Origin of the sequence: Actinomycetospora succinea, from assembly GCF_004363095.1 — a bacterium.
In the GTDB taxonomy this organism is placed as follows: domain Bacteria; phylum Actinomycetota; class Actinomycetes; order Mycobacteriales; family Pseudonocardiaceae; genus Actinomycetospora; species Actinomycetospora succinea.
Window position 1 is genome coordinate 225,285 of the sequence record NZ_SNYO01000006.1, and the last position, 54,621, is coordinate 279,905.

Sequence of the window (54,621 nt, forward strand, 5' to 3'; positions counted from 1 at the left end):
CCTCGACGTCGCCCTGGCCCCCGGCGTGGCGCCGCCCGACGAGTCGGTGGAGCGGCGCTTCTACACGACCTCGTCGTGCGGGGTGTGCGGGAAGGCCTCGCTCGACGCGGTGCGAACGAAGACGCGCTACGCCCCCGGCGACGACCCGGTCACGCTGACCCCGGACCTCCTGTCGAGCCTGCCCGACGCGCTGCGCGAGGCCCAGGCCGTCTTCGACAGCACCGGCGGGCTGCACGCCGCCGGCCTCTTCCGCGCCGACGGGACCCTCGTCGTGGCGCGCGAGGACGTCGGGCGGCACAACGCCGTCGACAAGGTCCTCGGGTACGCCCTGCTCGGCGGCGGGATCCCGGCCACCGGCTCGATCCTCATGGTGTCCGGGCGGGCGTCGTTCGAGCTGACCCAGAAGGCCGTGATGGCGGGGGTGCCGGTGCTCGCCGCGGTGTCCGCGCCGTCGTCGCTGGCGGTCGAGATGGCCCGCGAGAGCGGGATGACGCTGGTGGGCTTCCTGCGTGGCCGCTCGATGAACGTCTACGCGGGGACGCAGCGGATCGTCACCGAGGATGCTCCCCTGGTCGGGGCGGACGGCACGTAACGAGCGCGCGGGCGTCCGCGACGCCCCCGTGAGCGCTGCCGGGGAACGCCGGCGGCGGTCCGTACCGTGATCGAGCAATCCGCCCGTCCCCGTCGAGGAGGATCCGGCCGTGCCCGCCCGACCGACCCGTCGCCAGTTCATGATCGGCTCCGCCGGCGCCCTCGGCGTCGCCGGTGCCGTGGGGCTGGGTGGGCTGCTCGTCGGCCAGGACAGCCCGGCACCGCCGCCGCAGCGCATCCCCGACCCGCCGCGCCGCGGGGAGCCGACCGACGCCGTCGGCACCGTCGAGTGGGTCGACTCCGCCGCACGCGGACGCCGGGTGCGCCTCGTCACCGTGATGCCGCCCGGTGCGGAACGGCTCCGGCTGCCGGTCTGCGTCGCGCTGCACGGGCTGCGCGGCAACGCCGTCTGGTGGAACGAGGCCGGCAACCGGGGCCTGCTCGGCGACGCCTGGGCCCGTGGCGTGCCGCCGTTCGCGCTGGTCGGCGTCGACGGCGGCGACAACTACTGGCACCCCTACGCCTCCGGTGACGACCCGATGGCCATGCTGCTCGAGGAGCTGCCCGTGTGGCTGCGCGAGCGCGGCCTCGCCGTGGCGCCGGCGGCGGGCGACCTGCCCGGCGAGCCGGCCATGGTCACCGGCGTGTCGATGGGCGGGGCGGGCGCGCTGCTCTACACCCGCGAGCGGATGCGACGCCGCCGCCCGCTGCGCGCGGTCGCGGCCATCAGCCCCGGGCTCTTCACCGACTGGCGGGTCGCCTCGAAGCGCCCGTTCACGGGTCAGGCCGACTGGGAGGCCAACGACCCGATGCGCTTCTTCCCCGAGATCACTCCGGTGCCCGCGGGCGTCTGGTGCGGCGACCGGGACCCGTTCGTCGACGCGACGCGGCGCTACATCGCCCTGGCGCGCCCGGAGGTCGGCGCCGTCAGCCCGGGGCGCCACGACGGCCTCTACTACGCGAAGGTCATGCCGGACGTCGCCGGCTTCCTCGGCCGTCACTCCCGCGACGAGCCGATGGGGTCCGGAGCGCGCCGGGCGGGCTGACCGTCCGGCGAACGCCCCGGTCAGGCCGACTTGTCGCGGCGCTCCCGGCGCGAGGGCTGGCGCGGCACGATCGTCGGGTTCACGTTCTCCTTGACCGTCTGCTCGGTCACCACGACCTTGGCGACGTCGTCACGACCCGGGATGTCGTACATCACCGGGTTGAGGACCTCTTCCATGATCGCGCGCAGACCACGGGCGCCCGTGCCGCGCAGGATCGCGAGGTCGGCGATCGCCTCGAGCGCCTCGGGGGCGAACTCGAGCTCGACGCCGTCCATCTCGAACAGCTTCTGGTACTGCTTCACCAGCGCGTTGCGCGGCTCGGTGAGGATCTGCACGAGGCTCGGCTGGTCGAGGTTCGACACCGAGGCGACGATCGGCACGCGGCCGATGAACTCGGGGATGAGCCCGAACTTGATGAGGTCCTCGGGCAGCGTGTCGCCGAACGACTCGGCCGACTCCATCTCGGCCTTCGACCGGATGTCGGCGCCGAAGCCCAGGCCACCCTTGCCGACCCGCTCCGCGATGATCTTCTCGAGGCCCGCGAAGGCCCCGGCCACGATGAACAGCACGTTCGTCGTGTCGATCTGGATGAACTCCTGGTGCGGGTGCTTGCGCCCACCCTGGGGCGGCACGCTCGCCGTGGTGCCCTCGAGGATCTTCAGGAGGGCCTGCTGCACGCCCTCACCGGAGACGTCGCGCGTGATGGAGGGGTTCTCCGACTTCCGCGCGATCTTGTCGACCTCGTCGATGTAGATGATGCCGGTCTCGGCGCGCTTCACGTCGTAGTCGGCGGCCTGGATCAGCTTGAGGAGGATGTTCTCGACGTCCTCGCCGACGTACCCGGCCTCGGTGAGCGCCGTGGCGTCCGCGATGGCGAAGGGGACGTTCAGCAGCTTCGCGAGGGTCTGCGCGAGGTAGGTCTTGCCGCAGCCCGTGGGGCCCAGCATGAGGATGTTGGACTTCGCCAGCTCGACGACGTCCTCGTTCCGGCTGCCCTCGCGGTTCTTCTCGCCGGCCTGGACACGCTTGTAGTGGTTGTAGACCGCCACCGACAGCGTCTTCTTGGTGTCGTCCTGGCCGATCACGTACTGGTCGAGGAACTCGTGGATCTCGGTGGGCTTGGGGAGCTCGTCGAGCTTGACCTCACCGGCCTCCGCCAGCTCCTCCTCGATGATCTCGTTGCACAGGTCGATGCACTCATCGCAGATGTACACACCGGGACCGGCGATGAGCTTCTTGACCTGCTTCTGGCTCTTCCCGCAGAAGGAGCACTTCAGCAGGTCCCCGCCGTCACCGATGCGTGCCATCGCAGCAGACCTCGTGTCCCCTCCGGCGCACCTCGGACGGTGCGCTCGTTCGTGGTTGACCGTACCTGCCCACCCGGTCGGACGGGGAGGTTCGCGCCCAGCGGATCGTGCAGGTCGCGAGCCCGGGACGTCGTCTCCTGCCCGGGCACGTCGGTGCTGCCGCGACGGGCGGTCGGCCCGCTGCGCCGGGTGCGCCGACGTCCACCCGCGCCCCCTCCCCGGACGGTGCCGGGGAGCGGGGCGAGGGAGGGATCAGCGGTTCGCGGAGAGCTTCCGGCTCGCCACGACGTCGTCGATGAGGCCGTACTCCTTGGCCTCCGGCGCGGTCAGGATCTTGTCGCGCTCGACGTCCGAGCGGATCTGCTCGGCACTGCGGTTGGTGTGCGTCGCGAGCGTCTCCTCCATGAGGCGGCGCATGCGCGAGATCTCCTGGGCCTGGATCTCCAGATCGGACGCCTGGCCGTAGAAGCCCTCGGTGGCCGGCTGGTGGATCATGACGCGGGCGTTCGGCACGGCGAGGCGCTTGCCCGGCGCGCCGGCGGCGAGGATGACCGCGGCGGCGGAGGCCGCCTGGCCGAGGCACACCGTGGCGATGTCCGGACGCACGTACTGCATCGTGTCGTAGATGGCCATCAGCGCGGTGAACGAGCCACCGGGCGAGTTGATGTACATCGTGATGTCGCGGTCCGGGTCGTTCGACTCCAGGAACAGCAGCTGCGCCATCACGTCGTTCGCCGACGCGTCGTCGATCTGCACCCCGAGGAAGATGATCCTTTCCTCGAAGAGCTTGTTGTAGGGGTTCGACTCCTTGACGCCGTAGCTCGTGCGCTCGACGAAGGAGGGGAGGATGTAGCGCGCCTGCGGCGAGGCCGGAGCCGTGCCGCCGGGCACGTGGAGCTCACTCATGTGCTCTGTCTCCTGTCTCAGGACTGACCGTTGCCGTTGCTGGACGGCGTCTCGCTCGCGCGGGTGACCACGTGGTCGATGAAGCCGTACTCGAGGGCCTCGTAGGGGTCGAACCAGCGGTCGCGGTCCGAGTCCTCGGTGATGCGCTCGAAGGTCTGGCCCGTGTGCTGGGCGATGAGCTCGGCGAGCTGGCGCTTGAGCTTCTTCATGGACTCGGCGCGGATCGTGATGTCCGATTCCGTGCCGCCGAGGCCGCCGGAGGGCTGGTGCATCATGATCTGCGCGTGCGGCAGCGCGAGGCGCTTGCCGCGGGCCCCCGCGGAGAGCAGGAACTGCCCCATCGAGGCGGCGAGGCCCATCGCGACCGTGGAGACGTCCGGCTCGATCCACTCCATGGTGTCGTAGATCGCCATGCCCGCGGACACGGAGCCGCCGGGCGAGTTGATGTAGAGCGTGATGTCGCTCTTCGGGTCCTCGGCCGAGAGGAGCAGCAGCTGGGCCGAGATCTGGTTGGCGATGGTGTCGTTGACTTCCTGGCCCAGGACCACGATGCGCTCCCGGAGGAGGCGCTCGTAGACCGAGTCGTTGAGCGACATCGACCCGCCGGCGGTACGCATGACCGCCCCGGCGGGGTCGGAGAGGTGCTGGCTCACCAGTGTCCCTGCTTTCTTCGCTGAGGTGATCTTCTCGGGCGTCGGTCGGGCCCACCGACCTCGACAGTAACCACCGGAGCGGGCCGGACAGTCCGTCGACGGGCCGTGTTCGCTCCTGGCCGATGGATCGGCCAGGAGCGTGGGCCGGGCGCGCCGGGGGTCAGGCGCGCGACGTGGAATCCGGCGCGCCGACGACCTCGGTGTCGGCCTCGTGATCGGTGCCGGCGTCGGCCTCCACCTGCGAGCTCGGCGAGTCCGGGTCGCTCGCGTCGGAGTCGGCGTCGGCGACCTGGGCGGCGTCGTCGGTGGGGCCGGCCGCGGCGTCGGCACCCTCGACGACCGGGGCGTCCTCGTCGGACTCCTCGGCACCGGCGGTGCCGAACAGCTCCGAGAGGTCGACGTCCGAGCCGCCGGGCCCGGTGATCGTCGCGGACTGGACGACGGTGGCGAGCGCCTTGCCGCGGCGGACGTCGGCGAAGATCGCACCGAGCTGGTTGGCCTGCTGCGCCTGCTGGATGTACTCCTCGGGGCTCACCCCGAAGCGCTGGGCCTGCATCATGATGCGTTCCATCAGCTCGTTCTGCTCGACCTGGACGTTCGCCTCGTCGGCGATCTTGTCGAGGAGCAGCTGGGTCTTCACGGCCTGCTCGGCGTTGGTGCGCAGCTCGGTGTCGAACTCCTCGCGGGTCTGGCCCTGGGACTCGACGTACTCGGTGAGCCGCGCCTCGTCGTGGTCGAACTCGTGGACCGCCTCGTGGGCGCGGACCTCGACCTCGGACTGCACGACCGACTCGGGCAGCGGGACGTCGGCCGCCTCGAGCAGGGCGTCGAGCACGCGGTCGCGCGCCTGGCTGCCCTGCTCCATCTTCTTCACGCGCGAGTAGCGGGTGCGCAGGTCGTCCTTGAGCTCGTCGAGCGTGTCGAACTCGCTCGCGAGCTGGGCGAACTCGTCGTCGGCCTCGGGGAGCTGGCGCTCCTTGACCGTCTGCACCGAGACTGTGACCTCGGCGTCCTTGCCGGCGTGGTCGCCGGCGACGAGCTTCGTCGTGAACTGCTTGGTCTCGCCGGCGCTCATGCCCTCGAGCGCCTCGTCGAGGCCCTCGATGAGCTGGCCGGAGCCGACCTCGTGGGACATGCCGGTCGTCTGCGCCTCCTCGACGGCCTCGCCGTCGACGGTGGCGGACAGGTCGATGACGACGAAGTCGCCGTTCTGGACCGCGCGCTCGACGCCCGTGAGCGTGCCGAAGCGTGCCTGCAGGCCCTTGAGCTGCTCGTCGACGTCGTCGTCGGTGACCTCGGCGTCGTCGACCTCCACGGCGATCGAGGTGTAGTCCGGCACCGTGATCTCGGGCCGGATGTCGACCTCGGCCGTGAAGGCGAGCTTGTCGCCGTCCTCGATCTCGGTGACCTCGATGTCGGGCTGGCCCAGCGGCTGGACCTCGGCCTCGGTGACGGCCTCGCCGTACTTGGCGGGCACGGCCTCGTTGACGACCTCCTCGAGGACGACGCCGCGACCCAGGCGCTGGTCGAGGATGCGCGCGGGCGCCTTCCCGGGGCGGAAGCCCGGGATGCGCACCTGCTGCGCCATCTTCTTGTAGGCCTTGTCGAAGTTGGGCTTGAGCTCGTCGAAGGGCACCTCGACGGCGAGTTTGACGCGCGTCGGCGACAGGTGCTCGACGGTGGACTTCACTGGTCGTCTCTCCTCGGGGCAGGGCCATCGTGCGCTCGTGCGGTGACCTGCCCGCAACCCCAGGGCGTACGGGCGGATCGGGTCCGTGGCGTGACGCGGGAGGCCGTCCTCACCGCTCACGGTCGAGGAGCACCGGAGACCCGGTGCCTGTACCTGCTGACGCGCCCGCCCGGGCGTGGCGGCGAGTCTAGACGTGACCCCCGACCGTTCGCCGTGGCGGCCGTCCGGACGGGCCACGACGGCGCGTCGGAGACCCCCGTCGGGGCCCGGGACGGCCCGGACACCGCCCGACTCTCCGTGACGACCGCCGATCTCACCGTCACGGCAAGGACCGCGGACGGAGGTCGTCGCGAAACGCCGCCCGTCTCCGGTACCGGACGGCGCGTCGCTCGTCCGGGCCGCGACACGCCGAGGAATGCCACCGTTCGGAGGACAGCGCACCTCCCCACCGCGGCACGGGACACGTCCGGTCCCGACTGGCACGGTGGGGTCCGCCCCGCACACCGCTCCCCGTCGCGGGGCCCGCCATGAGGAGAGGGACATGAGCCCCATGAAGAAGATCCGCAACAACATCGAGCGCGCCCTCGAGACGTTCGAGGTCCTCGCCGGCTACGGCACCAAGCGCCGCAAGCGCGCTCGGCGATGACGGTGTGACGGCGTCTCCCCCGAGGTCGGCGGACTGCTCCCGCTGCCTGGCGCTGTGCTGCGTCGGGCCGTCGTTCGCCGCCTCGGCCGACTTCGCCGTCGACAAGCCCGCCCACACCCCGTGCCGGCACCTCCGGGCCGACGACGGGTGCGGCATCCACGACCGGCTCCGTTCCCGCGGCTTCCCGGGCTGCGCGGTGTTCGACTGCTTCGGCGCCGGCCAGCAGGTCGTGCAGGTGACCTTCTCCGGCGCCCGGCGGCGGGTGCCGTCGATGTTCGACGCCCTCGAGGTCCTGCGCCCGTTGCACGAGGTCCTCGCCCTGCTCGACGAGGCCGCCTGGTCGCCCGTCGGCGACGACGCGGTCGGTCTCCGCGATCGCGTCGAGGCGATGGTGGCGCTGCCCGCCGACGCCCTCGGCGACGTGGACGTGGGCGCCGTGCGCCGGGAGGCGGGCGCGCTGTTCGACGACCTCGTCGCGGCCGCGCACGCCGGACGGCCGGGCACCGACCTGCGGGGCGCCGACCTCCTCGGCGACGACCTGCGGCGTCGCGACCTGCGCTCGGCCCGGCTGCGCGGCGCGCTGCTCGTCGGCGCCGACCTGCGGCGCGTCGACCTCGACCGCGCCGAGCTGCTCGGTGCCGACCTCCGTGGCGCCGACGTCCGCGGCGCCCGCCTCGCCGGCGCGCTGCTGCTCACGGCCCCGCAGCTCGAGGCCGCCCGCGGCGACGGCGACACGACCGTCCCGGACCACCTCGGACGGCCCGCGCACTGGGCCTGACTACCGTCCTGCCGGTGACCGCTCGCTCCATCGCGCTGTTCGTCCTCGCCGCGGTCCTCGAGATCGGCGGCGCGTGGCTGGTGTGGCAGGCGATGCGCGAGGGCCGGGCGTGGTGGTTCGCGGCGATCGGCGTCGTCGCCCTCGGCCTGTACGGGTTCGTCGCCGCGTTCCAGCCCGACGCCGCCTTCGGCCGGGTCCTCGCCGCGTACGGCGGGGTGTTCGTGGCGGGCTCGCTGGCCTGGGGCGTGGTGCTCGACGGCTACCGGCCGGACCGCTTCGACCTGCTCGGCGCCGCGATCTGCCTCGTCGGCGTCGGCGTGATCATGTACGCGCCGCGCTGAGGCGCTGCTCGAGCTCCGCGAGGTCGGCGACGAACCAGAGCTCGCGGCCCTCGTTGGCCTCGCGGACCCAGTCGTCGACCGGCCCGGACGTCTCGCCGAGCGCGCCGACCACCACCAGGCGCAGCCGGTAGTTGACGAACTTCTGCACGATCGCGCCGGCCACCCCGCTGGAGAGCTGCGCGAACGCCGGGTCCAGGCGCTCGACGGGGATCGCGACGACGTCGACCTCCGTGCCGTACGTCTGGCCGATGACGTCGAGCGCGCCCGCCTCGTCGCCGATCGTCGGCCCCTCGCGGTCGAGGACCAGCACGGGGACGCCGCTGAGCTCGGTGTTCACGGGGCCGATCCTCCCGGACGGCGCGAGCCGTTTCGCCGGGATGGAGTGGCGGCCCTGCCGGTGAAGAGCCACCTGTCACGGCAGGGCCGCCCCGAGCGGCTGCTCGCGTGAACCGCCGGGCCATGGTGCCCGGTCGCCCCGCGCGGCCCGGACACCGGGCATCACATCGTCGGCGCGTGCGGGTCGCTGTCGTCGCCGACGAAGTGGATGTCGAACGGCTTGTTCGTCATGAACAGGAACGTGACGTCCTGGTCCTGCGTCGCGCCGTGCTGCATGACCCCGCCCTCGGGGAACCAGACGAAGCTGCCCGCCGGGTAGTCGCCCTGGTGGGTGTTGAGGACGCCCTCGAGCACGTAGACACCGTGGGCGCACGGGTGGCTGTGCCACGGGTTCGTGAAGCCGGCGCGGTAGACCATCTTGAGCACGGTCATGCCCGTCTCGGGGTCCTGGACCAGCGGGACGTGCTCGAGGTTCGCCTGGATGTACTCGACCGGGAAGCCCTGCCAGGCCTCCTGGGTCGTGTCGACGACGGTCAGCTCGACGGGCGTGCTCTTGGTCATGGGAGGAACCCTCGTGCGCCCGGGCCCGACCCCACAAGCCTCAGGACAGCCGCATGCCCTGCTCCGCGAGGGCCTCCCCCAGCAACCGGCGCGCGTCGATCATGCGCAAGGTGCCCGTCGCGGGCGTGATCGCTCCCGGTGCTCCGTGCACCACGTCAGATGTGGTCGACGGAGCACCTGTGGCGATCACTCGCCGCGTCACTCGTGCGCGCGACCGAAGCGCGCGTCGCGTTCCGGCCCCGGCGCGAGACCGTGGGGCCGGTGGGCGGGGTCGTCGGGCTGCCGCCGTCGCCGGCGGGCCCGGATCACCACGCTGATCAGGGCCGCGGCGCACGCGAGCACGGCGATCAGCAGGAACGGCCCGAGCAGGGCCGCGGTCCACTCGCCCACGCCGACCCCCGATCTCCGCGGGCCTCGCCGTGATCGACGGGTCGGCCTCACGCGGATCGATCGGCACCCCGCCACAGATCGGTGGCGGGGAGATCCTCTTCGGTGCGCCCGGCGGTCGTGTGCACGCCGGTCGGCACGGTCGGGGTGGCGGGATTCGAACCCACGGCCCCTCGCTCCCAAACTGCCTTCTGGCCTGGTGAAACGGTCTCGCGCGGTGGCGTGAGCAGGGGTCCCAGCCACCCGCGGACAGCCTCGGACTGGCCCAGCTCAGGGGCTGATGGTGCAGTTCTGGTGCACCTCGCGGTGCAGTCAGCTCCAGCCGCGGGCGACGGCCCAGAGCGAGAGTCCGCGGCCCTCACGGCGGAAGGCGAGCCAGGTCCGGAACGTCCGCATGACGAGGAACGGTGCCCTGATGTCGGCAGGCTGTCTATCGAACGCGTGTTCCCTGTGGGCGGACGGCTACGCGGGGGCCTTCGCCGAGCGGTACCGGATCGTCGTGATGCTCGTCCAGGCGGCGACCGTGACCGCGCTCAGCGCCACGCTGAACCACCAGTCACCGCCCTCCCTGAGGGCCATGACGAGCTGAAGGACGCCGGTGGCCACGAACAGGGCCAGGAGCACGAGCCCCGCCTGCCAGGTCATCAACGCCTTCCCCATGACGCGGACTTTACCGTCACGCGGCTCCTCGGGTCAGCCGTCGTCCTCGACACCGGGACCCACGACGGTGTCTCTCCCTCGGCGGCGCGGGGTCGCCTCGGACGGACCGGACGTGCGGGCGCAAGGGCCACCATCAGCTACCCGGGTGCCATCTCGTGCTCGAGCTGGGCCCTTGCGGTTGTGCGGCCGGGCTGTCAGACCCCGGAAGCGCCGGCGAGGGAGAGACACCGACCCGACCACCACCGCACTCCCTACCCGCTCGCGACTCGCACCCCCTCTCCTGAGGCCGGTGCCCTGGTCCAGGGCGGAGCGCCTGGCCGCCGGAGGCCAAGGCCCCTTGCTCCGGTCCTCGCTGATCTGACCTCGTCCGTCTCGTCCGTCGCCGTCGCGCCCGTGCAGCTCTGACCGTCAGGGCTGCCACCCGGCGGCGGCCCCTCCCGCGCAGCACCTCCCACCGCAGGAACCCGAGGGCTCCTGTGGCGATGCCGCGCGTCTGCAGACGGTCCGGCAAGCAGCACCGGTGTGACGGCCTCCCGCTCGTGGAGGCGATCCCGTGCCCGACTCCCCCAACCCGTTCCGTCGATCCGTCGACCGCGGGCCCTCGTCGCTCTCGGCGCGCTCGTCGCCGGGGTTCGCGTCGTGGTGTGCGACCCGGCGCACCGATCCCTGGCGCACGTACACGCCTCCCGCCGCTGCCTCGCCGTCCCTGGCGGCCGTGGGAGGCGAGGCCGGCCCGCCGGCGCGGGTCGAAGACAGGAGCGGCCGGCGGAAGCCGGCCGCGCCCGACCCGGCCGCCCCGGTCGCCGAAGGCGGCCGGCATGGGCTTGTTCTATGTGCCATATCGGGCCGCGGGACCCCGAACACCACCGACACCGACCCCGCAGACGCCGAGCCCGAGACCGTCCAGACACCGGCGGTGCCGGACTCGGCGGCCGGACTGTGGGAGCCGGCGTTCCCCTCCCCCGAGCTCGTCCACGCCGCCGCCGCGCTGCTGCCCGCGATCACGGAAGCGCCCGGGACGCTCGCAGAGGGTCCGCGATGGGAGCTGACCGTCGGGCCGGGCATGTTCGCCGTGGCCTGCCACGACTGGTCGAAGCGAGAGCGCACCGCCGAACGGCAGCGGCAGGCCCACGCCAAGGACGTCGACCAGGCGGTGGCCCAGCACATCGCCACCGGCGAATGGCCGGCGCCGCCGACCCCGCGGCAGCCGATCACCGGGTGGTCGCGCAAGTCCCGGAACGGCATGGTGCGCCGGCTCTGCGAGCTGGACTACACGCCGCTGTTCGCGGCCGGGCGGCTGCCCGCAATGGTGACGCTGACCTACCCCGGCGACTGGCTCACCGTGGTCCCCACTGGCGACGTGCTCAAGCGGCATATGAAGGCGCTGCGCAAGCGCTACGCCCGCGCCTGGGGCGAGGACTGGGCCGCGGTGTGGAAGCTGGAGTTCCAGCGCCGCGGCGCACCACACGTGCACATGCTCTGCACCCCGCCCCACGGCCGCGCGAAGACCACCGGCCAGACCTTCGCCACCTGGCTCTCCGCCGCATGGGCGGACGTCGTCGACCACCCCGACCCCGAACAACGCCGACGCCACGAACTCGCCGGCACCGCCCTGGACTACCGCGAAGGTCTGCGCGCGAAGGACCCGAAGCGGGTCGCGGCCTACTTCACCAAGCACGGCCTCCTGGCAGCGAAGGAGTACCAGCACGACGTCCCCTCCGAGTGGCAAGCGCCTGGCACCGGCCCCGGCCGCTTCTGGGGTGTCTGGGCGCTCAAGCGCGCGACCCGGACCGTCGCCGTCACCCCGGAGGTCGGCGTTCAAGCCGGCCGCATTGCTCGCCGCTGGGCCCGTGCTCAACGCCGCACCAAGATCGTTACACGGCCACGTGTCGAGCAGCCCACCGGCCGCATTCGGTACCGGCGCACCCGCACCCGCGTTCAGCTCATGACCAACGGCAACTGCGGCTGGGTCGGCGTCAACAACGGGCCTGCCTTCTCCTCTGCCCTAGCTGGCGCGGTGCGACACTCCCACGAAAAATAGGCGGGCAAAGGCAGGCTCCCCGCTGCAGGCACCCTCCCGACCCGGAACCTCACCCATCCTTGTATGGTCACCCGCACAATGTCTGGACTTTCAGGGATTCCGGCGAGGATCCGAGCGCTGTCAGACGACGAGCGCTACATCTACGCCGAGCTGATCACAGGCAAGATTGTGATCATCGAGTCGGACGCGGATGAAGACGAGTCGCCCTACACTGTAGGTGAGCTCCTATTGCTCTCCGACGCGCTGGAGATCGTAGACAGGCTGGCTCCACGAACTCTCTGGCCGACGTCTGACTCGGTTGGTGTAGTCAAGAAGATCAACCACGATAAGACGTTGGTCGAATTTGGAAGCGCGATTAGGGCCGTACCGACTCTTCAAGACGTCAAGTACGAAGTCGGAAATACCGTGGAGGCCGACGAAGTCTGGGGAGTCTCGACCGTACTGTCCGAGTTACCGATCTCGGTCTTTGATCGTGGCGACGAGGCCGACGACATCGAGCAATATATTGTAGAGCCAGATACGTACACGGATAGCCTCGACTCCTTCGGCGGAAGTGAAGCGATCAAGAATCGTGCGCAGAAGCTAGTAGAGGCGCCGATGTTGCATGCAGAGCGTCTTGAGAAGATTGGAGCAAAGAGTGTGAAAGGTGTGCTCTTCACGGGGCGCCCTGGAACTGGCAAGACCAAGCTAGCAAAAATTCTTGCGCATCGAACTGGCGCCACCCTATACGCCGTGAACGGCCCTCAAGTCTTCAACAAGTGGTACGGTTCGAGCGAGAAACTTGTGAAGAAGTTGTTCGAGCACGCAGCAGGGCAAGAAAAATCGCTCGTCTTCTTCGACGAGATCGATAGCGTGGCAGGACAACGCAACGATAGCTCTCACGAAGCGTCCAAGCGGGTAGTTGCTGCCCTCCTTACGGCCATGGACGGTCTAGGCGGAGGCTCGAATGTTGTCGTGGTCGCCACGACTAATCGGCCGCAAGATATTGACGAGGCGTTGAGGCGACCCGGTCGCTTCGATAGCGAGATCGAATTCACGTACCCGAACGAGCCCGACCGCCTACTCGTATTGCAAGCCGCTGGAAGGGGCATCGCAGTTACCGGCGCAATGCCTTTCGCCGAGATCGCGAGAGGCACGAGCGGGTGGAGCCAAGCCGACTTGGCGTCTATCTGGACAGAGGCCGCACTCTTTGCAGCAATAGACGGAAGAGAGAGTATTCGGGCAGAAGATTTCCGCCGAGGATTGCTGCAAGCAGCAGAGACGAGAAAGACCCGAAAAAGGCGAAAGGTCGACTGATGGCGTGGGTCCTATCATGGCGGCGACTGAAGCGATGGAGACGCCTGAAGGAGGCAGAAAAAGAAGCGAAGAACAACCCGCTGCGGGAATTCGTCTACCTCGACGAAACCAGCGTCTATAGCCTCTACTCGTCCAGGTTTGGACCGGTACCTAAGGAATACACCGATACAACCCAGCAGACGACACAGCGAGAGATCGGTGGAGAGGTTGGGCTCGACGTAGGGCCAGTCAAGTCCAAGACCACTCCGAAGTTCTCGGCCGGCAGGACGAGTAGCTCTCAGGTCCTGAGCAATGCGACCGTGCAAGCGATCTTCCGTGAGTGGCTTGATTTCGAGAGGTCGCATGTCGCCCTCCAGCCGCCCGCGAATAATTCAGACGTGCCCAGCCCGTCGACCGTTAACGAGCTAAAGAACGAGAAGAAGAGGGACGCAACACAATGCTGGTTCCTCTCACAGGACCAGTTGCGGCGCGGCCGAATCATTGAGATCGACGTCGAGCTCCAGACCGCCGAGATATATCGGATCAGTGCGATCTGCACGGAGCTCCTTCAGCTAGCGCAAGAGTCACCCGAGGTGTTTTCTGAGGCTCTTAGTTCTTTGCCGCAGGTAGAGTCTATGGCGAAGATGATCGAGCGATTCATGGTTGGCCTCGTGCCACTGCAGTGCAAGGCTAGAGACTATTCGGCACTTTACGTCGATGGAGCGCAATGGATCGTCCATAACGGCGCGTTGTTGTCGCTTCCCGAGCGACTCCGTGCTGAGGCACACCCTTTGTACCTGGCAGGCGTTTCTGACGTCGAGTGGTACTGGAAGGACATCAGGCAGGTTCTGTTCAGCCGATCCCGCGCTCGAGTACTCGTCCGCCTTGACAACGACCTGCTGGTGAGCAAGTGGAACCCTGTCAAGCTAGTTGAACTTCTTCGCGAACTAAGCCCATCGCTAGCGCACGACCTGAACGATAGCTTGCGCGTTGGAGTCGATGCGGCCATGAGCGCCGCCCATCGACAAGCCCCACTTCAGATAGGCGCAGCGGAAGCAAAGCGTGTCGCGCTCCAAGAGTACGGAAATCGGCTGGCGGATCGCAACAACCCCACTGTGGCCGGTCAGTTCGATAAGTTCGATGAAGAACTTAGAAACCTGATTCCTCCGCTTACTGACCGCATGGTCTCAGCGGACGACGAACGGAATGCGTATTCCTCCATTGAGGACTTTGTAACTTCGTATTTCGGCGACGTCTTTACAGCGGAGCAGGCCGCCGAGATTCGGGAGGAGATAGCTTCGCGGACTACCGAACGGAGTACGCTCCATGCTGAGGACGACGGCATCGAGGCGGCCACAAGCACTCCAGACCCTCTCTTCTTGGAGTGTGAGTTCATCGCAATCTATTGGTAGACTATTGTCATTCATACAAGCGATATCAAAGTAGTCGCGAATCAGCTCGAGTGCGTACTTTGGCTGCATCGCTCCGAGCGGTCTACCGTGACTATGAACGATCTTGCGGGTCCAAACTGACGCCAACAACCATTCCAACAAGGTCCGCCGCGCGGCCAATATTTGCCATCGCGCGACGAGGTTCCAAGTCGAGCACATTATGAGCGAACTCATTTCGGACAAACGCGAACATTGTTCTCAGCTCGGTGCGCATTGTTCGAATCCATGACTCGCGATAGTTCCGGCTCTCCCGGAGCCGCTCGACGAATTCCTCGACCAGCTTCCAGCCGATTCGCCGGGAACCTAGCCGGTCCTTCATCGTTGCCTCAAGCATCACGCAGAGCTCCCGAAGAACTGTGTCGTAATACCTATGGCCCAAGAGAAGCCTCAGCCGATCCTCTCTCAACGAAGGCAAGATTAATTCTTCCGTCCAAATTTCCCCTACTCGGTCCCATCCAGATGTCGTCAACCTCAATCCTGAACCCGGAAACCCAGGAAACTCTCTTGAGCGTTCCCACCAGTCATCTTCATCTTCTTCTAATGCGAAGCGTTCTTCGTGACGCTCACGCACCCGACTCGGGATAAACTTGCCGTCAACAATGTAACCAAGAAGGTCTAAAGGGTCTCGATCGTCAAGCCTACGAATCGCTTCTTCGGTCAAGCTGCCCGTGACATCCGCGCGCAAGCTGTCCAGCCGACGCTCCTCGTAGTCGCGCTCCGAAATCCGCTCGACACCGGCGAGGAAACCCGCGTCGGCCGCCGCTAGCAAGTCTTCGTGCCACAGCGCGACGTACATCCTCTTTTCGCTGATCGGCCAGTTCGCCGAACCCTCTCCCTCGGAGGGTGCGAGCAGAAGGCATCTGTCGATGTCATCACAAACGTCAAACATCGTTCCTTCCGGAAAACACGCAAGTGACCGGAGAAGGATCGGGACTCCATGCTCGAGTGGATAAGCTGGCCAGTCGGCGTGGATCGCGATGACCCCAGCGCTTGTGAAACCGAGGAAACCAGGAGACGGATCGGAAGTCACCCTTGCCCCCTGGGAGCCGAAGCTCCGGCACCTAGCAGAAGACTCCGAAACTGCCAGGCCCGGTGAGCGGCTGTAGCGAGGCCCGGCGACATCAGTGCACGTTCTCGAAGATTCGAGATCGTGTTTCGTTCGAACGGTACTGTTCTGGCAGGGATGTAGCCTTCAGGATTACTGTCCACTAGGTGCCCGAAAATCTGATCGTAAACATTTGGCACAACGATGACCACTGTTAGAATGTCCGCCGCAAGAGTTGCGGCATCCTGGGAGAGACCAAGAAGGTACGCTCTTAGCGTGCCGTTAGCGTAAGCTTCATCTAACATGAAGAAGGGCTCGGAGTCGTAGTTAATGGGCCGGCCCGTTCCATCATACTCGGCGTGGCCCAGCAGCTCCTCCGCGCACTCTCGCTGGATATTGCGCCAGATGGAGAAGTCGTTGGCGATGGAGTCAGGCAATACTGAGCTAGGCTGGAAGATGCCGGCTGGTAGAAGGTGCAGCATTCTGCCGCCGCCGGCGACACTGGCGCCGTCGCGTTGATGCAAGACCATGCTTGGCGATTCGCCACCGCGTATTATCAAAGTTCCGATCGCGCCCATCACAGGACGACGGTGTAGGTCAAAGGGATCGCCGATGTGCTTGCGGAAGGACAGTCGGCGCCACGAGGGACGCCCGAGCTGATAGCTACCATCAGCGCCGGCGCGCCCATGGTGAAGCGCGGTCTCGTGTGCGACAGCTTCATTCGTATCGATGGCGTCGAAGAATCCCATCGAACCGAAACGCAGTTGCTCACTAGGCCGCGTCCAGTCGACATCGAGGAGTCGGAAGCACAGGCGGTTCTCGAACAGGCGTGGCGGGGCGAGGTCACGCACGGCGTGGCTGTACCGCTTGTAGCGATGCGTTGGTGAGGCCAGTGGCCGTACCAGCTCGGACTCGCGCTCCGAGCCCGTGATGGCCGGCTCCCCCGTGTCCTCCAGGCGGTCGAGCACCACCTGATGCAGCGGGATCGGCTCGGGCGGAAGCCACGAGGGGTGCGCGATGACGCCGGTGTTCTCTAGCCCCGGGACGCGATACTCGGGGTAGAGCTGCTCGGCCAGTACTGCGAGCGCGCGTCGCGAGCCGCCGAGCTGCTCGCGGACGCGCTTCCAGTCGGCCTGGTCCTTCGCCACCTGTGGGTCCTGCTCCCCCGGCGTCGACAGGATGGCCATCAGCTCGCCGGTCTCACCGCTGCTGCGCTGGCGAGGCGTCTCGGTGGGACGTGGCCGGCGGAACCCCAGCTCGTCGACCGCGACGCCGAAGTACTCGGCGAGCAGCCGGCGGTAGAACGGCTGGGGCCACTCGACCTCGCCGCGCTCCCACCGACCGATGGTCTTCTTCGTGATCTCCACCGGCCGGTCGAACTTCTCGTCCGACAGCATGCTTAAGGCTTCGGCGAGGTCCTGTTGGGACAGGCCGGCGTCTTCGCGCAGCGCGATCAGCTCGGTGTTCGCCGGGCGCACCGCGGCTGGCTGTCCCATGGGGCTCACGGTAGGCCGCACGGGCGTCCGGGATGGCCATGTCTCTCCGATGTCCCCGGTTCGGCCCCACGCCAGGTACGAGCTGGGACATCGCTGGGCTCGGATGATCTAGCGCGGACGACTGGACTTCTTGCCATGAGCGAGAACCGGTCACCGAGTGCGGCGAGGCCGCCGGCGGCACGTCGTCAGCGGCGGCTGCGCATGGTCGCGGAGCTGCGCGGCCAGGTCGAGGACGTCAGTCGCCAGACCGAGCGTCTCGCGCTGGCTCGTCGCCGTCAGCTAGCTGCTGCTCGATCGCGTCGAGGCGAGAACTCATGATCGCCAACGACTCTTTGATGGTCGCCAGCTCGGCCACGATCGGATCGTCGGCGTCCGGGTCCTCGGCCGGGTCTCGCCCGTCGGCCACCGCAGCCAGGTGGTCCGGTGACCATCCCAGCGCCTCGGACAAGGCCGTGAGTGTTCGCGGATTGCGCCGGCGCGCGCTGCTCGTGTCGTTCTGCAGCTGGCGGATCGTCGCCACGCTCACCTGCGAACGCTGCGAGAGCTCCTGCTGGGTCCATCCGAGCTCGGCCAGGCGGGTCTTGATCGCCACCGCGACCGCGGACCACTCCCCTGCCACCTGTGCCTCCTGGCGCCCGGCAACCGCTCTGACCAGCGCCGACTCTAGCGCTGGGACCAGCGCTCGGGCTCCTCCGACTCACCGCGGCCACTGTCGCTATTTCTTGCGCTATAGTTAGCGCTAGAACGACCGCTACCGACTGATGAGGACGAGTTCGATGCCCCAGAACTTCAAGATCGACCAGGCGGCCACCTTCGAGTCGCTGCTCTTCCTGTCCTGCGAGCCCAAGACGGCGTTCGGGGACAACTACCGGCAGGAGACCACCAAGGATGGTCTGCCCAAGTGGCAGTTCCAGCTCGCCGCCCGCTTCCGGCAGTTCGGGCGGGCCACCAACGAGATCATCAACGTGGGGATGGTCGCCGAGCAGGACCCGGGCCAAGACCTCATGCCGGCCACCCCGGTCCAGCTCGTCGGCTTCGAGATCGGCGTGATGGACAAGCGCAACCGAGACGGCGAGCCGGTCGGCGCGCAGGTCTGGTACCGGTGCGAGGAGGTCCGCCCTCTCACCGCCACGGGCCCGGCGCGCTCGGGCAAGCAGCCGGCCAACGCCGGCTCGTCCGCGTCGACCTCCGAGGCGGCCACCTCAGGAGCGCCGTCATGAGGTGGCAGACGCGTGCCGCGTGCCGCGACGCCGACCCCGAGTTGTTCTTCCCGCCCTCCGAGGACGACACCAGCACCATCGTCGCCCGCCACCGGATGGCCGTGGCCCCGATCTGCCAGGGCTGCCCGGTCGCGACCGAATGCCTGCGCTGGGCCCTGGACACCGGCCAGGACTACGGCCTCTGGGCCGCCACCACTCCCACCGACCGTCGGGCCATCCGCCGGGCCCGCCTGGCCGGCGTCCCGGACCCGGTCGCCGACTCGGACCCCATGTGCCCGGCCTGCTCGCTGCTGTTCGCCCTCCCGGCGGTGGACGGCGAGCTGTGCCCGACCTGCCGCGAGAGGACCCCCTGATGTCCATCGAGCACGTCCCACCCGCCCCTGGATGGCACCGCAGCGGCCGCACCCGCGGGCCCGCCGGCTTCCTGTCCCGCCACCGCGCCCGCCGCGCCCAGCGCGACTACGAGACCTCCGTCGTCGCCTTCGCCCACGCGCTGCGCGGGGAGTTCCGCGAGGCCTGCACCGGCCTGCACATCTGCCACTACGTCCAGGTCGCCGCCGGCATCACCGTCCGCACCCCGCGCGTCGGCGAAGTCCGACCCGGCCCGCCGCTGCGCTTCACCGTCGAGCTGCTGCCCGGCCAGGAACCCGGCGACTTCACCGCCAAGCAGAACGGACCCCGGCTCGCCCACACCCTCGGCGGCCACGGCCTGCGCGTCGAACCCCTCGCGGGACGCTGGGTCCGACTCGTCGTCCTCCAGCACGACCCGCTGCGTGACGGCTTCGGGCTCCCCTCCCTCACCGTCCCGACCGGCGCGGAGGCGGTGATCCTCGGGCGCACCGAGGACGGCATCACCCTCGGCCACGCGATCGCCGACCCGGCCCACCTCGGGGTGCAGGGCCAGAACGGCTCGGGCAAGTCCGCGTTCTGCTACGGCCTGCTCTCCCAGCTCGCCGCCGCCCCTGACGTCCTCGTGACCGGCTCCGACATCACCGGACTGCTGCTCGGCCGCGCCTGGGACGACACCATCCACCGACCCCACCAAGTCACCGGCACCCACGACCTCGCCGCGCACGCGGTACTGCTGGAAGACCTCGTGGCCGAGATGGACCGCCGACTGACCGCCATCCCGCCCCGTCAGGACAAGATCGAGCCCACTGCCGAGACACCGACGGTCCTCGCGGTGCTCGAGGAGTTCCCCGGCCTGCTCCGCGCCGCGGACGCGCTGCCCAAGCCCAAGCGTGGCGAGGGTATCCCGGTCGGCGACCGCATCCGTACTGCCGTAGTGCGACTGCTCTCCGAGGGCCGCAAGGCCGCGTTCCGGGTCCTGATGCTCGCTCAGCGCTTCGAAGCCACCGCCGTCGGTGGCGGCTACGCCCGCGACCAGTTCGCCCTCCGGCTCTCCTTCCGCGTCCCCGCGGACTCGCTGGAGATGCTCCACGGCACCGACGCCCGGCCCCTCGGCCAGGAGCACGCCAACGCCGACCCCGGCGTCGCCTACCTCTCCGGGCTCGGCCGCGACTGCGAGCGCATCCGGGTGCCCTACCTCGGCGACTACGCCGAGTACTGCGACCGCATCGCCACACACGGACGGCGGGCCGAGTCATGAGCACCCCGAAGGCGCCCACCGTGCCGCGAGTCTGGGCCGCGAACATCGCCGCCGTCATCGACGCCGGCCGCGCCGTTCTCGTGTTCCGGCTGGCCCACCACCCCGACGACGTCGTCGAGGTCGCGATGACCGCCGAGGACGCGGCGCTCCTCGCCAAGACCCTCGACGGCACCGCGCGCTACATGACCGACGGCGCTCACGAGGAGTCGTCATGAACCTCATCGCCATTGTGATCATCGCCGGGCTGGTCACGGCGCTGCTCGTCAAGAGCCGCCGCGCCGCCCCGGCGCTCGTGTCGGGCGTCGTGAGTCTGGTCCTGCTCTTCGCCGCCTTCCCGACGCTCGGCCCGGCGGTGTCGAGCAGCGCCGGCGAGTTCGCCCACCAGCTCGGCGCCGCTACCGATCGCGCCGCCGACGTCCCGCCGCAGGAGGTCCAGCGATGACCCACCTCGTCGCCCGCGACATCGAGCGCGCCGCCGACGCAGTCCGCAGCGCCAACCACGCGACCATGCGCAGCCCGATCACCCCGCCCGACGCCTACGACGTCGTCGGCGGCCTCGCCGATCTCGCCCGGCGGGTGCCGCAGCTCGTCGAGTTCCTGACGCGCGCGATGAGCGCCGCCGAGCCCGCCGAGTACTTCGACGACCGCGGCGGCGAGACGCGCCTGACGCTGCACGTCGCGTCGACCGGGCTGTGGTGCGCACGCCACGACCTCACCGAGCTGGCCTTCCACCTCGACCAGACCCACAACGCCCTCGGCCACCTCGGCCGCCACACCCCGGAGGACTGACCCATGGAACCGATGCTGTTCACCGCCGAAGAGGCCGCCGAGATTCTCAAGATCGGCCGGTGCAAGGTCTACGACCTGCTCCGCAACCAGGACCTCCGCTCCATCAAGATCGGCGGCTCGCGGCGCATCCCGCGCACGGCGCTGGAGGAGTACGTCGCCAGGCTCCTCGATACGGAGGCAGCCTGATGGCCGGCGCCGAGCGGGGCCGCAAGCGCAACGGCGAGGGAACGATCTTCCAGCGCTCCAGCGACGGCATGTGGGTCGGCGCCGCCTACGTCCACACCAGTGCCGGCGAGATCAAGCGCCGCCGGGTGTACGCCTCGACCTTCGAGGGTGTGCGCACCAAGCTGCTCAAGCTCCAGGCCGACGACCAGGCCGGCATCCCGGCGCCCGACCAACGCTGGACGGTCGCGGAGTACCTGGAGCGCTGGCTCGCCCAGGTGCAGGAGGAGAAGCGCGCCACGACGCACCGCGGGTACGAGTCCGCGGCGAGGCTGCACATCGTGCCGCTCCTCGGCGCCAAGCGCCTCGACCGGCTCACCGGCGCGGACGTCCGCCAGTTCCTCACCCGCCTCCGCGCCAAGTGCCTGTGCTGCGCCAACGGCTACGACAAGCACCGCGACGAGGAGGACCGGTGCTGCTCGGTCGGACGCTGCTGCGGGCGACACCCGTCGGTCCGCCAGGTCCAGTACGTGCACGCGGTTCTGCGGAACGCCCTCGGCAACGCGTGGCGCGAGGAGCTGGTCAGTCGCAACGTCGCTCAGCTCGTGAAGGTCCCGACACCGCGCTACAAGGTCGGGAAGGGCCTCACCGTCGCCCAGGTCCGCACGCTGCTCGACGCCGCGAAGGACACCCGCTGGCACTCGGCCTACGTGGTGACCGCGACCCTCGGGCTGCGGCGCGGTGAGCTGCTTGGGCTTCGCTGGCGAGACATCGACCTCGACGCCGGGACGGTCGATATCGCCCAGACCGTCCAGCGGGTGCAGGGCCGGCTGCTGGTCGAGAGCACCAAGACCGAGGCCTCGGAGGCGACGATTCCGCTACCGAAGGTCACGCGGAAGGCGCTGGAGGCTCAGCGCGAGCAGCAGGAGAAGGAGCGCATCGACGCCCGCGAGTGCTGGCGGGACCACGACCTCGTGTTCTGCACCCAGATCGGCACGCCGGTCGAACCTCGCGCGCTGAACCGGGACTTCGACAAGGTTCGTGCGCGCGCCGGCCTTCCCGGCGTCCGACTCCACGACCTGCGCCACACGGTGGTCACGCTGCTGCTCAACCTCGGCGTCCCGCCGCACATCGTGCAGGCGATCGCCCGGCACGCCGACGTGGACGTGACGATGTCGATCTATGCCCACCCGGACCTCGACGCGATGCGCCGGGCCATGGAGTCGATCGCGTGGGAGGAGGACCTGTGACCGGTGTTGGTGCAGTAATAGGTGCAGGTGCAGGCACACAGGGACCCGCGGCGGGTCTTCTGGACCCGTCCTCGCAGGTCAGGCCGGTCGGGGTGGCGGGATTCGAACCCACGGCCCCTCGCTCCCAAAGCGAGTGCGCTACCAAGCTGCGCCACACCCCGTGACGGTGAGTCTAGGGGCGGGGCGCGGGGACCGCGGAGGCGCCGCTGCCTCGCGGTCCGGTGTCGCGTCGGACCTAGTCGAGTCCGCGGACGATGTGGTCGTCGTCCACACGCTCGATCTTGTCGACGACCTCGATGGTGGTGCTCATGCCCGTCTCCCTCCTACGTTGCGGCTCCGTCTCCCCATGGTGGCGAGGAGTCGGCCCCTACCGTCGCGTATTCGTAGGACGTCACTCTTGGCTGATCGTTCCAGTCGATCGGTCAAGTTCCGTTCCTGATCGTTCACGAAGCCGTCGCGCGCCCGTCGACCGTCGTTCGGGGAGGGGACCCTCGACCCACCGGACAGGGCGGGGAGGCGGCATCCGCTACGGTGGAACAGGGCCGAGAGGCCCGCGCGGGCGTAGCTCAATGGTAGAGCCCCAGTCTTCCAAACTGGCTACGCGGGTTCGATTCCCGTCGCCCGCTCCACGGCGTCCGCGCAGGTCATCATGGGTCCGTGCCCACTCTCGGATCGTTCGTCCTCGGGACGCCGGACCCGCCGGCCCTCGCCGCCTTCTACCGCGACCTGCTGGGGTGGGTGATGGTCGAGGGCGCCGACGACCCGACGTTCCTGCGCCTGCGCTCGCCCGAGCGCGAGCGCCCGGGGCTGAGCTTCCAGCTCGAGCCCGACCACGTCGCGCCGACCTGGCCGCCCCGCGCGGGCGAGCAGCGGATGCACGCCCACCTCGACCTCCTGATCGAGCCCGACGCCCTCGACGCCGAGGTCGCCCGCGCCGCGGCGCTCGGCGCGACCCGGGAGGACCACCAGCCCGCCGAGGGCGTGGTGGTCATGCGCGACCCGCAGGGTCACCTGTTCTGTCTGTTCGTGCCGGGGGCGTGACGTCGGGGGCGCGCCGTCGCCCGAGCAGCCCGAGCCCGACGTACATGCCGACGAGCGCCACGGCGAGACCGGCCACGGCGTGCAGCGTGAGCGGCTCGCCGAGGATCGGGACGGCAGCGAGCGCGGTCACCGCCGGGACGAGGTTGAGCAGCGAGCTGACGTGCACCGTCGAGCGCCACCGCAGCAGCACGAACATCAGCACGAACGCGCCCGCCGAGTTCACGACCCCGAGCCACAGCGCGGTCCACCAGCCGGCGGCGTCGGTCGGCACCCAGGCAGCACCGAGGAACGGCATGGCGGCGGCGGTGACGACGAGCGAGGTCCCCATCTGCACCGCGACGCTCGTGGCGACGGGGGTGTCGTCGTTGAACCGCTTCTGGTACAGCGTGCCGGCGGCCATCGACAGGGCGCCGAGCACCGGCAGCACGACCGTCGCGCCGAGGTCACCGCCGAGGCGGTCGGACAGGACGATGTAGACGCCGCAGGCCCCGATGATCAGGCCGACGACGGGCGCCGCGCCGATCCGGGTGGAGAGCACCAGCGGCGTGAGCAGGCCGACGAGCAGCGGCGCCATGCCGAGCACGAGGCTCGTGACGCCGGCCGGGACGCCGGCCGCGAGCCCCGAGTAGCAGAACGCGAACTGCCCGACCTGCAGCAGCAGCGCGGTCACCATGAGGTGGACCCACGCCCGGCCGCGCGGCAGGGCGGGCCGCGACACGACGACGGCGACCAGCACCACGACCAGCGCGATGAGGAACCGCCACAGCAGCACCGTCGGCACCGCCATGTGCGCGGTGGCGATCTTGCCGACGACGAAGCCCGACGCGTAGACGGGCACGAACAGCGCGGACAGGACCGGGACGACCCAGCTCCGCGAGGGCCCCGTGACGCCGGCGGGCGGCGCCACGGGACCGGCGCGCCTGTCGCGGAGCATGTCCGTCAGTCCATAGCACCGCTAACGACAACGCAAACGGTCTCGCGTCACAGGGCGATCGTCAGAGGGCGGCGTAGAGCGCCGTCTCGAAGTCGCCGTAGAGCTTCCACGCCTCGTTCTCGGAGATGAACGGCAGCGAGTTGGTGTAGATCGACGCGCAGATGCCCGTCGTGCGGTCGATCCAGAAGTGCGTGTTGAGCAGACCCGCCCACGCCCCGCTCCACGCGCGACGCCGGCCGGGGACGTCCTCGGTGTTGAGCAGCAGCCCGTAGCCCCAGGTGAAGCCGGGTCCGAGGTGCAGGCTGTCGGTGGTCGCCGGGTCGGCGGTCGCGATCTCCTCGGGCAGCGGGATGCCGCCGAGCTGGTCGGAGAACGCGGCGTCGACGGTCTCCTGGCGCAGGATGCGCGCCCCGTCGAGCTCGCCGCCGCGCAGCAGGGCGCGCTCGAAGCGGATGTAGTCGCGCGGCGTCGAGTGCAGGCCGTGCCCGCCGGGCCACCACTCGGGGTAGTCGGGGAGGAAGTTGCCGGCCGACATCCACGCGCCGTCCTCGCCGCGCACGTGCACCGGGGTCTTGTTGCCCTGCCGGCCGTCGTCGAGGGCGAACATCGTGTCGTCCATGCCCAGCGGACCGGTGACGTTCTCCTTGATGACGACGTCGAGGGTCGTGCCCGCGACGGCCTCGACGACCTGGCCCAGCCAGTCGGTGTTGATGCCGTACTCGTAGCGCGTGCCCGGGTCGGCGATCATCGGCGCGAACAGGGCGCGCTTGTCGCCGGGGACGACGTTCGGCACGCCCGTCACCTGCTCGTAGCGGCCGATGTCGGCGTTCCAGAACCAGTAGCTCAGGCCCGAGGTGTGGGTGACGAGGTGCTTCACGGTCGCCTTGCTCGCGGGCGCGCGCAGCCGCGGGGTGTCGCCGTCGAAGCCCTCGAGGACCTGGATCTCCGCGAACGACGGGACGTACTCCTCGACGGGCGCGTCGAGGTCCAGCTCGCCGCGTTCCACCTGCTGCAGCGCGGTGGTCGTGGCGACCATCTTGGTCATCGACATGATCCGGAAGTGGGTGCCGCCCGAGACCTGGTCGGGCTCCCCGACGGCGCGCGGCCCGGCGCCGCCCTCGTAGAACACGCCGTCGGCGTCGGCGGCGATGGCCACGACGTGCGGCACGGCGCCGTCCTCGACCGCCCCCGCCAGCACCTTGTCGATCCCCGAACCGTCGATCGTCCTGCTCATGGTGTGAACCTCCTGGAGTGATCGTCGACACACAGTCTGGTGCGCCCACGCTCCTCCGTCCCCGTCCGACCGGACAGGGCCGTCGGACCCCGCCGCTACCGTCCCGCCATGACGCTGGACTGGAACGCGCTGCTGCTCGACCAGATCGACTTCCAGTGGCGCGGGGCGTTCCGGCCGCGCCTCGAGACGTTGACCGACGAGCAGTACCTCTGGGAGCCCGCGCCGGGCGCGTGGAGCGTGCGGCCCCGCGCGGAGGCGACGACGCCGATGGCCGCCGGCGCGGGCGACATGGTCATCGACTTCGCGTTCCCCGCCCCGGACCCGCCACCGGTCACGACGATCGCCTGGCGCCTGGGGCACGTCGTCGTCGGCGTGCTCGCGATGCGCGTCGCGGGCCACTTCGGCGGCCCGCCGGTCGACTACGCCACCCACCACTACGCCCCGACCGCGCGCGAGGCCCTCGACCAGCTCGACGACGCCTACGCGGCGTGGACCGCCGGCGTGCGCGGCGCCGACCTCGAGGAGCCGTGCGGGCCGAGCGAGGGCCCGTACGCGGCCGAGCCGATGGCGGTGCTCGTGCTGCACATCCACCGCGAGCTGCTCCACCACGGCGCCGAGATCGCGCTGCTGCTCGACCTGCACGGCGCCCGGAGCTGACCACCCGGGCTCGGGCATCATGGGCGCCGATGGCCACCGGGACGGCGGAGCAGACCGCGACCAGCGAGCCGGCTCGCCCCGACGGCTCCGTGCCCCGCCACCGTGCGCTGCTCGGCGTGGCGTCCGGTCTCGCCGCGAGCCTGCTCGTCGTGCTCGCCACCCGGCTGTTCACCCTCGGCGTCGAGGACAACGGCGACGGCTACCGCCTCTTCTGCGGCGCCGGCCTCACCCCGCTCACGATGGACGGCTACGCGAGCTGGCGCGGCGGGTGGACCACCGACTTCGCCGTCGGGCCCATCACCTGCGACGACCCGGTGCCGTCCTCGGCGCTCCTGCTCGCCCGCGCCACGACGCTCGTCACGCCGGGCACGTGGTCGCCGACCGTGCTGGGCTGGACCTACGCCCTGCTGGTCGGCCTCGTGGTCGGGCTCGGCGCCTGGGCCGCGTCGGCCGCCGGGCGCCGGCAGGCCCTGGTCGTCGCGGTCCCGGTCCTCCCCCTGGTCGCCGCCACGTTCCCCCGCTTCTTCGTCTCCACCTACAGCGAGCCCGCGGGCCTGCTCGGGTGCGTGACGACGGCGGTGGGGGTGGCCGCGCTGCTGGTGACCCGCCGGGAGCACCGGGCGGCGCGGGCCGTCGCGCTGACGCTGACCGCGGTCGGCGGGCTCGTCGCCACCACCGCGAAGGTCGCCTACATCCCGGTGCTCGGCGCGGCCGTCCTCGTGTGCGCGCTCGCCGCGGTCGGCGTCCGGCGGCCCCGCGTCGTCGGCCCGGTCGTCGCGCTGGTGACCGTGGTGCTCGCCGTCGCGCCCGTGGTCGCCGCGCTCGACCGCCAGGAGCAGGCGTACGCGCCCGTCAACGCCCACGACCTGGTGTTCACCACGGTCCTGCTCGAGCTCGGCCCGTCGGCGACCTCGCCGCTGGGCCTGCCGCCCCAGGCCGCCGCGCTCACCGGCAACGGCTACTTCAACGGTCCCCCACGCCCCGACGGCGTCCCGTGGTGGGAGGGCGCGATCCTCGGCCGGCCCGCCGAGACGCGGCGCGCGGCGCTGCTCCTGCTCGCCGAGAACCCGGCGGCGGCCGCGCGCGCGGTCGGCGTCGGCCTCCAGGCGACCACGCTCGCCGACCTCCCCTACCTCGACGCCCTGCCCGCCCCGTCCAGCGCGCCCTCGTCACCCGACGGGCACCCGGGCTGGTCGGGGGCGCGCCAGCCCGACCTCGCCCAGGTCCTCGCCGACACCCGCCGCCCGCCGTGGCTGCCGACCGCGCTGGTGGTCGTCGCCCTCGCCGCGGCGGCGACCGCGCGCTGGCAGGGGCGCGCCGGGCGCTGGTCGCTCGCGGCGGGACTCGCCGCCGCGACCGCGCTCGGGCTCGTCGTCGTCGCGGTGGCGGGCGACGGCTACTTCGAGATCTTCAAGCACGTGTGGCTCGCGGCGTACCTGCTCGCACTCGCCGGGTTGTCGCTGGCCGGGGCGGTCGCGACCGCGGTGCTCACCCGATGGAGGGCCCGCGGTTCGCGGTAGGAAGGAGCCGTGCACGCGTACGGATTCCTCCGGGCCGGCGGCCCCGACCAGCAGGCCTACCTCGACGTCCCGGTGCCCGCGCCCGGCCCCGACGAGCTCCTCGTGCGGGTCCGCGCCGCCGGCGTGAACCCGGGCGACTGGCGGCTGCGACGCGGCGAGTACGGCCACCAGGGCCCGGCGGTGCTCGGCCGCGAGGTCGCCGGCACGGTCGACGCCGTCGGCGAGGGCGTCACGGGCTTCGCGCCCGGCGACGAGGTGTTCGGGGGCTGCCCGGGCATGGTCGGCGGGTGGGCCGAGCAGGCGATCGTCACGGCGTCGTTCGCGGCGCACCGCCCGTCCGGGGTGTCCGCCCGCGACGCCGCGGCCCTGCCCGTCGCCGCCGGGACGGCCTACGACGCGCTCACCGCCCTCGCGCTGCCCGCGGGCGCCACGCTCGTCGTCAACGGGGCGGGGGGCGGGGTCGGCATCCCCGTGGTGCAGCTCGCCCGCGCGCAGGGCCTGCACGTGATCGGGACCGCGAGCGAGGGCAAGCAGGACCTGCTCGGCGACCTCGGCGCGACCGCGGTCGTCGGCGGCCCCGACGTCGCCCACCACGTGCGCGCCGCCGCCCCCGACGGCGTCGACGGCGTCTTCGACCTCGTCGGCGGGGACGCCCTGCGCGCGGTCGCCCCGATCGTGGACCCGTCGCGGCTGTTCTCGGTCGCCGACAAGCCGCTGGTCGCCGAGCTCGGCGGCCGCGACGTCCCCCGCGACCGCAGCACCGCGGTGCTCGAGGCCCTCGCCGCCCGCGTGGCCGCCGACGAGCTCGACCCCTGGGTGCGCACCGTCCTGCCGTTCGCGCGGGCGGCCGACGCGCTCGCCGCCGTCGAGGACGGACACGTGCTCGGCAAGGTCGTCATCGCGATGGACGCGTGACCTCGGGCCTGGAGCAGGAGATGTCACCGACGGCGAACACCACGAATGGCATTTCACCTGAACGTCGTAGTCATCACTCCGTCGAGCGTCCCTGAGAGCCATCTGCTCAATCTGAGTGCTCCGTTCGGACTGCTCTCCACCGCCGTCCGTTTGACTGAGCGATCGTTCAGCGAACGCACCCTCGATGAACCGATGCTCACCTCCTCGGGAGACTCCTCGGCACCGCGATCACCGCGGTGACCGACACCCGAAGAGGAGATCAGGCATGAAGCGACTGCAGCGGATCGCGGCGGCGACGGCACTGGCCGGGGCGGGCACGCTCGCCCTGTCCGGCGTGGCGAGCGCGACCGAGTCCCACTCGTCGGACGACGGGAGCGGGTCGACGCACGAGAGCACCCACGGCGACCGCACCGGCCTCGTGTCGGGCGTCGCCCAGGGTGTCGGCGGTCTCCTGGGTGGCGTCGGCAGCGCCGCGGGCAGCGTGCTGGGGAGCGACGCGGTCGGCGACGTGGTCGACGGCCTGCTCTGAGCCCACCGCGCTCCGACCCATCGGGGGAGCCGGAGCGCGCGCGGACGAGCAGGTGACGGGTGCGGGTCCCGGTGGCGCCGGAATCGCCACCGGGCCCCGCACCCGTCGAGTTTGCCGGACCCCTCGGTCGCGGCGAGGCTGTGGCGGTGTCGTCCCCCGACGCCCCCCGCTCCGGCTCGCGCGCCGAGGCCAAGGAGCGCACGCACGCCGGGCTCCTCGACGCCGCCGCCACCGTCTTCGCCGACAAGGGCTACGGCGCCGCGTCGGTCGGCGAGATCGCCCGCACCGCCGGCGTCTCCGTCGGCGCCCTCTACGCGCACTTCGCCAGCAAGCAGGACCTCTTCCTCGCCCTCATGGACCGGCGCCGCGTCGCCGAGATGGGCGCCGCCCGCGACCACCTCGCCGACGGCCTCCCGTCCGCGCTCGAGGCCCTCGACCGCCAGGTCGCCGACACCGCCGACGACGAGCGCGCCGCCCTCCTCGGCGCCGAGGCCTGGCTCTACGCCGTCCGGGACCCGGACTTCGGCGCCGACCTCGCGGCCCACCACGAGCGCCTGCGCGCCGACCTGCTGCCGCTGATCCGCGCCGAGCGCGAGCGCCGCGGGGTGACGTGGACGCTCGCCGACGAGGAGGTCGCGGCCGTCGTGCTCGGGCTGTTCACCGGCCTCGTCCAGCACCGCCGCCTCGCCCGCGACACCGTCCCGGCCGATCTCTACGGGCGGGCACTGCTGGCGCTGCTCGACGGCCTGGCGACTCGCTAGCCCACTTCCTCGTCGTCGCGCTGATCAGGGGTGTGTGTCGGCGCCAGCCGCCGCAGCGCGTGGTACCCGACGATCACGACGATCGAGCCCAGCGCGATCCCCGACAGCGACCCGCCGCCCAGGGTCAGGGCAACGTCGCCGATGCCGATGACGATCCCCGCCGCGAGCGGGACGAGGACCTCGGGACGGGAGAAGTCGACCTTGTTCTCGACCCAGATCCGGGCCCCGAGCAGGCCGATCATCCCGTAGAGCACGACCGTGATGCCGCCGAGCACGCCGCCGGGCGTGGCCGCGACGACCGCGCCGAACTTCGGGCAGAAGCCGATGAGGATCGCCACGCCCGCCGCCACCCAGTACGCCGCGGTCGAGTAGACGCGGGTCGCGGCCATCACGCCGATGTTCTCGGCGTAGGTCGTGGTCGGCGAGCCGCCGACGCCGCCGGCCACGGCCGTCGCGATGCCGTCGGCGGCGAGCGCCCGGCCGAGGTAGGGGTCGAGGTCCTCGCGGGTCATGCTCGCGACGCCCTTGACGTGCCCGGTGTTCTCGGCGATCAGGGCGATCGCCACCGGGACGATCAGCAGGATCGCCGAGGCGCTGAACGCGGGCAGGTGCAGTCCGGGCAGCTCCGGCGTGCCGAGCGGCAGCCCGATCCAGGGCGCGTCGCCGACCCCGGAGAGGTCGACGCGCGGGTGGGTGGACACGACGCCCGAGGGGTCCGGGCCGGTGATCGGGCCGAGGGTCGCGTCGAGCAGCAGCGAGAGCGCGAAGCCGACGACGAGCCCGACCAGCACGCCGAGCCGCGAGAGCATGCCGCGTCCCGCGACCGCGGTGACCATGACGACGAGCATCGTGATCAGCGCGACCAGCTCGTCCTGGGGCCAGTAGGTGCCGGCGACGACCGGGGCGAGGTTGAAGCCGATGAGCAGCACGACCGCGCCCGTCACGGCCGGCGGCAGGATCGCCGAGACGATCCGCGACCCGCCGAGGTGCACGGCGAGCCCGACGAGGGCGACGACCACGCCGCAGACCGCGATCGCCCCGGTGACCTCGGCGCTCGTGCCCCCGTCGGCGCGGACCGCGGCGACGACGCCGACGAACGACGCGCTGGTCCCGAGGTAGCTCGGCACGCGCCCGCGCGTCATCAACAGGAACAGGATCGTCGCGAGCCCGGAGAGCAGGATCGCGAGGTTCGGGTCGAGGCCCATGAGCACGGGGAAGACGAACGTCGCCCCGAACATCGCCAGGACGTGCTGGGCGCCGAGGCCCACCGTGCGACCCCAGGACAACCGCTCGTCGGGCTTGACGACCTCCCCGGGCGCCGGCGCCCGTCCGTCGCCGTGGACCGTCCATCCCCTGATCACGGCGCAGAGACTAAGGGCGCGGATCACCCGCGGCGCGCGGCCATCCCGTCGAGGAGCAGGTTGAGGTAGCGCGGCCAGCGCCGCGAGTCGTGCTCGGCGGTGACCACGGTCATGTGCACGACGACCAGCAGGTCGGTCGGCTCGAGGTCGGCGCGCACGACGCCGGCGGCCTGTCCGCGGCGCAGCAGCTCGCCGAGCGGGGCGAGCGTGCGGGCGGCGAGCTCGGGGGTGAACGCCCCGACGGCCTTGGCGGCCGTCAGCAGGCCCCGGTGGCGGGTGACGCCGTCGACGAGCCCCTCGAGCACGCCGGTGAGCGCCGTCCACGGGTCGTCGACGGCGGCGGCGCGGGCCAGGAGCGGCTCCACCGACTCGGCGACGTAGTCCTCGAGCACCGCGGCGACCAGCTCGTCACGGCCCGCGAAGCGGCGGTAGAGCGTTGACGGCGCGACCCCCGCGCGCCGGGCGACCTCCTCGAGCGCGACGTCCGGCCCGTCGGCCTCGAGGGCGGCCCGCGCGGCGGCGAGGATCGCGGCGTGGTTGCGGGCGGCGTCCGCGCGCAGCGGGCGGTCCGGTGGCCGGATCACCGGATCGGACGGAGCGGACATCGCGTGAGCCTAGCCGGGCGGGATCAGTCGTCCACGAGCGAGAGCGCCCCGGACGGGCACTGCGCGACGGCGTTGCGGACCTCGGACTCCTGGTCGGGCCCCGGGTGGTCCTGGAGGACCTCGACGACCGCGTCGTCGTCCTGGTCGAAGACGTCCTCGGCGGCGAGCACGCAGTTGCCGGCGCCGATGCAGACGTCGCGGTCGGCCTGGATCCTCATGGTGGGTTCTCCCTCGTGTGGTGGTCGAAGGGGTGGTGGTCACCAGGTCACGGGCAGCGCGCGCAGCCCGTGCACCACGGTGGCCGAGCGGAACTCGACCTCGTCGAACGGAATGCCCAGCGCGAGCCCGGGGAACCGTCGCAGCAGTGCGGGGAACGCCACCGCCATCTCGGCGCGGGCGAGCGGCGCGCCGAGGCAATGGTGCACCCCGTGGCCGAACGCGACGTGCGGGGCGACGGCGCGGGTGACGTCGAGGTCGTCGGGGTGGTCGGTCGCCGCGGGGTCCCGGTTGGCGGCGGGCAGCGAGAGGACGAGCAGCTCGCCGGCCGCGACCGGTCGCCCGCCGACCGTCGTGTCGTGGCGGACGGACCGCGGGATGCCGGAGTGCACGACCGAGAGGAAGCGCAACAGTTCCTCGATCGCGGGCGCGACGGCGTCGGGCTCGTCGCGGACGTGGGCGAGCTGGTCGGGCGCGCGCAGCAGCGCGAGCGTGCCGAGACCCAGCATGTTGGCCGTTGTCTCGTGGCCCGCGATGAGCAGCAGCGAGGCGATCCCGATCAGCTCGGAGCGGGTCAGGTCGTCGCCGTGCTCGCGGATCAGCATCCCGAGCATGTCGTCGCCGGGTGCGGACCGTGCGCGGTCGACGAGCTCGCCCATGTAGGCACGGGACTCGGCGGCGACGCGGCCGCGCTCCTCGAGGGACAGGGACAGGTCGATCTGGCGGGTGGAGCGGGTCTGGAAATCGTCGCGGTCGGCGTACGGGACGCCGAGCAGCTCGCAGATCACCAGGCTCGGCACCGGGAGCGCGAACGCGCTGACCAGGTCGGCGGGTGGGCCCGCGGCCTCCATGGCGTCGAGGTGCTCGTCGACGATCTCGGTGATGCGCGGCTCGAGGCGGCGGATCCGCTTGACCGTGAACTCGCCGGTGAGCAGGCGGCGCAGCCGCGTGTGCTCGGGCGGGTCGGTGGCGAGCAGGTTGCCGGCGCGGCGGTCCTCGCCGTCGGGCGTCGGCAGTGGCGGCAGGCCCTCGTTGGAGAACCGCTCGGCGTCGCCCAGCACCTCGCGCACGTCGGCGTACCGGGTGATCAGGCGCGCGGTGGTGCCGAGGGACGTGCGGATCGTCGGGAAGTCGTCCTCGTCGCGGGCCGCCTGGGTCTCCGGGACGGGCGCGAACCGGTCCCGCTGCATGTGGCGGGGAATGGTGGGGGTGGTCGACATCGTCGCTCCCGTCGTCGGGACGTCCGGATGCCCCGACCGTACTCGAAGTGGGAGTGAACTGTCGGTTGAGTGACGGCCGCCGGCGGATACTCGCGGGGCATGAGCGAACGCATCGTCCTCGTCACCGGCGCCGGACGCGGGCTGGGCGTCGAGATCGCGCGGCAGCTGGTGTCCGGCGGCGCCACGGTGGTGGTCGCCGCGCGCGACCCCGCGGCGGCCGCGGCGACGGCGAAGGAGCTGGGCGAGCGCGCGTGGGCGCTCACGCTCGACGTCACCGAGCCCCAGTCCGTGCAGGCCGCCGTGGAGGCGGTCGACGGCCGGCACGGGCGGCTCGACGCGCTGGTGAACAACGCGGCGGTGAACTTCGACAGCGGCGCCGACCCGGTCACCGAGGACCTCGAGGTCGCCGACGGGGCCTGGCGCACCAACGTCCTCGCGCCGTGGCGGCTGAGCCAGGCCTTCGCGCCGCTGCTGCGCGCCGGGCGCGAACCGGTGATCGTCAACGTGACCAGCGGGCTCGGGTCCCTGAGCCGCATGGGCGCGCACTCGCCGGCCTACAGCGTGTCCAAGGCGGGTGTGAACGCGCTGACCCGCGTGTTCGCCGACGCGCTGGACCGTGACGGGATCGCGGTGCACGCGGTGTCGCCGGGCTGGACCGCGACCGACATGGGCGGCGCGAACGGGCGCCCGGTCGCCGACGGCGCGGCCGGGATCGTCGACGTCGTCCGCTCCCCCCGCGCCTTCCCCTCCGGCTCCTATCTCCAGGACGGCGAGCACGTCCCCTGGTAGCCATGTGAGCGAACTTCGGTGCTATAGCCCCGAAGTTCGCTCACATACTCCGGTCGGCCCATCGTGCGTACTTTCCTGCGCCATAGGGCGGGAAAGCGCTCACGTACCCAGGGCGCGGGCGGCGTCGACGAAGTGGGCGACGGCCGGCGAGCGGTCGGTGCGTCGCCAGGCGACCTGCAGCGCCACCATCGGCACGTCGCCCGACAGCGGGCGGAACACCACGCCCGGCGGGCGCAGGTTCGCGTAGTACGCCGGCTGCAGGGATACCCCGAGCCCCGCGGCGACGAGGCCGAGCTGGGTCTCGATGTCGGCGCCCTCGGCGACGATGTCCGGGCTGAACCCGTGCTCGCGGCAGTAGCTCGTGATGATGTCGAAGAACGCCGTGCCCAGCGGCCGGGGCCAGAGCACGAACGGCTCGTCGGCGAGCGCCTCGGGCTCGATCTCGTCGCGCCCGGCCAGCGGGTGGTCGCCGGGCAGCGCGGCGAGCAGCGGCTCGGAGACGAGGTGCTCGACGGCCACCGTCGCCGTCGGCGGCGCGGCGCGCACCAGGCCCACGTCCAGCCGGCCGTCGGCGATCGCCACGAGCTGCGCGGCGGTGTCCTGCTGGGAGACCTCGAGCTGCAGGTCGGGGAACGACGCGCGCATCGAGCGCAGGATCCGCGGCGTGATCGAGGCGAGCGCCGTGCCCACCGACCCCACCACGAGCAGGCCCACCGCCCCGTTCGACGCCTGCGTCACCAGCGTCTGCGCGCGCTCGGCCTCGAACAGCACCCGCGGCGCCGCGTCGAGCAGCACCCGTCCGGCGGGCGTCAGCTCCGTCGCCCGGCTCGAGCGGTCGAACAGCGCGGCGCCGAGGGTCTTCTCCAGCGCGCGGATCTGCTGCGAGAGCGCCGGCTGGCTGACGTGCAGCCGCTTGGCGGCGCGGCTGAAGTGCAGCTCGGACGCCACGGTGAGGAACACCCGCAGCTGCCTCAGCTCGACGTCCATGCACCGATCCTGCCCTGCGCCCGTCCGCGAGCGGGGCGCTCTCATAAGCCGGACCTGATGAGAGCAGAGGCAGGGGCGATCGCGGATCCGCACCACGCGGCCGGGTGAGCGCCGAAGGTGGGAGCACATCCGAGAACACACCCGGAGTGATCACCGTGCCCCGCACACGCCCCCGCACCGATCTCCGCCACGTCGTCGTCGGCTGCGGAGGCCTCGGCTCCGCCGCGGCCTACTGGCTCTCCCGCTCGCTCGGCGGCCGCGTGCTCGCCCTCGAGCGCCACGCCCTCGGCCACGACCACGGCGCGAGCCAGGACCACTCGCGCATCATCCGGTACGCCCAGCACCAGGACGCGTACGCCGCCCTCGCCCGCGAGGCCTACGCCACGTGGCGCGACGTCGAGCGCGTCTCCGGCCAGACGCTCGTCACCGAGACCGGTGGCCTGATCATCGAGGACGTCGAGGCCCGCCAGGGCCTCACCACCGGCGGTCGCGACATCGCGGGCTACGCCGCCGTGGCCGACCGCCACGACGTCGACTTCGAGCTGCTCGACGCCCGGGCCGTGCAGCGCCGCTGGCCCCAGTTCCGCCTCGCGGGCACCGAGGAGGCGATGTACCAGCGCCGCACCGGCATCGTCGACGCCGCGCGCGCCACCGCCACCCACCTCGCGCTCGCCCGCGGGCACGGCGCGGAGATCCGCGAGCACAGCCCCGTCCGCGCCCTGCGCCCCACCGCCGGCCACGTCGAGGTCGTCCTCGACGACGAGGTCATCCGGGCCGAGCGCGTGATCGTCGCCGCCGACGCGCGCACCAACGAGGTGCTCGACGGGCTGGCCGAGATCCCGCTGACCGTGCTCCAGGAGCAGGTCACCTACTACGCGACGCCGAACCTGCTCGACTTCTCGCCGGCTCGGTTCCCGGTGTTCATGTGGCACGGCGCCGACAACTTCTACGGCTTCCCCGTGCACGGCGAGGTCGCCACGAAGCTCGGGCAGCACATGGGCGGGCACGAGGTCACCGCCGACACCCGCACCTACGAGCCCGACCCCTTGCGCCGCAAGCGCCAGGAGGAGTTCCTCGCCGAGCACGTCCCCGGCTTCCTCGGCCCGGAGCTGTACACGAAGACCTGCCTCTACACGATCCCGCCCGACCAGCACTACGTGATCGACACGGTGCCCGGGGAGCCGCGCGTCGCGGTCGGCGTCGGGGCCGGGCACGCGTTCAAGTTCGCCTCGCTGATCGGGCGCATCCTGGCCGAGCTCGCGACGACGGGGGCCAGCAGGCACCCGATCGGTACCTTCGCCCTCGACCGCCCCGCCCTGACCGACCCGAGCTGGGGGCGCGCCTTCCATGTCTGAGCTCCCGACCCGCTCCCCCGGCTGGTCGCTGCCGCAGGCGGCCTACACCGACGCGGGAGTCTTCGCCGCCGACCTCGACCGCGTCTTCGCCGAGCACTGGCTCTTCGCGGGCCACACCGCCGAGCTCGACGCCCCCGGGCGCTACCTCACCGTCGACGTCGGGCGCGACCGCGTGATCGTCGTCCGCGGCGAGGGCGGCGCCCTGCACGCCCACCACGACGTCTGCGCCCACCGCGGGTCGCGCGTCGCGCCTGAGCAGCGCGGGCAGGTCAAGGCGTTCGTCTGCCCGTACCACCAGTGGGTCTACGCGCTCGACGGCTCGCTGCGCTCGGCACGGCTGATGGGCGAGTGCTTCGCCACGAGCGCGTACCGCCTCGCCCCGGTCGCCGTGCGCGAGACCGCCGGGCTGGTGTTCGTCTGCCTCGCGGACGAGCCGCCGGACTTCGAGCCGTTCGCGGCCGCCCTCGAGCCCCGCCTCGGCCCGCACGGGCTCGCCGACGCGCGCATCGCCGTGCGCGAGAACTACCGCGTCGCCGCCAACTGGAAGACGCTCGTCGAGAACAACCGCGAGTGCTACCACTGCGCGGGCAGCCACCCCGAGTTCTCGCTGTCCAACTTCGACGTCGGCATCAACGGCGACGTGCGCACCAACCCCCGCTACGAGCGCGCCCTCGCCGACGCCCGGGCGCACTGGACCGCGCAGGGCCTGCCCGGCGAGGACGTCAACTTCCCCGACGGCGCCCCGTACCGCGTCGCGCGCCTGCCCCTGCGCGACGGCTTCCTCTCCGAGACCCTGGACGGCCGCCCGCTCGCCCCGCCCATGGGCACGCTCTCCGACCCCGACGTCGGCAGCCTGCGCGTGATCTCGCTGCCGAACCTGTGGGCGCACGCCAACGCCGACTACGCCGTGACCACGCGCCTGACCCCCGTCGACGCGGGCACCACCGACGTCGAGCTCTGCTTCCTCGTCGCCCGCGACGCCGTCGTCGACGAGGACGCGCTGGCGGCGGTGTGGCGGGCGACCTCGGAGCAGGACTGGGAGCTCTGCGAGAAGAACTACGCCGGCATCGCCTCGCGCGGCTACCGGCCGGGCCCGCTGTCCCCGGTGGTCGAGGCCTCGGTGGAGCTGTTCCTCGACTGGTACTCGACCGCCCTCGGCACCGTCCCCGCCGCCGCCTGAGCCGCCGCTACTCCACCCGTGTGGGTGGTGGTCGGGCCTCGATGGCGTGACGTCACCCCCTCGTGTGGCTGTCGAGACCGACACTCACCGCCGTCGATTCGCGTGATCACTGCGGAGATCGGGGGCGGGCATGGGCGGTCGGTCGGTGGTGGCGGCGACGCTGGTGGCGGCGGCGCTGGTGCTGGGGGCGGTGCCCGCCGCGGCGGCGGTGAGCGCCGGGAGCCCGGGCAGCGGGGGTGACGGCACCCGGCGGGTCGCGCTCGGCGACTCCTGGGCCGCCGGCACCGCGGCGGGCGGCGTCGAGGCCGCGTCCGGGCCCTGCCGGCGCAGCCCGCTCGCCTACCCCGCGCTGCTCGCCCGCGCCGCCGGCGAGACCGCCTGGACGTCGCGGGCCTGCGCGTCGGCGTCGGGCGGCGGCGGCAACGGGCAGTTCAGCTCGCTCTCGGACGCCACCGAGGTCGTCACCGCGACGGTCGGCGCCGACGCCACCGGCCTCGGCGCCCTCGGCGCGGCGTGCTCGAGCGCGGGCACACCGGCTCGCTGCGACGAGGCCGCCGGCCGCTTCGACCAGGCCCTGCGCGCACTCCCGGGCTCGCTGGACGCCGCGCTCACCGACATCCGCCGCCGCGCCCCGCGCGCCGCGGTGACGTTCACCGGCTACCCGCTGCTGGCCGAGGGGACGGCGTGCCCCGCGGGGGCCGCCGACGCCGCGCGGGCGACGCGCCTCGACGACGCCGTGAACCGGCTCGACACCGTGCTCGCCGAGCGCGTCGCCGCCGCCGGGATGCGGTTCGTCGACGTGCGCCCGGCCTTCGCGGGCCACGGGGTGTGCGGGCAGGCGCCCTGGCTCACGTCGCTGACCGAGGGCGAGGCGCTCCTCGCCGGCGGCCCGACCGCCGACGGGCACGCGCTGGGCGTGCTGCCCGCGCTCGCCGCGGCCGCGCCGATGCCCACGCCCGCCCCGACAACGACCGCGACGCCCACCACCCCGACCGCGCCGGCCGCCTCGCCGGCGCCGCCGGCCGACGGGCGCGCCGCTCCTGGCCTGTTCCCGGGCTAGAAGACCTCGAAGTCGACGCGCGCCCGCCCGTCGTCGCCGCCGGTCGTCGCGAGCACCACCTCGCGGGCCTGCTCGGCGACCGGGCGCGGGTCGAGCGCCGTGAGGTAGGCCTGGTGCTCGGCGAGCGAGGCGATCGCGGCCTCCTGGTGGCCGGTGACGTCCAGCGTGTGCGTCGGCTGCGTCGAGCTCGCCACCGCGACGTACCGGACCTGCCACGGCTCGAACCCCTCGTCGACGAGCTCCGGGAAGATCCACCGGTTGGCGGCGTCGCCGGCGGCGTCGATGGTCGCCCGGCCGACCGCCCGGTGGTCGGCGCTGTTCCACGCCCCGGGCCCGAACGTCTCGTGGTGGCTGTTGACGACGACGAGCTCCGGGCGGGCGCGGCGGATCTCGCGGGCCAGGTCCCGGCGCAGGTCGATACCTTCGACGACGACGCCGTCGCGGTGCTCGAGGAAGCGCACGTCGTGCACGCCGACCACCGCCGCGCTGCGCCGCTCCTCGTCCTCGCGCAGCGGGCCCGCCTTCTCGGGCGGCAGGTCGGCGATCCCGGCCTCGCCCCGCGTCACGAGGACGTAGGACACCTCCCGTCCGGACGACGTCCAGGCGGCGACGGCGGCGGCCGCGCCGTACTCGAGGTCGTCGGGGTGGGCGGCGACGGCGAGGACCCGGGCGAAGTCGTCGGGCAGGGCCGGGAGGTCGGTGCTCATGGCGACCAGGGTGGAACCTCGAGCATCGCTGAGGTCAAGCGCCCTCGTCGAGGCGCGCCGCGAGCTTCTTCGGCGCGATGACCCGGTAGGCGTCGGCGACGACCTCGCGGACCTCGTCCCAGTCCGGTCCCCCGGTCTCGACGTCGAGCCGCATCCCGAGCCAGCCGCGGTGCCCGACGTACGGCGGGCGGAAGAACCGGGCGGGATCGGCGGTGACCATCTCCTCCTGCGCCCCCTCGGGCGCGGCCACCCAGATCGCCAGGTGCTCGTCGCCGTGGTGGTGCCCGACGTAGCTCACGAACATCTTGCGCACGAACCACGACGGCGACCCGTGGCTGACCTTCTCGGTGACCTCGGGCAGCGCGAGGCACACCTGGCGCAGGCGCTCGACCAGCTCGTCCGGGTCCACGCCCGGCATCCTGCCTACAGGGCCAGGGCGCTCACCAGGGTCGCGATCACGAACGCCGCCAGGACGATCAGGGTCACCACCCGGATCCAGGGTCGCTGCGTGCTGACCCCGGGCTCGGAGGCGCCCTCGGTCGGGTCGGTGCGCTCGGCGGGCTCGGTCATCACGTACCTCACGGATCGGGACGGATCGGACAGCACCGAGGCTACCGACCGGCGTGGCCGACGCTCGCATGACGGCCGGAGTTGGGTCCCGGGGTGCCGCGCCGCGCCGCGACCGGGTCCTCGACGTCGGCCTGGTGGCGCGGCCGGCGGGGAGCCGGCGCGTCCTCGTCCGCGGCGTGGCGGCGGCCCGAGCCGCGGACGACGTCCCCGAACGTCGGCAGCGGCCCGGAGATCGGCGCAGGGCGCCGCGGGGCCGGCGCGACGTCGGCGGGCAGGGCGAGCGCCGGGACGGGCGTGGCCGGGTCGAGCGGGTCGAGGCGGCTGCCGTCGTCGCCGGCCCCGGCGCCGAAGGACAGCGACGAGTCGAACCCGCGCAGCATCGCCGTGGCCGGCTGCGCCGCGGGTACGGGGTGCGACGGGCGGGCCGGGGTCGGCGCCGGGGTGCGCGGTCGGATCGCGACGGTGGTCGGCTCGGGCGCCGGCTGCGGGACCGGAGGCGCCGGGCGTCGGGGAAGCGCTGTCGCGGTCACCGCGGTGGGCGCGGGCCGGCGGACGGCCTCGGTGCGTGCGGGCTCGGGACGTGCGGGCCGCGCGGGCTCAGGGCGCGCCGCACGCGCCGGCTCGGGACGTACGGGCTCGGGACGCGCCGGCTCCGGACGTGCCGGGCGCGCGGCCGTGGACCGCGCGGCGGCCGGGCGGACGGCCTCGGTCGGCGCGGGCTCGGGACGTGCGGGCTCGGGATGCGCAGCCCCGGGACGTACCGGCGCCGGACGTGCCGGCGTCGAGCGCGTTGCGGCCGGGCGCACCGCCTCGGTGCGAGCGGCACCTCCCGCAGGCCGCGCGACCTCGCGATCCTGCGCACCGTGCCGGTCGCGGGACGACGCCGACGACACCGCCGACTCCTCACGCCGCGCCCGCGGCCGGGCCGGGCGGACGGGCACCGGGACGATTTCCTCGACCGGCGCCGCGGCCACCGGAGGCGTCGGCGCGGCCTCGCGGCGGCCGCGCAGCCACTGGGCCGCGGCGGAGAGCAGGTACCCGAAGCCGACGAGGCCCCAGAACGCCACGACGACGATCTGGATGACGGTCGGGGGGTCGCTGAGCATCGCGACCTGCACGCCCGCGACCGCGAGGCCGGCGAGCCCGAGCACGAGGGCGAACCGAGAGCGGGTGGTCAGCTGCCACCGCGAACGCCGCTGCGTCTCCCGCGCCACGCACACCTCCTCGCCGGGCCCGCGGACCCGGACAGAACGGACTCACCGGGGACGGTACGTGACCGGTTCCCCCGATCGAGACCGGGCACGCGTCATCCCCTCAGGTGTCGCATCGGTGGCGGAGGGCGAAACGTAACGGTCAGGTCGCGGCCTGACAGCGCGCGCACCAGAACAGATTCCGGCTCGCGTGCGTCCGTTTGCTGATCTCCGTACTGCACACGCGGCACGCCTGGCCCGTCCGGCGGTACACGTACACCTCGCGGCCACAGCTGCGTCGGTGCGGCTGGTCGTGCTCGTGATCACAGGAGCGGTGCTCGGACTTCACGGTGTCGATCGCGCCGCGCCGCACGCCGTCGGCGAGGAGGTCGACGAGGTCCGCCCACACCGCCTCCCACCGCTCGCGGCCGAGCTCGCGGCCCGGCAGCAGCGGGTCGAGGCCGTGCCGGAAGAGCACCTCGGCGCGGTAGACGTTGCCGACCCCGGCGATCACCGACTGGTCCATCAGCAGCGTGGCCAGCGGCGCGCGGGAGCGGGAGATGCGCGCCCAGGCGGTCTCGGGGTCGGTGTCGCGGCGCAGCGGGTCGGCCCCGAGCCGCGAGCGCAGCCCCTCGACCTCGCCCTCGGTGAGCACCTCGCAGGCGATCGGCCCGCGCAGGTCCGCCCAGTGCGTCGGCCCGACCATGCGCATCCGGACCTGACCGCGCGGCGGCGTCACCTCGCCGGTGTGCATCGTGAACTTCCCGTACAGCCCGAGGTGGACGTGCACGACGAGGTCGTCGGCGTAGACGTGGAAGAGGTGCTTGCCGTGGGCGTCGGCCCGCTGCAGCACCCGCCCGTCGACGAGCTCGGCGTGCTGCGCGAACCGGCCCTGCGGCGACGAGATCGCCACCTCGTGGCCCGCGAACCGCCGGGTGTGGGTCCGCACGAGGCGGCGGATCGTGTGGCCTTCGGGCACCGGGCCTGCCTACCCCGCGCGGCGTGCGATCAGTCCCCGGCCCCCCGGGGCCTTCGGCACTGGACGCCGCGGGCCGCGAGCGGTCAGATCGACCATGGACACCACCTACGACGACCTGTCGGCGGTCTTCGTCAACACGACGCTGAAGCGCTCCCCCGAGCGCAGCCACACCCAGGGCCTCGTCGACCGCAGCGCGGCGATCATGGAGAAGCAGGGCGTGCGCGTCGACCACGTCCGCGCGATCGACCACGACATCGCCACGGGCGTGTGGCCGGACATGACCGAGCACGGGTGGGAGCGCGACGAGTGGCCCGCCCTCTACCCGCGCATCCTCGCCGCGGACATCCTCGTCATCGCCGGGCCGATCTGGCTCGGCGACAACAGCTCGGTGACCAAACTGGTGATCGAGCGCCTCTACGCCTGCTCGCACCTGCTCAACGACGCCGGCCAGTACGCGTACTACGGGCGCGTCGGGGGCTGCCTGATCACCGGCAACGAGGACGGCGTCAAGCACTGCGCGATGAACGTCCTCTACAGCCTCCAGCACCTCGGGTACACGATCCCGCCGCAGGCGGACGCGGGGTGGATCGGCGAGGCGGGGCCGGGGCCGTCGTACCTGGACCCGGGCTCGGGCGGGCCGGAGAACGACTTCACCAACCGGAACACCACGTTCATGACGTGGAACCTGCTGCACCTCGCGCGGATGCTGCGGGACGCCGGTGGCATCCCGGCCCACGGCAACCAGCGCTCGGAGTGGGACGCGGGGTGCCGCTTCGACTACCCGAACCCCGACTACCGCTGAGGTGTCACTCCTCGGGCAGGGCCGGGGGCACGCCGGTCTGCTCGTAGGCGCTCAGCATGTCGATGCGGCGCTGGTGGCGCCCGCCCTCGAACGCGGTCGCGAGGAAGGCGTTGACGATCTCGGTGGCCTGCTCGGCGGTGTGCATGCGCGCACCGACGGCGACGACCTGCGCGTTGTTGTGCTTGCGCGCGAGCTGCGCGGTCTCGACGCTCCACGCGAGCGCCGCGCGGCAACCGGGGACCTTGTTGGCCGCGATCTGCTCGCCGTTGCCCGACCCGCCGATGACGATGCCGAGGCTGCCCTCCGCCGACACGGTCCGCAGCCCGGTCTGCACGCAGAACGGCGGGTAGTCGTCGTTCGGGTCGAGCTCGGCGGGGCCGACGTCGACGACGTCGTGGCCGGCCCTGGCCAGCTCGCGCAGCAGATGGGCCTTGAGCTCGAACCCGGCGTGGTCCGATCCGACGAAGACGCGCACCCGCGCAGTCTTGCAGGTGAGGGCCCGGACGCGACGAGGCCCACGATCGGCGACTCGGAAACATGCCCGTGACACGCCCCGCTTACGTTGACGCCATGTCAGCGCGACCCTCCGACCACCGTCTGACGCCGGCGCGCGAGGTCGTCATGGGGGTCGAGGAGGAGTTCCACCTCGTCGACCTCGAGACCCGGTCGGCCGTGCCGCGGGTGCCCGAGCTGCTCGGCGAGCTCCAGGCGCTCGACGGCGAGGCGTTCGCCGCCGAGCTCAAGCCGTCGATCATCGAGACGAACTCGGCGCCGACGTCCGACCTCGCCGACCTGCGCACCGACCTGGTCCGGCTGCGCGGGATGCTCGCCCACATCGCCGACGAGCACGGCCTCGGCGTGGTCGGCGCCGGCAGCGTGCCGCTGATCGACGGCTCCGCGCGGGGCATCACACCGTCGCCGCGCTACGAGCGGATGCGCGACGAGTACCAGATGCTCGCCTTCGAGCAGCAGATCTGCGGCACCCAGGTGCACGTCGACGTCCCCGACCGCGACGCGGCGATCACCGTCATGCAGCACAGCGCGCCGTGGCTGCCGGTGCTGCTGGCGCTGTCGGCCTCGAGCCCGTTCTGGCAGTCCGAGGACACCGGCTACGCCAGCTCCCGCACGCTGGCCTGGCACCGTTGGCCGACGGCCGGTCCCCCGGCCCCGCTGACCGACGCCGCCGACTACGACGCGCTCATCGCCGACCTGCTCGCCTCCGGGACGATGTCCGACCCCGGCATGGTCTATTTCGACATGCGTCCCTCGGCGCACCAGAGCACGGTCGAGGTCCGCATCTGCGACGCCGGCCCGAGCGTCGACGGCGTCGTCCTCATCGCCGGCCTGTCCCGCGCTCTCGTGCGTCACGGGGTGCGCGCCCACGTCGAGGGCCGGGCGACGCCCCGCTACCGCCCCGAGCTGCTGCGCGCGGCGAGCTGGCGGGCGGCGCGCTCGGGCCTCGAGGGCGACCTCGTCGACGTCCCGGGACGCGAGCTCGTGCCGCCGTCGCGCGCGGTGCGGCTGATGCTCGAGCACCTCGCCGACGACCTCGACGAGGCCGGCGACCGCGCCGTCGTCGAGGAGCTGGCGCTCGAGGCGCTCGCCCGCGGCAGCTCGGCGGCCCGCCAGCGCCAGCGCGCCAACCGCAGCGGCGGGCTCGAGGCCGTCGTGGACATGCTCGTCGCCGAGACCCGCGGCGCGCCGGACTCGCCCGTCGACGCCCCGGTCGGCGAGACCGTCGCCCCGGTCATGCTCGACGGCTACCGGTCACCAGGGTTCGACGAGGCCGTCGCCGAGGACGGCACCGTGCGCCCGGCGTACTCGTGGCTGGTCTCGACGCTCGAGCGGATCGGGCCGTCCGGCCTGCTCGTCCACGAGAAGAGCCGCGACGCCGAGCAGCGCGCCCGCGGCATGTTCTTCCCGCAGGAGCAGGACGCCGAGCGCCTCTTCCCCCTCGACCTCGTCCCCCGCCTCGTCACCCCCGGCGAGTGGGCGATGCTGACCGAGGGGCTCGTGCAGCGCGCCCGCACCTGCGAGGCCCTCCTGCAGGACCTGCACGGCGAGCGCGCCTGCCTGCACGACGGCGTCCTGCCCGAGGCCGCCCTGCGCTGGGTCCCCCAGCCGCACGAGGCCGCCATGAACCTGCACCCGGGCGCCGTGCGGGCCCTGGTCAGCGGCCTCGACCTCGTCTGCGACGCCGAGGGCGAGTGGAAGGTGCTCGAGGACAACCTGCGCATCCCCTCGGGCATCGGCTTCGCGATGGCCGACCGCCGCGTGGTGCGCAGCGTCCTGCCCGAGCTCCAGGCCCCCGACGGCGTGCTCGACGCCGACGAGGGCCCGGCGATGCTGCGCGAGGCGCTGCTGGCGTGCGCTCCCCCGGCCGCGGGCAGCGACCCGGTGCTCGCCGTCGTCAGCGAGGGCCCGAGCGACTCGGCGTACTTCGAGCACCGCATGCTCGCCGAGGAGATGGGCGTGCCGCTGCTCACTCCCGGCGAGCTCCGCGCGGTCGCCGGAATGATCACGATCGCGGAGACCGGGCGGCCGATCGACGTCGTCTACCGGCGCATCGACGAGGAGGTGCTCTTCGAGGCCACCGACGCGTGGGGCGTCCCCCTCGGCGGGCCCGTCCAGGACGCCGTGCGCACGGGTCGGCTGACCCTCGCCAACGCGCCGGGCAACGGTCTCGTCGACGACAAGGGCGTCTACCCCTACGTCTCCGCGCTCACCGAGTACTACCTGGGCGAGAAGGCGACCCTCGCGGCCGTCCCGACCTGGTCGTGCGCCGATCCCGAGCAGCGCGAGCACGTCCTGGCGCATCTCGGCGAGCTCGTCCTCAAGCCCGTCGACGGCTATGGCGGGCAGGGCATCGTCATCGGCCCCGACGCGGACGCCGCGGAGCTCGACCGGGCCGCCGCCGCGGTGCGCGCCGACCCCGCGGGCTTCGTCGCGCAGGAGACGATCCGGATCTCCACGCACCCCACGTTCACGGGCACCGCGCTGGAGCCGCGGGTGGTCGACCTGCGGGCGTTCGTCGTCCTCGCGCCCACCCCGACGGTGCTCCCGACGCCGCTCACCCGTGTCGCGCCCGCCGACTCCCTCGTGGTCAACTCCTCGCGGGGCGGGGGCTCCAAGGACACCTGGATCCTGCGCTGACGCGCAGCACGACCGAGGAGGCCACCCGTGTGCGGCATCGCCGGTGAGTTCCGATTCGACGGGCGCGCGGCCGAGGTCGCGACGGTGCTCGACATGGCCCAGGTCCTCCAGCCCCGCGGGCCCGACGGCTGGGGCGTCGTCGGCCACGGCCCGCTGGCCCTCGCCCACCAGCGCCTGAAGATCATCGACCTGTCCGAGGCCGGCGCCCAGCCCATGGTCGACGCCGAGCTCGGCCTCACCGCCGTCTTCAACGGGATCATCTACAACTACAAGGAGCTCCGCGAGGAGCTGCACGCCCAGGGCTACCGGTTCTTCTCCACCTCGGACACCGAGGTGCTGCTCAAGGCCTTCCACCGCTGGGGCAAGGCCTGCGTCGAGCACTTCAAGGGCATGTTCGCGTTCGCGGTCGCCGACCGGCGCACCGGCGAGCTCGTGCTGGGCCGCGACCGGCTCGGCATCAAGCCGCTCTACGTCGCGCAGGTGCCCGGGGCGGTCCGCTTCGCCTCGTCACTGCCTGCCCTGCTCGCGGGCGGCGGGCTCAACACCGACGTCGACCTCGTCGCACTGCACCACTACATGAGCTTCCACTCGGTGGTCCCGGCGCCGCGGACGATCCTGCAGGGCGTCCGCAAGCTCCCGCCGGCGACGATCCGCACGATCTCGCCCGACGGCGCGACCGACGACTGGACCTACTGGGAGCCGCACTTCACCCGCCACGGCGAGAAGTCGGCGGAGGAGTGGGCCGAGACCGCGCTGGCCTCGCTGCGCACCGCCGTCGAGCGCCGCATGGTCGCCGACGTGCCGGTCGGCGTCCTGCTCTCCGGCGGCATCGACTCGTCGATCGTCGTGGCCCTGCTCGCCGAGATGGGGCAGAAGGACCTCAAGACCTTCTCGATCGGCTTCGAGGCCGAGGCCGGCGAGACCGGCGACGAGTTCGACTACTCCGACCTCGTCGCGCAGACCTACGGCACGGACCACGTGAAGTTCAAGGTCCCCAAGCACGAGACCGACGACGCGCTGGCGGGCGCGGTCGCGGCGATGGCCGAGCCGATGGTCAGCCACGACGTCGTCGCGTTCTACCTGCTCTCGCGCGAGGTCTCGAAGTCGATCAAGGTGGTGCAGTCCGGCCAGGGCGCCGACGAGATCCTCGGCGGGTACGACTGGTACCCGCCGCTGGCCGGGGTGCCGCGCGACGGCGCGGTCGACGCCTACCAGAAGGCGTTCTTCGACCGCCCGCACAGCGAGGTCGCCCAGCTCCTGACGCCCGAGGCGCTCGTCGGGGACGACGTCAGCCGCGCGTTCGTCGCCGAGCACTTCGGCCGGCCCGGCGCGGACTCCGCCGTCGACGCGGCCCTGCGCCTCGACACCTCGATCATGCTGGTCGACGACCCGGTGAAGCGCGTCGACAACATGACGATGGCCTGGGGGCTCGAGGCGCGGGTGCCGTTCCTGGACCACGACTTCGTCGAGACGATGGGCGCCTGCCCGCCCGAGTTCAAGCTCGCCGACGGCGGCAAGGGCGTGCTCAAGGCGGCCGCGCGCGGGGTGCTCCCCGACGAGATCATCGACCGGAAGAAGGGCTACTTCCCGGTCCCGGCGATCCGCCAGCTCTCCGGGCCGGTGCTCGAGCGCGTCCGCGGCGCGCTGACCGACCCCGCCGCCACCTCGCGCGGGCTCTTCCGGTCCGACGCCGTGGCCCAGATGCTCGACGACCCGAACTCGGGGCGCACCAACCTCGGCGCCAACGCGCTGTGGCAGGTCGCACTCCTCGAGATGTGGCTGCAGGCGCACGGCATCACGTAGGTAGCGTGCGGTCCGTGGACGAGTGGATCAGCGCGACGCGTTGCTGGTCTCCCAGCCCCTCACCGGACGGGACGACGATCGCGTTCGTCTGGGACGGCGAGGGCCTGCCCCAGGTGCGCCTGCACCGACGGGCCACCGGCGAGGAGTGGTCGCTCGACACCGGCGACGACCTCGTCTCGACCGTGCGCTGGTCCCCCGACGGCGCGTGGCTCGCCGTCGAGACCGCCCCCGACGGCGGCGAGCGCACGCAGGTCGCGATCGTCCGCCCGGACGGCACCGACCTGCGGGCCGTCCGGGGCGTCGGTGACGACGACCGCGGCGCGGTCACCCTCGACCGCTTCACGCACACCGGGTCGGTCCTCGCGATCACCGAGTCGGACACCGAGACGACGACGGCCTGGCTCGTCGACGCCGACACCGGGCAGCGCCAGCGCCTGGGCTCCGGGCACGCCCTGCAGATCCTCGACGTGAGCCGCGACCGGCGCCGCGTGCTGCTGCGCCGCGGCCGCCGCGGGTCCCGCCACGTCGGCATCGTCGACCTCGACGGCACCGAGGGCTGGCACGAGATCGACGTGCAGCGGGGCCCCGGCGGCCCGCCCGGCGCCGTCGAGCACCCCGTCGCGATCACCCGCGACTCCAGTGTCGTCGCCGGCCGGTTCACCCCCGACGGCACGAAGATGCTGCTGCTCACCGACGGCGGTCGCGAGCGCGCGGCGCTGGTCGCCGTCGACGTCGCGACCGACGCGAGCCCGATGACCCCGGAGGTGCTCGCCGAGCGCGTCGACGCCGACCTCGAGCGCTTCGCGCTCACCGAGGACGCCCGGCTCGCGGCCCTCGTGTGGAACGTCGAGGGGCGCAGCGAGGTCGACCTGCTCGACCTGGAGAGCGGCAAGTGCTCGTCGTACGCCCCGCCCGGCGACGTCGTCACCCACGCGGTCTTCAGCCACGACAGCGACTCGCTGGTGATGGGCATCCAGTCGCCCGAGGTGCCGGCCGCCGTGTGGTGCCACGAGCTGTCGTCGGACACCACCGCGCTGATCTGCCCGCAGGAGGAGCCGCGCTGGTCACCGGGCCAGCTCGTGCACCCGACGCTCGAGGTCGTCACCACCCCCGACGGCCTGCGCCTGCCCGGCTGGCTGTACCGCCCGCGCGGGAGCGCCGGGCCGCTGCCGACGGTGATCTACCTGCACGGCGGGCCCGAGGCGCAGGAGCGCCCCGTGTTCACGCCGCTCTACCAGCACCTGCTCGCCCGCGGCGTCGCCGTCTACGCGGCCAACGTGCGCGGGTCCTCGGGCTTCGGTCGTTCGTTCGTCAACGCCGACAACGGCGCCGGGCGCTTCGCGGCGATCCGCGACGTGGCGACGTGCGTCGAGCACCTCGTCGGCTGCGGCGTCGCCGACCCCGCCCGCGTCGCGGTCATGGGCCGCTCCTACGGCGGCTACCTGACCCTCGCCGCGCTCGTGAACCACCCCGAGCTCTTCGCGGTCGGCATCGACGTGTGCGGCATGGCCGACTTCGAGACGTTCTTCGCCCGCACCGAGCCGTGGATCGCCGACGCCGCCGTCGGCGAGTACGGCCACCCCATCCACGACCGCAACCTGCTCCGCGAGCTCTCCCCCGTGCACCGTATGGAGCACCTGCGCGCGCCGCTGCTCGTCGTGCACGGGAAGTGGGACACCAACGTGCCCGTCCACGAGGCCGAGCTCGCCGTCCACGGCGCCAAGGCCGCGGGCGTGCCCGTGCGCTACCTGCTCTTCGACGACGAGGGCCACGAGATCCAGCGCACCGAGAACCGCGTGCGCTTCATCCACGAGTGCGTGGACTGGCTCGGGGAGCACTTCGGGCTCGAGCCCCGGGCGGACACGGCGTAGCTCTCCAGTTCGACTTCCGCCGAACCGCCCCTGCCGCCCGCGGCCCTCTGCCAGCATCCGATCGGCGAGCTGATCGGACGGGAGGGGCCGCGTGACCGCACCGGGCGAGGGGTTCGACGTCCGCCCGGACGAGCTGCGCGCCGGCACCGCGGCGCTGCGCGGCGACGCCGGCGACCTCGTGGCGGCCTGCCGCGCGGCCTCCGCAGCCATCGCCTCCACCGCCGGGGCGTGCGGCACCGAACCGCTGGCGTCGGCGGCGGCCCGGTTCGGCCAGGCGCTGGACGGTGCCGGTGCCGCGGTGTCCACGCGGGTCACCGATGCGGCCGCGTCCCTCGAGGCCTCGGCCAGCGCGTACGTCACCGGCGACGGGGGCGTCGCGGGCGGACTCGGGCCAGCGGCTCCCGGCGCGCCGCCCGTCCTGCTGCCCGGCCTGGGCGGCAACTGATGCCCGGCCTCCCCGGCGATCCGGCCGCGGTCGAGGCCGCCGCCGACGCCCTCGCCCGCGCCGCGCAGGACCTCGCGGCGACCGGTGAGGCGGTGGCGGGTCACGGGCGCGGCGCGACGGCGGCGTGGTCCGGCAGCGCCGCGATGCTCGCGGCGACGAACGTCTCGACGGCCGCAACCGGCGCCCGCACCGTCGCCGAGGCGGTGTCGGCGACCGCCGGGCCGCTGCGGGCCTTCGCGGCCGAGCTCCGCCGCGCGCAGCAGGACTGGCTCGAGGGCGAGCGGATGGCCGTGCAGGGCCAGGCGCTGCTCGTGGGGGTCGGCTCCGGCGCCCCGGCCGACGCCGCCCGCGAGACCGGTCGCCTCGCCGTCCAGGACGGTGCCGCGATCATGCTGTCCGCCGAGGACCGCGCCCAGGACGCGGCAGAGGTGGCGGCGCGTGCCCTCGACGCCGCCGGCGCGGGACTGGCGAGCCTCCTCCCGGCACCGGCGACCCCGCCCGACGGCAACGCGTGGGACGGGCTGGTGAAGGCCGGCGGGGACGTCGTCGGCGAGGTCACCGACACGGTCGGCGGCGTCATCGACCACGTCAACGTCTTCGACGAAGACTTCGGGGCCACCTGGGGGCGGACATGGGAGACGACCCAGGCCGCGGTCACCGACCCGCTCGGCGCCGTCGGGTCGATGCTGCAGGGCACGGTCCAGCCCGTCGTCGACTCGTACCAGACCGGCGGCCTGGACGAGGCGATCGGCCGAAGCCCCGGTGTCATCGCCGCGGCCCTCGGCGGCAAGGGCATCACCAAGCTCGGCCGCCTCGGCGACCTCGTGGAGCACGGGCCCGACCCGCGTCCGTCCACGCCCCTCGCCCCCGGGGGTGGGCTGCAGCGGCACCAGGACGCCGGGGGCCACACGCTGACCCCGAAGAAGGCGCACGTCGGCGCGACCGACCAGGAGCTCCTCGACCGTCAGGCGAGGGTGGGCAGACCGCTGGAGGTCTCGAGCTACGCCGACCGCCAGACCGCCGAGAGTGCGACCCACGACAACATCACCGCCAACCAGGCCGCGATCGACGACTGGCTAGCCTCGAGCCCTTCGGATCCTCAGGAGTTCGAGTTCGAGCACCCGTGGTCGGTCGGTCGGTTCGCCCCGGAGAACGCGACGCTCGCCGACGTGGTCGACGTCCCGGTCTCGCGGGTGGTCCTGATGGCCGATCCGTCCATGCCCGGCGGTTACTACATCCTGACGTCCTATCCCCGGCCCGTGGAGCATCCGTAGACATGACTGGCCCACGACGTTCCCAGCTCCGGACGCTGTTCGCCGCCTACCTCAACCAAGACTTCGTGGACGACTACGGCAGCCCGTCGAAGGCGGTCGGCGCGTACTGCCGGACGGCGAGCGACGAGCACCGGATGACGACCGCCCAGGAAGTGCACGAGATCCTGCGGACCGCCGATGGGGAGGACGGCGCGCGACAAGCCGTGGCTGCCCTGGCGCTGGAGTACCACCCCGAGGCGGAGGGCTGGCAGATGCGCGACTGGCTCGCCGAGCTGGAGCGGTTCCTGCGCGACCCGGACGGTCCCACGCGGCTCGACTGGCCCCACGAGGAGACGGACACGTCCCGATGAGCGACGGACGCATCGACCTCGACAGCATCGCGTGGGACTGGCGGCCCGGCGCGCAGGACATCGCCCCGAGCGGCCGTTCCATCGAGTCGTCGAGCTTCACCGACCGGGAGGTCGCCGAACGGAGCGTCGCCGACAACCTCGCCGGCAACGCCGCTCTCGTCCGCTCCTGGCTCGCCACGGCTCGCCCGACACTCGGCGTCACGTGGGAGCACGGCGCCGCCACCGGGCGCCACGTGCCGAAGTGGGCGGAGACCGCCGCCGACATCGTCGACGTCACCTCCTCGCTGGCGCTGCTGCGCCGGGACCCGTCGATGCCCGAGGGGTTCCACGTGCACACTGCCTACCCGGTGCCGTCGCGCCGGTTCGAGGGCGCGGACCCGACAGCGGCGGAGTGGCAGGCGCTCGCGGGCCTGTTCACCGGCTACCTCCACCAGGACGTGGGCGACGACCACGGGTCGGTCGAGGGCGGGCTCGAGGCGTTCGCGCGGGAGTGGCCGCACGACGACGTCTGGGCGGCGACGGGCCAGGCTCAGCACCTGCTGGAGCGCTTCGGTTCCGAGGACGCCACGCGGGCCGCCGCGGAGTCGCTGGGCCTGGAGTACCACCCGCCGTCGACAGGCCAGTCGTACCGGCGCTGGCTGGGCGACGTGCAGCAGATCCTCTGGCGGGCCACGTGACCGTGCAGGTGAAGCGGGTGCGCGAGGAGCGGGCCGACGGCGACGGCACGCGGGTGCTCGTCGACCGCCTCTGGCCGCGCGGGGTCGCCAAGGCCGACGCCGACCACGATTCCTGGCTGCGCGACGTCGCCCCGAGCAGCGAGCTACGCAAGTGGTTCGGCCACGACCCCGCGAAGTACGACGAGTTCGCCCGCCGCTACCGCGCCGAGCTGGACGAGGAGCCCGCCGCGTCGGCGCTCGCGTCGCTGCGCGACACGGCGGGCCCGCTCACCCTGCTGACCGCGACCAGGGACACGGACCACAGCCACGCCCGTGTCCTGGCCGACGTTCTCAGAGCTGGATCGACTTGACCTCGAGGAACTCCTCGAGCCCGTAGCGGCCGAGCTCGCGGCCGGTGCCCGACTGCTTGTACCCGCCGAACGGGGCGAGAGGGTTGAACTGGCCGCCGTTGACGTCGACCTGGCCGGTGCGCATGCGCTTCGCGACCTCGAGCCCGCGCTCCTGCGACCCCGCGAACACCGCGCCCGCGAGGCCGTAGACCGTGGCGTTGGCGATCTCGACGGCCTCGTCCTCGTCGGCGTAGGGCATCACCGACAGCACCGGGCCGAAGATCTCCTCCTGGGCGATCCTCATGTCCGGGCGCACCCCCGAGAAGATCGTCGGGCGGACGTAGGCGCCGCTGTCCAGGCCGTCGGGACGGCCGGGGCCGCCGGCGGCGAGCTCGGCGCCCTCGGAGACGCCGGTCGTGATGTAGCCGTCGACGCGCTCGCGCTGGCGCTCCGAGGACATCGGCCCGATGCGGGTCGACTCGTCGGTGGGGTCGCCGACCGTGTACTTGGCCGCCTGCTCGACGGCCATCTCCACGACCTGGTCGTGCAGCGACTGGGGCACGAGCAGGCGGGTCCAGGCGGTGCAGGTCTGGCCGCCGTTGATGAAGCAGTTGCCGAGGCCGAGCTTGACGGCCTGGGTGAGGTCGGCGTCATCGAGCACGATGTTGGCGGACTTGCCGCCGAGCTCGAGCGCGACCCGCTTGACGGTGCCGGCGGCGACCTCCTGCACGCGGCGGCCCGCGGGCACCGACCCCGTGAACGACATCATGTCGACGCCGGGGTGCGACGCGAGCGCCTCGCCGGCCTCCGGCCCGGTGCCGTGCACGACGTTGAACACGCCGGCGGGCAGCCCGGCCTCGCGGGTGATCTCGGCGAGGATGCCGGCGGTCAGCGGGGCGACCTCGCTGGGCTTGAGCACGATCGTGCAGCCCGCGACCAGCGCCGGCGCGACCTTGGCGACGACCTGGTGCAGCGGGTAGTTCCACGGCGTCACCGCGCCCACGACGCCCACCGGCTCGCGGACGACCAGCGAGTTGCCGATCTCCTCGGTCCACGGGAACGACTCGGCCAGCCCGGCGACGCCCTTGGACGTCGCCATCGGCATGCCGACCTGCACCGTGTTGGCGAACTTCGTCGGCGAGCCCATCTCGGCGGTGATCGAGGTCGCGATCTCGCCGCTGCGCGCCTTGATGCCCTCGCGGATCGCGAGCACCATCGCCACCCGGTCGGCCAGCGGGGTCGCGGCCCAGCGGTTGAACGCGTGCCGGGCGGCCATCACCGCGGCGTCGACCTCGGCCTTCCCGCCCGCGGGCACCTCCGCGATCGTCTGCCCGGTCGCCGGGTTGACCACGGCGATCGAGCCGGACCCCTCCTGCCAGGCGCCGTCGATCCAGTGCCTCGTGAGCGTCTCCGTACCGGTCGTCGTCTCCATGACCCCACCCTGCCCGACGGGGCGACGTCCTCGCCCGTGTGACCTACCGTGTGAGGACGGACACACAGCGTGGAGGTCCCACATGCTCACCGACGAGATCCGACGCACGCCCGCCAAGGTGCTCACCGAGGAGCAGCGCGAGTCGTACTGGGCGAACGGCTACCTGCTGCTCGAGCGCCTGATCCCCGAGGAGTGGCTCGAGCGCCTGCGCGCCGCCACCGACGAGATGGTGGAGCGCAGCCGGTCGCTGACCGCCTCGGACCGGGTCTTCGACCTCGAGCCCGACCACACCGCCGACGCCCCGCGCCTGCGCCGCGTCACCAGTCCCGTCGACCAGCACCCCGACTACTGGGCCTACGCCCGCGACGCGGTGCTCGCCGACGTCGCCGCCGACCTCGTCGGGCCCGACGTCGCCTTTCACCACTCGAAGCTCAA

General features: G+C 72.2%; 60 protein-coding genes and 2 tRNA genes (2 of these 62 running past the window's edge). 36 read left to right on the plus strand and 26 right to left on the minus strand.

Annotation, left to right across the window (positions count from 1 at the left end):
* Together fdhD and EV188_RS21205 are read left to right on the plus strand one after the other, a co-directional pair.
* A protein-coding gene (fdhD, locus tag EV188_RS21200) for a formate dehydrogenase accessory sulfurtransferase FdhD (protein ID WP_133828289.1) crosses the window boundary here: on the plus strand, positions 1-592 show its 3' portion. It extends 266 nt beyond the left edge of the window; only the last 592 of its 858 coding nucleotides appear in the window; the start codon falls outside the window, past its left edge; the stop codon is at positions 590-592.
* 109 nt (positions 593-701) lie between these two features.
* Positions 702-1,637 carry an alpha/beta hydrolase gene (locus tag EV188_RS21205; RefSeq protein ID WP_133828290.1) on the plus strand — a complete coding sequence of 312 codons (936 nt, stop codon included), beginning with the start codon at positions 702-704 and terminating at the stop codon, positions 1,635-1,637.
* A 20-nt stretch (positions 1,638-1,657) separates the two neighbouring features.
* Here the strand turns inward: EV188_RS21205 and clpX are convergent, their stop codons facing one another.
* The 4 genes from clpX to tig all read right to left on the minus strand — a co-directional run bounded on the left by clpX (position 1,658) and on the right by tig (position 6,193).
* A complete protein-coding gene (gene clpX / locus EV188_RS21210) occupies positions 1,658-2,944 on the minus strand; it encodes an ATP-dependent Clp protease ATP-binding subunit ClpX (protein WP_133828291.1) in 1,287 nt (428 codons plus the stop codon).
* Between the two features lie 252 nt (positions 2,945-3,196).
* Positions 3,197-3,850: an ATP-dependent Clp protease proteolytic subunit gene (locus tag EV188_RS21215; RefSeq protein ID WP_133828292.1), complete on the minus strand. Its 654-nt coding sequence runs from the start codon at positions 3,848-3,850 to the stop codon at positions 3,197-3,199.
* Positions 3,851-3,867: 17 nt separating this feature from the next.
* The gene (locus EV188_RS21220; RefSeq protein WP_133828384.1) at positions 3,868-4,467 is read right to left on the minus strand and encodes an ATP-dependent Clp protease proteolytic subunit; all 600 of its coding nucleotides are present in this window, start codon (positions 4,465-4,467) and stop codon (positions 3,868-3,870) included.
* Positions 4,468-4,663: 196 nt separating this feature from the next.
* Positions 4,664-6,193 (minus strand): trigger factor, encoded by a 1,530-nt coding sequence (gene tig / locus EV188_RS21225; RefSeq protein ID WP_133828293.1) that lies wholly within the window; start codon positions 6,191-6,193, stop codon positions 4,664-4,666.
* A 650-nt stretch (positions 6,194-6,843) separates the two neighbouring features.
* Between tig and EV188_RS21230 the strand changes: the two genes are divergently transcribed.
* Together EV188_RS21230 and EV188_RS21235 are read left to right on the plus strand one after the other, a co-directional pair.
* Entirely contained in the window at positions 6,844-7,617 is a 774-nt protein-coding gene (locus tag EV188_RS21230) for a pentapeptide repeat-containing protein (protein WP_133828294.1), read from the plus strand.
* Between the two features lie 8 nt (positions 7,618-7,625).
* Positions 7,626-7,958 (plus strand): YnfA family protein, encoded by a 333-nt coding sequence (locus tag EV188_RS21235; protein WP_133828385.1) that lies wholly within the window; start codon positions 7,626-7,628, stop codon positions 7,956-7,958.
* Here the strand turns inward: EV188_RS21235 and EV188_RS21240 are convergent.
* The 4 genes from EV188_RS21240 to EV188_RS21255 all read right to left on the minus strand — a co-directional run bounded on the left by EV188_RS21240 (position 7,939) and on the right by EV188_RS21255 (position 9,902).
* Complete coding sequence (locus EV188_RS21240) at positions 7,939-8,295, minus strand: DUF4180 domain-containing protein (protein ID WP_133828295.1); 357 nt, start codon at positions 8,293-8,295, stop codon at positions 7,939-7,941. The two genes, EV188_RS21235 and EV188_RS21240, sit on opposite strands and share 20 nt — an antisense overlap.
* 161 nt (positions 8,296-8,456) lie before the next feature.
* A complete protein-coding gene (locus tag EV188_RS21245) occupies positions 8,457-8,855 on the minus strand; it encodes a cupin domain-containing protein (RefSeq protein ID WP_133828296.1) in 399 nt (132 codons plus the stop codon).
* A 198-nt stretch (positions 8,856-9,053) separates the two neighbouring features.
* Positions 9,054-9,245, minus strand: a complete 192-nt coding sequence (locus tag EV188_RS21250) for a hypothetical protein (RefSeq protein ID WP_133828297.1) — start codon at positions 9,243-9,245, stop codon at positions 9,054-9,056.
* A gap of 459 nt (positions 9,246-9,704) precedes the next feature.
* Positions 9,705-9,902, minus strand: coding sequence for a hypothetical protein (locus EV188_RS21255; RefSeq protein ID WP_133828298.1), 198 nt, complete (start codon positions 9,900-9,902; stop codon positions 9,705-9,707).
* A gap of 553 nt (positions 9,903-10,455) precedes the next feature.
* On the opposite strand from EV188_RS21255, the gene EV188_RS21260 reads away from it, so the two are divergent.
* The 3 genes from EV188_RS21260 to EV188_RS21270 all read left to right on the plus strand — a co-directional run bounded on the left by EV188_RS21260 (position 10,456) and on the right by EV188_RS21270 (position 14,630).
* Positions 10,456-11,943, plus strand: a complete 1,488-nt coding sequence (locus EV188_RS21260; RefSeq protein WP_133828299.1) for a rolling circle replication-associated protein — start codon at positions 10,456-10,458, stop codon at positions 11,941-11,943.
* A 63-nt stretch (positions 11,944-12,006) separates the two neighbouring features.
* The gene (locus EV188_RS21265) at positions 12,007-13,239 is read left to right on the plus strand and encodes an ATP-binding protein (protein WP_133828300.1); all 1,233 of its coding nucleotides are present in this window, start codon (positions 12,007-12,009) and stop codon (positions 13,237-13,239) included.
* Positions 13,239-14,630, plus strand: a complete 1,392-nt coding sequence (locus tag EV188_RS21270; RefSeq protein ID WP_133828301.1) for a DUF6414 family protein — start codon at positions 13,239-13,241, stop codon at positions 14,628-14,630. The genes EV188_RS21265 and EV188_RS21270 overlap by 1 nt, the downstream gene beginning before the upstream one ends.
* 91 nt (positions 14,631-14,721) lie before the next feature.
* On the opposite strand, the gene EV188_RS21275 is transcribed toward EV188_RS21270, so the two are convergent.
* The 3 genes from EV188_RS21275 to EV188_RS21285 form a co-directional block, all read right to left on the minus strand.
* Complete coding sequence (locus tag EV188_RS21275) at positions 14,722-15,465, minus strand: hypothetical protein (protein WP_133828302.1); 744 nt, start codon at positions 15,463-15,465, stop codon at positions 14,722-14,724.
* A 230-nt stretch (positions 15,466-15,695) separates the two neighbouring features.
* A complete protein-coding gene (locus tag EV188_RS21280; protein ID WP_133828303.1) occupies positions 15,696-17,210 on the minus strand; it encodes a helix-turn-helix transcriptional regulator in 1,515 nt (504 codons plus the stop codon).
* Between the two features lie 235 nt (positions 17,211-17,445).
* A complete protein-coding gene (locus tag EV188_RS21285) occupies positions 17,446-17,829 on the minus strand; it encodes a helix-turn-helix domain-containing protein (RefSeq protein WP_133828304.1) in 384 nt (127 codons plus the stop codon).
* Positions 17,830-17,986: 157 nt separating this feature from the next.
* On the opposite strand from EV188_RS21285, the gene EV188_RS21290 reads away from it, so the two are divergent.
* Genes EV188_RS21290 through EV188_RS21325 form a run of 8 tightly spaced genes read left to right on the plus strand, consistent with a single transcriptional unit; the run spans position 17,987 to position 22,240 of the window.
* Positions 17,987-18,430 carry a hypothetical protein gene (locus EV188_RS21290; protein ID WP_133828305.1) on the plus strand — a complete coding sequence of 148 codons (444 nt, stop codon included), beginning with the start codon at positions 17,987-17,989 and terminating at the stop codon, positions 18,428-18,430.
* Complete coding sequence (locus EV188_RS33025) at positions 18,427-18,783, plus strand: WhiB family transcriptional regulator (protein ID WP_133828306.1); 357 nt, start codon at positions 18,427-18,429, stop codon at positions 18,781-18,783. Before EV188_RS21290 ends, EV188_RS33025 begins: the two co-directional genes overlap by 4 nt.
* Positions 18,783-20,039: a hypothetical protein gene (locus EV188_RS21300; protein WP_133828307.1), complete on the plus strand. Its 1,257-nt coding sequence runs from the start codon at positions 18,783-18,785 to the stop codon at positions 20,037-20,039. Before EV188_RS33025 ends, EV188_RS21300 begins: the two co-directional genes overlap by 1 nt.
* Positions 20,036-20,254, plus strand: a complete 219-nt coding sequence (locus EV188_RS21305; RefSeq protein WP_133828308.1) for a hypothetical protein — start codon at positions 20,036-20,038, stop codon at positions 20,252-20,254. Before EV188_RS21300 ends, EV188_RS21305 begins: the two co-directional genes overlap by 4 nt.
* Positions 20,251-20,481 carry a hypothetical protein gene (locus tag EV188_RS21310; protein WP_133828309.1) on the plus strand — a complete coding sequence of 77 codons (231 nt, stop codon included), beginning with the start codon at positions 20,251-20,253 and terminating at the stop codon, positions 20,479-20,481. The genes EV188_RS21305 and EV188_RS21310 overlap by 4 nt, the downstream gene beginning before the upstream one ends.
* Positions 20,478-20,828: a hypothetical protein gene (locus EV188_RS21315; protein WP_133828310.1), complete on the plus strand. Its 351-nt coding sequence runs from the start codon at positions 20,478-20,480 to the stop codon at positions 20,826-20,828. The genes EV188_RS21310 and EV188_RS21315 overlap by 4 nt, the downstream gene beginning before the upstream one ends.
* Positions 20,829-20,831: 3 nt before the next feature.
* A complete protein-coding gene (locus EV188_RS21320) occupies positions 20,832-21,014 on the plus strand; it encodes a helix-turn-helix domain-containing protein (RefSeq protein WP_133828311.1) in 183 nt (60 codons plus the stop codon).
* On the plus strand, positions 21,014-22,240 hold the full coding sequence (locus EV188_RS21325; RefSeq protein ID WP_133828312.1) for a tyrosine-type recombinase/integrase: 1,227 nt from the start codon (positions 21,014-21,016) through the stop codon (positions 22,238-22,240). Before EV188_RS21320 ends, EV188_RS21325 begins: the two co-directional genes overlap by 1 nt.
* Before the next feature lie 87 nt (positions 22,241-22,327).
* On the opposite strand, the gene EV188_RS21330 is transcribed toward EV188_RS21325, so the two are convergent.
* Positions 22,328-22,401 (minus strand) — tRNA-Pro (locus EV188_RS21330).
* Between the two features lie 394 nt (positions 22,402-22,795).
* On the opposite strand from EV188_RS21330, the gene EV188_RS21335 reads away from it, so the two are divergent.
* Positions 22,796-22,869, plus strand: a tRNA-Gly gene (locus tag EV188_RS21335).
* A 28-nt stretch (positions 22,870-22,897) separates the two neighbouring features.
* Positions 22,898-23,281 carry a VOC family protein gene (locus EV188_RS21340; RefSeq protein ID WP_133828313.1) on the plus strand — a complete coding sequence of 128 codons (384 nt, stop codon included), beginning with the start codon at positions 22,898-22,900 and terminating at the stop codon, positions 23,279-23,281.
* On the opposite strand, the gene EV188_RS21345 is transcribed toward EV188_RS21340, so the two are convergent.
* Both EV188_RS21345 and EV188_RS21350 read right to left on the minus strand, forming a co-directional pair.
* A complete protein-coding gene (locus EV188_RS21345) occupies positions 23,229-24,215 on the minus strand; it encodes a DMT family transporter (RefSeq protein ID WP_133828314.1) in 987 nt (328 codons plus the stop codon). The two genes, EV188_RS21340 and EV188_RS21345, sit on opposite strands and share 53 nt — an antisense overlap.
* Before the next feature lie 61 nt (positions 24,216-24,276).
* A complete protein-coding gene (locus tag EV188_RS21350; protein WP_133828315.1) occupies positions 24,277-25,449 on the minus strand; it encodes a serine hydrolase domain-containing protein in 1,173 nt (390 codons plus the stop codon).
* Positions 25,450-25,557: 108 nt separating this feature from the next.
* Between EV188_RS21350 and EV188_RS21355 the strand changes: the two genes are divergently transcribed.
* The 5 genes from EV188_RS21355 to EV188_RS21375 all read left to right on the plus strand — a co-directional run bounded on the left by EV188_RS21355 (position 25,558) and on the right by EV188_RS21375 (position 29,831).
* Entirely contained in the window at positions 25,558-26,106 is a 549-nt protein-coding gene (locus tag EV188_RS21355; protein ID WP_133828316.1) for a DinB family protein, read from the plus strand.
* Between the two features lie 29 nt (positions 26,107-26,135).
* The gene (gene wsfD / locus EV188_RS21360) at positions 26,136-27,626 is read left to right on the plus strand and encodes a glycan biosynthesis hexose transferase WsfD (protein WP_133828317.1); all 1,491 of its coding nucleotides are present in this window, start codon (positions 26,136-26,138) and stop codon (positions 27,624-27,626) included.
* Between the two features lie 9 nt (positions 27,627-27,635).
* Complete coding sequence (locus EV188_RS21365) at positions 27,636-28,541, plus strand: NADP-dependent oxidoreductase (RefSeq protein WP_133828318.1); 906 nt, start codon at positions 27,636-27,638, stop codon at positions 28,539-28,541.
* Positions 28,542-28,806: 265 nt separating this feature from the next.
* Positions 28,807-29,070, plus strand: a complete 264-nt coding sequence (locus tag EV188_RS21370) for a hypothetical protein (RefSeq protein WP_133828319.1) — start codon at positions 28,807-28,809, stop codon at positions 29,068-29,070.
* Between the two features lie 146 nt (positions 29,071-29,216).
* Positions 29,217-29,831, plus strand: a complete 615-nt coding sequence (locus EV188_RS21375; protein WP_166660003.1) for a TetR/AcrR family transcriptional regulator — start codon at positions 29,217-29,219, stop codon at positions 29,829-29,831.
* On the opposite strand, the gene EV188_RS21380 is transcribed toward EV188_RS21375, so the two are convergent.
* The 4 genes from EV188_RS21380 to EV188_RS21395 are packed head-to-tail and all read right to left on the minus strand — an operon-like array spanning position 29,828 to position 33,233.
* Complete coding sequence (locus EV188_RS21380; protein WP_133828321.1) at positions 29,828-31,192, minus strand: uracil-xanthine permease family protein; 1,365 nt, start codon at positions 31,190-31,192, stop codon at positions 29,828-29,830. The genes EV188_RS21375 and EV188_RS21380 overlap by 4 nt on opposite strands.
* Positions 31,193-31,215: 23 nt before the next feature.
* Positions 31,216-31,797 carry a TetR/AcrR family transcriptional regulator gene (locus tag EV188_RS21385; protein ID WP_133828322.1) on the minus strand — a complete coding sequence of 194 codons (582 nt, stop codon included), beginning with the start codon at positions 31,795-31,797 and terminating at the stop codon, positions 31,216-31,218.
* 23 nt (positions 31,798-31,820) lie between these two features.
* A complete protein-coding gene (locus EV188_RS21390) occupies positions 31,821-32,015 on the minus strand; it encodes a ferredoxin (protein ID WP_133828323.1) in 195 nt (64 codons plus the stop codon).
* A gap of 39 nt (positions 32,016-32,054) precedes the next feature.
* Positions 32,055-33,233 carry a cytochrome P450 gene (locus EV188_RS21395; protein WP_133828324.1) on the minus strand — a complete coding sequence of 393 codons (1,179 nt, stop codon included), beginning with the start codon at positions 33,231-33,233 and terminating at the stop codon, positions 32,055-32,057.
* Positions 33,234-33,332: 99 nt separating this feature from the next.
* Here EV188_RS21395 and EV188_RS21400 point away from each other — a divergent pair, with 99 nt between their 5' ends.
* Positions 33,333-34,022, plus strand: a complete 690-nt coding sequence (locus EV188_RS21400) for an SDR family NAD(P)-dependent oxidoreductase (protein ID WP_133828325.1) — start codon at positions 33,333-33,335, stop codon at positions 34,020-34,022.
* Between the two features lie 99 nt (positions 34,023-34,121).
* Here EV188_RS21400 and EV188_RS21405 read toward each other — a convergent pair whose 3' ends face one another.
* A complete protein-coding gene (locus tag EV188_RS21405) occupies positions 34,122-35,009 on the minus strand; it encodes a LysR family transcriptional regulator (RefSeq protein ID WP_133828326.1) in 888 nt (295 codons plus the stop codon).
* Positions 35,010-35,164: 155 nt separating this feature from the next.
* On the opposite strand from EV188_RS21405, the gene solA reads away from it, so the two are divergent.
* The 3 genes from solA to EV188_RS21420 all read left to right on the plus strand — a co-directional run bounded on the left by solA (position 35,165) and on the right by EV188_RS21420 (position 38,604).
* The gene (solA, locus tag EV188_RS21410) at positions 35,165-36,364 is read left to right on the plus strand and encodes an N-methyl-L-tryptophan oxidase (RefSeq protein WP_166660004.1); all 1,200 of its coding nucleotides are present in this window, start codon (positions 35,165-35,167) and stop codon (positions 36,362-36,364) included.
* On the plus strand, positions 36,357-37,544 hold the full coding sequence (locus EV188_RS21415) for an aromatic ring-hydroxylating oxygenase subunit alpha (protein WP_133828328.1): 1,188 nt from the start codon (positions 36,357-36,359) through the stop codon (positions 37,542-37,544). The genes solA and EV188_RS21415 overlap by 8 nt, the downstream gene beginning before the upstream one ends.
* Before the next feature lie 130 nt (positions 37,545-37,674).
* On the plus strand, positions 37,675-38,604 hold the full coding sequence (locus tag EV188_RS21420) for a GDSL-type esterase/lipase family protein (protein ID WP_133828329.1): 930 nt from the start codon (positions 37,675-37,677) through the stop codon (positions 38,602-38,604).
* Here the strand turns inward: EV188_RS21420 and EV188_RS21425 are convergent.
* From EV188_RS21425 to EV188_RS21440, 5 genes are all read right to left on the minus strand, one after another.
* Positions 38,601-39,311: a PIG-L deacetylase family protein gene (locus tag EV188_RS21425; protein ID WP_133828330.1), complete on the minus strand. Its 711-nt coding sequence runs from the start codon at positions 39,309-39,311 to the stop codon at positions 38,601-38,603. The two genes, EV188_RS21420 and EV188_RS21425, sit on opposite strands and share 4 nt — an antisense overlap.
* A gap of 34 nt (positions 39,312-39,345) precedes the next feature.
* Positions 39,346-39,720, minus strand: a complete 375-nt coding sequence (locus tag EV188_RS21430) for an MmcQ/YjbR family DNA-binding protein (RefSeq protein WP_424922946.1) — start codon at positions 39,718-39,720, stop codon at positions 39,346-39,348.
* Between the two features lie 14 nt (positions 39,721-39,734).
* Positions 39,735-39,881: a hypothetical protein gene (locus EV188_RS31850; protein WP_166660005.1), complete on the minus strand. Its 147-nt coding sequence runs from the start codon at positions 39,879-39,881 to the stop codon at positions 39,735-39,737.
* Between the two features lie 41 nt (positions 39,882-39,922).
* Positions 39,923-41,095: a hypothetical protein gene (locus EV188_RS21435; RefSeq protein WP_133828332.1), complete on the minus strand. Its 1,173-nt coding sequence runs from the start codon at positions 41,093-41,095 to the stop codon at positions 39,923-39,925.
* Positions 41,096-41,234: 139 nt separating this feature from the next.
* A complete protein-coding gene (locus tag EV188_RS21440) occupies positions 41,235-42,050 on the minus strand; it encodes an Fpg/Nei family DNA glycosylase (RefSeq protein ID WP_133828333.1) in 816 nt (271 codons plus the stop codon).
* A 94-nt stretch (positions 42,051-42,144) separates the two neighbouring features.
* On the opposite strand from EV188_RS21440, the gene EV188_RS21445 reads away from it, so the two are divergent.
* Entirely contained in the window at positions 42,145-42,852 is a 708-nt protein-coding gene (locus tag EV188_RS21445; protein ID WP_133828334.1) for a flavodoxin family protein, read from the plus strand.
* 4 nt (positions 42,853-42,856) lie between these two features.
* On the opposite strand, the gene EV188_RS21450 is transcribed toward EV188_RS21445, so the two are convergent.
* Positions 42,857-43,327: a ribose-5-phosphate isomerase gene (locus tag EV188_RS21450; protein WP_133828335.1), complete on the minus strand. Its 471-nt coding sequence runs from the start codon at positions 43,325-43,327 to the stop codon at positions 42,857-42,859.
* 95 nt (positions 43,328-43,422) lie between these two features.
* Between EV188_RS21450 and EV188_RS21455 the strand changes: the two genes are divergently transcribed.
* From EV188_RS21455 to EV188_RS21490, 8 genes are all read left to right on the plus strand, one after another.
* Positions 43,423-46,005, plus strand: coding sequence for a glutamate--cysteine ligase (locus EV188_RS21455; protein ID WP_208114315.1), 2,583 nt, complete (start codon positions 43,423-43,425; stop codon positions 46,003-46,005).
* Positions 46,006-46,032: 27 nt separating this feature from the next.
* On the plus strand, positions 46,033-47,808 hold the full coding sequence (locus EV188_RS21460) for an N-acetylglutaminylglutamine amidotransferase (protein ID WP_133828336.1): 1,776 nt from the start codon (positions 46,033-46,035) through the stop codon (positions 47,806-47,808).
* A 14-nt stretch (positions 47,809-47,822) separates the two neighbouring features.
* The gene (locus EV188_RS21465; protein WP_208114316.1) at positions 47,823-49,679 is read left to right on the plus strand and encodes a S9 family peptidase; all 1,857 of its coding nucleotides are present in this window, start codon (positions 47,823-47,825) and stop codon (positions 49,677-49,679) included.
* A 91-nt stretch (positions 49,680-49,770) separates the two neighbouring features.
* Positions 49,771-50,124 (plus strand): type VII secretion target, encoded by a 354-nt coding sequence (locus EV188_RS21470; RefSeq protein ID WP_133828338.1) that lies wholly within the window; start codon positions 49,771-49,773, stop codon positions 50,122-50,124.
* Entirely contained in the window at positions 50,124-51,398 is a 1,275-nt protein-coding gene (locus EV188_RS21475; RefSeq protein WP_133828339.1) for an RNase A-like domain-containing protein, read from the plus strand. Before EV188_RS21470 ends, EV188_RS21475 begins: the two co-directional genes overlap by 1 nt.
* Positions 51,399-51,400: 2 nt before the next feature.
* Positions 51,401-51,748, plus strand: a complete 348-nt coding sequence (locus tag EV188_RS21480; RefSeq protein ID WP_133828340.1) for a contact-dependent growth inhibition system immunity protein — start codon at positions 51,401-51,403, stop codon at positions 51,746-51,748.
* A complete protein-coding gene (locus EV188_RS21485) occupies positions 51,745-52,425 on the plus strand; it encodes a contact-dependent growth inhibition system immunity protein (RefSeq protein WP_133828341.1) in 681 nt (226 codons plus the stop codon). Before EV188_RS21480 ends, EV188_RS21485 begins: the two co-directional genes overlap by 4 nt.
* Positions 52,422-52,775, plus strand: a complete 354-nt coding sequence (locus EV188_RS21490; protein WP_208114317.1) for a DUF488 domain-containing protein — start codon at positions 52,422-52,424, stop codon at positions 52,773-52,775. The genes EV188_RS21485 and EV188_RS21490 overlap by 4 nt, the downstream gene beginning before the upstream one ends.
* On the opposite strand, the gene EV188_RS21495 is transcribed toward EV188_RS21490, so the two are convergent.
* A complete protein-coding gene (locus EV188_RS21495; protein WP_133828342.1) occupies positions 52,756-54,186 on the minus strand; it encodes an aldehyde dehydrogenase family protein in 1,431 nt (476 codons plus the stop codon). The two genes, EV188_RS21490 and EV188_RS21495, sit on opposite strands and share 20 nt — an antisense overlap.
* Positions 54,187-54,268: 82 nt before the next feature.
* On the opposite strand from EV188_RS21495, the gene EV188_RS21500 reads away from it, so the two are divergent.
* On the plus strand, positions 54,269-54,621 hold the start of the coding sequence (locus tag EV188_RS21500) for a phytanoyl-CoA dioxygenase family protein (protein WP_133828343.1). 544 nt of this gene lie beyond the right edge of the window; 353 of the gene's 897 nt are visible here — the first part of the coding sequence; it begins with the start codon at positions 54,269-54,271; its stop codon lies beyond the right edge, outside the window.

What these genes read in the sequence shown, in the direction of transcription:
- clpX (WP_133828291.1), bottom strand. Translation starts at nt 2,944, where the DNA reads ATGGCACGCATCGGTGACGGCGGGGACCTGCTGAAGTGCTCCTTCTGC.
- EV188_RS21215 (WP_133828292.1), bottom strand. Translation starts at nt 3,850, where the DNA reads ATGAGTGAGCTCCACGTGCCCGGCGGCACGGCTCCGGCCTCGCCGCAG.
- EV188_RS21220 (WP_133828384.1), bottom strand. Translation starts at nt 4,467, where the DNA reads ATGCGTACCGCCGGCGGGTCGATGTCGCTCAACGACTCGGTCTACGAG.
- EV188_RS21245 (WP_133828296.1), bottom strand. Translation starts at nt 8,855, where the DNA reads ATGACCAAGAGCACGCCCGTCGAGCTGACCGTCGTCGACACGACCCAG.
- EV188_RS21255 (WP_133828298.1), bottom strand. Translation starts at nt 9,902, where the DNA reads ATGGGGAAGGCGTTGATGACCTGGCAGGCGGGGCTCGTGCTCCTGGCC.
- EV188_RS21265 (WP_133828300.1), top strand. Translation starts at nt 12,007, where the DNA reads ATGGTCACCCGCACAATGTCTGGACTTTCAGGGATTCCGGCGAGGATC.
- EV188_RS21270 (WP_133828301.1), top strand. Translation starts at nt 13,239, where the DNA reads ATGGCGTGGGTCCTATCATGGCGGCGACTGAAGCGATGGAGACGCCTG.
- EV188_RS21275 (WP_133828302.1), bottom strand. Translation starts at nt 15,465, where the DNA reads ATGTACGTCGCGCTGTGGCACGAAGACTTGCTAGCGGCGGCCGACGCG.
- EV188_RS21280 (WP_133828303.1), bottom strand. Translation starts at nt 17,210, where the DNA reads ATGGGACAGCCAGCCGCGGTGCGCCCGGCGAACACCGAGCTGATCGCG.
- EV188_RS21290 (WP_133828305.1), top strand. Translation starts at nt 17,987, where the DNA reads ATGCCCCAGAACTTCAAGATCGACCAGGCGGCCACCTTCGAGTCGCTG.
- EV188_RS33025 (WP_133828306.1), top strand. Translation starts at nt 18,427, where the DNA reads ATGAGGTGGCAGACGCGTGCCGCGTGCCGCGACGCCGACCCCGAGTTG.
- EV188_RS21300 (WP_133828307.1), top strand. Translation starts at nt 18,783, where the DNA reads ATGTCCATCGAGCACGTCCCACCCGCCCCTGGATGGCACCGCAGCGGC.
- EV188_RS21305 (WP_133828308.1), top strand. Translation starts at nt 20,036, where the DNA reads ATGAGCACCCCGAAGGCGCCCACCGTGCCGCGAGTCTGGGCCGCGAAC.
- EV188_RS21310 (WP_133828309.1), top strand. Translation starts at nt 20,251, where the DNA reads ATGAACCTCATCGCCATTGTGATCATCGCCGGGCTGGTCACGGCGCTG.
- EV188_RS21315 (WP_133828310.1), top strand. Translation starts at nt 20,478, where the DNA reads ATGACCCACCTCGTCGCCCGCGACATCGAGCGCGCCGCCGACGCAGTC.
- EV188_RS21320 (WP_133828311.1), top strand. Translation starts at nt 20,832, where the DNA reads ATGGAACCGATGCTGTTCACCGCCGAAGAGGCCGCCGAGATTCTCAAG.
- EV188_RS21325 (WP_133828312.1), top strand. Translation starts at nt 21,014, where the DNA reads ATGGCCGGCGCCGAGCGGGGCCGCAAGCGCAACGGCGAGGGAACGATC.
- EV188_RS21345 (WP_133828314.1), bottom strand. Translation starts at nt 24,215, where the DNA reads ATGCTCCGCGACAGGCGCGCCGGTCCCGTGGCGCCGCCCGCCGGCGTC.
- EV188_RS21350 (WP_133828315.1), bottom strand. Translation starts at nt 25,449, where the DNA reads ATGAGCAGGACGATCGACGGTTCGGGGATCGACAAGGTGCTGGCGGGG.
- EV188_RS21355 (WP_133828316.1), top strand. Translation starts at nt 25,558, where the DNA reads ATGACGCTGGACTGGAACGCGCTGCTGCTCGACCAGATCGACTTCCAG.
- wsfD (WP_133828317.1), top strand. Translation starts at nt 26,136, where the DNA reads ATGGCCACCGGGACGGCGGAGCAGACCGCGACCAGCGAGCCGGCTCGC.
- EV188_RS21370 (WP_133828319.1), top strand. Translation starts at nt 28,807, where the DNA reads ATGAAGCGACTGCAGCGGATCGCGGCGGCGACGGCACTGGCCGGGGCG.
- EV188_RS21385 (WP_133828322.1), bottom strand. Translation starts at nt 31,797, where the DNA reads ATGTCCGCTCCGTCCGATCCGGTGATCCGGCCACCGGACCGCCCGCTG.
- EV188_RS21390 (WP_133828323.1), bottom strand. Translation starts at nt 32,015, where the DNA reads ATGAGGATCCAGGCCGACCGCGACGTCTGCATCGGCGCCGGCAACTGC.
- EV188_RS21395 (WP_133828324.1), bottom strand. Translation starts at nt 33,233, where the DNA reads ATGTCGACCACCCCCACCATTCCCCGCCACATGCAGCGGGACCGGTTC.
- EV188_RS21400 (WP_133828325.1), top strand. Translation starts at nt 33,333, where the DNA reads ATGAGCGAACGCATCGTCCTCGTCACCGGCGCCGGACGCGGGCTGGGC.
- EV188_RS21405 (WP_133828326.1), bottom strand. Translation starts at nt 35,009, where the DNA reads ATGGACGTCGAGCTGAGGCAGCTGCGGGTGTTCCTCACCGTGGCGTCC.
- EV188_RS21415 (WP_133828328.1), top strand. Translation starts at nt 36,357, where the DNA reads ATGTCTGAGCTCCCGACCCGCTCCCCCGGCTGGTCGCTGCCGCAGGCG.
- EV188_RS21420 (WP_133828329.1), top strand. Translation starts at nt 37,675, where the DNA reads ATGGGCGGTCGGTCGGTGGTGGCGGCGACGCTGGTGGCGGCGGCGCTG.
- EV188_RS21425 (WP_133828330.1), bottom strand. Translation starts at nt 39,311, where the DNA reads ATGAGCACCGACCTCCCGGCCCTGCCCGACGACTTCGCCCGGGTCCTC.
- EV188_RS31850 (WP_166660005.1), bottom strand. Translation starts at nt 39,881, where the DNA reads ATGACCGAGCCCGCCGAGCGCACCGACCCGACCGAGGGCGCCTCCGAG.
- EV188_RS21445 (WP_133828334.1), top strand. Translation starts at nt 42,145, where the DNA reads ATGGACACCACCTACGACGACCTGTCGGCGGTCTTCGTCAACACGACG.
- EV188_RS21455 (WP_208114315.1), top strand. Translation starts at nt 43,423, where the DNA reads ATGTCAGCGCGACCCTCCGACCACCGTCTGACGCCGGCGCGCGAGGTC.
- EV188_RS21475 (WP_133828339.1), top strand. Translation starts at nt 50,124, where the DNA reads ATGCCCGGCCTCCCCGGCGATCCGGCCGCGGTCGAGGCCGCCGCCGAC.
- EV188_RS21480 (WP_133828340.1), top strand. Translation starts at nt 51,401, where the DNA reads ATGACTGGCCCACGACGTTCCCAGCTCCGGACGCTGTTCGCCGCCTAC.
- EV188_RS21485 (WP_133828341.1), top strand. Translation starts at nt 51,745, where the DNA reads ATGAGCGACGGACGCATCGACCTCGACAGCATCGCGTGGGACTGGCGG.
- EV188_RS21495 (WP_133828342.1), bottom strand. Translation starts at nt 54,186, where the DNA reads ATGGAGACGACGACCGGTACGGAGACGCTCACGAGGCACTGGATCGAC.